Source organism: Ferruginibacter yonginensis (assembly GCF_042651465.1).
Taxonomy (GTDB): Bacteria; Bacteroidota; Bacteroidia; order Chitinophagales; family Chitinophagaceae; genus Ferruginibacter; species Ferruginibacter yonginensis.
In genome coordinates, this window is record NZ_JBHSCZ010000001.1 from 1,070,692 (window position 1) to 1,128,362 (window position 57,671).

Sequence of the window (57,671 nt, forward strand, 5' to 3'; positions counted from 1 at the left end):
AAAATAAATTTCTGCAAATGTAGCCGTAAATGGTAGCCCAAACTTCAATTTTTGACAGGTGGAAATAAAATCATTTGCACGTATTTTTGCAACATGAATAATCAATTAAAGGCGCTTTTTAGCAACCAAACTTACCAACCCAATAACTTCTTTTTAATTGCAGGACCATGCATTACAGAAAGCGAAGCAATTGTAATGGAAGTAGGCGAAAAAGTAAGTGGTATTTGTAAAAAATTAGGTATCCCTTACATATTTAAAGCATCGTACAGAAAAGCCAACAGAACCAGTGCAAATAGTTTTACAGGCATTGGCGATGAAATAGCTTTAAAATTGATTAATAAAGTAGGCAAAACGTTTGAAATACCTACCACCACTGATATTCATGCAAATGAAGAAGCGGCTATGGCTGCTGCATATGTTGATGTTTTACAAATTCCAGCATTTTTATGCAGACAAACAGATTTATTGCATGCTGCTGCAAAAACAGGTAAAATTATTAATGTTAAAAAAGGGCAATTTTTAAATGGCCCATCGATGAAGTTTGCCGTTGATAAAATTGTACAAGCCGGAAACGATCAAGTTTGGTTAACCGATAGAGGTAATATGTTTGGTTACCAAGATTTAGTAGTGGATTATAGAAACATTACCTGGATGAAGTCAATTGGTGTACCCGTAATTATGGATTGTACCCATTCGTTACAACAACCCAACCAAGTTGGCGGTGTTACGGGAGGCAACCCTGAGTTAATTGAAACCATTGCCAAAGCTGCAATTGCTACAGGTGCTGATGGTTTGTTTATTGAAACCCACCCCAACCCAGCAGTAGCCAAAAGTGATGGTGCTAATATGTTACAATTAGATTTACTTGAACCTTTATTAGAAAAATTGGTGCGTTTGAGAGCAGCTGTTGTTTAAAATTGAACTGCTATAAGTACCTTACAGGGTTACGCCTAGCATTTAAAACATAGCGTTTTACATTCATCCAAAAAGCCAAAAAGAAATAAATAATTACTGGCGAACCAATGGTAGCAAATGATAAGTAAATAAAATACTTACGAATTGTGGTAGTAGCAATACCCATGCGCTCACCAATTGCGGTACACACACCGAAAACATGCCACTCAATAAATTGCTTAAACTTATTCATAATCCGGTTTTTATTTGTGTTATTGCTCTTTAAAATTATACCAAATTATCGAAATGCATGTGTATTTTTTAAGTAATTTCGCAGCAATGGTAAAAAATGTAGATAAATACTGATTTTGTACCATCAACATTATTTAAAAATACATTTCAAACAACTTCTATGGCATTCGACATTGCAATGATTCAGAAGCTTTACGCTGCTTTTCCTGAAAGAGTAGCCGCTGCTCGTACATTGATTGGGAAACCTCTCACCCTTACAGAAAAGATTTTGTACGCTCACTTATGGGAAAATAACCATACTACGCCTTTTGAAAGAGGTAGTTCGTATGTAGATTTTGCACCAGACCGTGTAGCAATGCAAGATGCTACGGCACAAATGGCTTTATTACAATTTATGCAAAGTGGCCGTACCAAAGTAGCTGTACCAAGTACAGTGCATTGCGATCATTTAATTGAAGCCAAAGAAAACAGTGCTGTGGATTTAAACAGGGCTGTAAATGAAAGCAGCGAAGTATATGATTTCTTATCATCGGTTTCAAATAAATATGGTATCGGTTTTTGGAAACCTGGTGCTGGTATTATTCACCAAGTAGTGTTAGAAAACTACGCTTTCCCAGGTGGAATGATGATTGGTACAGATAGCCATACTGTAAACGCAGGTGGCTTAGGTATGATAGCAATTGGTGTGGGTGGTGCTGATGCTTGTGATGTAATGGCCGGTTTACCATGGGAGCTTAAAATGCCCAAATTAATTGGTGTAAAATTAACAGGTAAGTTAAGTGGATGGGCATCTGCAAAAGATGTTATTTTAAAAGTAGCAGGTATTTTAACTGTAAAAGGTGGTACAGGTGCAGTAGTAGAATATTTTGGAGAAGGCGCTACCAGCATGAGTTGTACAGGTAAAGGTACCATTTGTAATATGGGTGCTGAAATTGGTGCAACTACATCAACCTTTGGGTATGATGATAGCATGAGCCGCTATTTAAAAGCAACTGGTCGTGAAGAAATTGCCAACATGGCCGATGCTATTAAAGAACATTTAACGGGTGATGCTGATGTATATGCCAACCCAAGTGCGTATTTTGATCAAGTAATTGAAATCGATTTAAATACGTTAGAACCACATTTAAACGGACCATTTACGCCAGATTTAGCAACGCCAATTTCAAAAATGAAAGAAGCTGCTTTAGCCAATGGATGGCCTACAAAAATTGAAGTAGGTTTAATTGGTAGCTGTACCAACTCATCTTATGAAGATATTAGTCGTGCAGAAAGTTTAGCAAAACAAGTTGCAGCAAAAGGCTTAAAATTAAATGCAGAATTTACCATTACTCCAGGTTCAGAACAAGTACGTTTTACCATTGAGAGAGATGGCTTTTTAGATACTTTTGGAAAAATTGGTGCTACCGTATTTGCGAATGCATGCGGACCATGTATTGGTATGTGGGCACGTGTGGGTGCTGAAAAAGCTGAAAAAAATACCATTGTACACAGTTTCAACAGAAACTTTGCAAAACGAGCAGATGGTAACCCTAACACATTTGCATTTGTAGGCTCACCTGAAATTGTAACTGCTATGGCAATTGCTGGTGACTTAACCTTTAACCCTTTAACGGATAGTTTACAAAACGATAAAGGCGAATGGGTAAAATTAGATGAACCAAGTGGCTACGAATTACCACCTAGAGGCTTTGCTGTAGATGACCCTGGTTATCAAGCACCTGCTGAAGATGGTAGTGGTGTAACCGTAAAAGTAGCACCTGATAGCAAGCGTTTACAAATACTAGAACCATTTGCTGCTTGGGAAGGTACTGATTTAAAAGGACTTAAATTGCTCATTAAAGCAAAAGGCAAATGTACTACCGACCATATTTCAATGGCAGGTCCATGGTTAAAATTCCGTGGCCATTTAGATAACATTAGTAACAACATGCTCATTGGTGCAGTTAATAATTTTAATGATAAAACCAACTTTATTAAAAACCAATTAACTGGTGAATATGGTGCCGTACCAGATACACAACGTGCCTACAAAGCTGCTAATATTGGTTCAATTGTAGTGGGTGATGAAAACTACGGTGAAGGTAGTAGTCGTGAACATGCTGCTATGGAACCACGTCACTTAGGTGTGAGAGCTGTATTGGTAAAATCATTTGCTCGTATTCATGAAACCAACCTTAAAAAGCAAGGTATGTTAGCATTAACATTTGCTGACAAAGCTGATTATGAAAAGTTTCAAGAAGATGATACAATTGACATTGTAAACTTAACAGCATTTGCACCAAATGAACCACTTACCATGGTTTTACACCATGCTGATGGTACTACTGATACAATTCAAGTAAACCATACTTATAACCAACAACAAATTGAGTGGTTTAAAGCAGGTGCCGCTTTGAATATTATTAGAAGAGAATTCGCTGCAAAACAAGCATCATAAAATGCAATTGATATAATCGTAAAATGGCTCCATTATTAGTGGAGCCATTTTTATTTTGTAAAGTGCGAAGGCTGTCTAAGAATAGACAGCCTTTTCAACTTTAAATCAAACCCAAAACTAACTAAGGTTTCTTTTTCATCATTTCGTCTTTTTTCATCATCTCCTCTTTCTTCATCATCTCTTCTTTCTTCATCATTTCATCTTTCTTCATTTTTTCATCAGCCATCATTTTTTCATCTGCCATCATCTTCGCAGATTTTTTCTTTGATTTTTTGGTTGATTTTTTAGCCATTTCGGTTTTCTCCATCATTGGCTTTTCTGTTTGAGCAAAAGATGCTGTGGTGGCCATGCCAGATAATAGTAGTGTGGCTACAATAGTTTTAATGTGTGTCATTTTAAAATGTTTTTTACTAATACGCAAACAATTTTATTTGCTTACAAAACATTTAAAATAAAACAAGCTGCTAAAATTATGGCACTAAGTAAAAACCAATCCCATTTACATTGAGTTGGTTGTTGCCAGTTTTCATACCACCAGCAAATTGCCGATCAAAAGAGGCGTAGTAAGTAAAGTTATTTGGGCCTATTGCTTTCACTTTGCCTTGAAAAGCTTTATCATCAAACGAAGTGTAGTAGTTAATATTTGTTATACCAACAGCTTTTAATTTACCTTTTAAAGCTACATTATCAAACGTGCTGTAATAACTGAGTTGGTTAGAGCCGATAGATTTTATTTTGCCTTTTGCCAATTCATCTTCAAAAGGTTGATAATACGTAAACTGTAAACTACCAATTGATTTTATTTTACCTCTCAATATTTCAACGTCGAACGAACTATAATAGGTAATGGCTGTACGCCCTAAATATTTTAATTTTCCTGCAAAAGCAGCATTATCATATTGTGTAAAAAAATCGACCCTTCCATTATATTTTTCTAGTCTTGAATAATTTGCAACCCTTTCAGAAAAATATTCAGTACCATAATCGATGATGTTACCATCTAAACTCATATTGATAGTAGCACCATCATCAGTTAATACCGCCAATTTTTCCGTTTCGCCAGTACTTTTGAGGTATACCCTATTAATACGTTGTGCAACAACATTTGCCACCATCAAAACTAAAAAGCTAACAAATGCGAAACGTTTCATTTTTTTATTTTAAAAATACCAATTTTACTTATAAATGAGCTACAATTTAAGTTAAAGCTTTGTTTGCAAACGTACGACCATCTCGTTTTTCCAACTGGTAAATGTACCGGCTAAAATTTGTGCCCTAGCTTGTTTTACCAACCATAAATAAAAAGCAAGATTATGCACACTTGCAATAGTTAACCCCAAGTATTCTTTGGCTTTCATTAAATGACGCAAATACGATTTTGAATAGTAGTTACTCATAGGGCAATCAATACCATCATCTATTACTGAAAAATCATTTTCCCACTTTTTATTGTCTATATTAATGATGCCTTTTGAGGTAAACAACATAGCATTACGTCCGTTACGGGTTGGCATTACACAATCAAACATATCAACACCTAAAGCAATATTTTCTAAAATATTCCAAGGCGTACCAACACCCATTAAATACCGTGGTTTTTGTTCTGGTAAAATATCGCAACACAATGCAGTATACTCATACATTACTTCAGTAGGTTCACCCACACTAAGGCCACCAATAGCATTACCTGTAGCGTTTTTTGAAGCAATATAATATGCTGACTCAGTTCGTAAATCTTTATAAGTACTACCCTGCACTATGGGAAATAAGTTTTGAGTATACCCATATTTATCGGTGGTATTATTAAAATGATTTATACACCTATCTAACCAACGATGGGTTAATTCCATACTATTTTTAGCATACTTAAAATCGCTTGGGTAAGGTGGACATTCATCAAATGCCATAATTATATCACCGCCAATTATACGCTGTGTATCCATTACATTTTCTGGAGTAAATAAATGTTTACTACCATCAATATGTGATTGAAAAACCACCCCTTCTTCTTTAATTTTTCTATTGTTAGCCAATGAAAAAACTTGGTAACCACCACTATCGGTTAAAATGGGTCTATCCCAACCATTGAATTGGTGTAAGCCACCAGCAGCCTCTAAAATTTTTAAGCCTGGTCGTAAGTATAAATGATAAGTATTGCCTAATATAATTTGAGCATTTACCTCTTGCTTTAATTGCTGTTGTGTTACCGCTTTTACTGTACCCACTGTACCCACGGGCATAAAAATGGGTGTTTCAATAGTACCATGGTCGGTAGTAATAACGCCTGCCCTAGCTTTTGATAGGGTATCGGTTGTTTGTAAATTAAATTGTAATGCAGCCATAAACCTAAATGCTATTAAAAATGCAACAATAAAACAATTAAACTATAAAACAATTAAACTAATTAGGTATTAAATAATATTTTTGCAGCGATGACTTTTAACTACCTGCTACTAATTTTACCGAAGGCACTCTTTATTATATTTTGTGTAATTGCCGCTATTAAACTTTTTTACTTTGCATTTTTTTATGCTCGTTTGGCATTTTATAAAACACCTCCTAAAAATTCATACAGAACCAATGCGGTATCAGTAATTGTGTGTGCCAGAGATGAAGCTGCCAATATTGCTAAAAACTTACCAGGCTTATTGGTACAATCATACAACAGCACCCACGAAGTAATTGTGGTTGATGATAATTCGTTTGATGAAACCAAATATTTACTCGAAGAAATAAAAAAAGAATTTAAACAATTACATATTGTTTCGCTAACCCAAGAAGCGAAAATGATTCCGGGAAAAAAATTCCCTCTAAGTATCGGTATAAAATCAGCTAAATATGAAATTGTGTTGCTCACTGATGCTGATTGTGTGCCAAAAACAGAACATTGGATCAATAGTATGCAAAATACTTATGATGACGATACTGAAATTGTTTTGGGTTACGGAGCATACCATAAAAACAATACTTTTTTAAATAAACTTATTCGTTGGGAAACGTTTTATACAGCTTTACAATACCTGAGCTATGCCTTAGCTGGTAAGGCTTATATGGGTGTAGGAAGAAATTTATCATACAAAAAAACGATATTTTTTAGACACAAAGGTTTTAGTGCACACAACAATATACCTGGCGGCGATGATGACCTATTCATTAATACAGCAGCAACTAAAACCAATGTAAAAATTAATATTGAGAAAGATAGTTTTACATTGAGCAGTCCTGCTAAAAATTGGCGCCAATGGTTTCACCAAAAAAATAGACACTACACCACTTCAAAACATTACAAATTTGAACATCAATTTTTATTAGGCTTAAATGCGCTTACACAGTTTTTATTTTACCCTTTATTAGTAGTAAGCTGTATAATGTATAATTGGGAAATAACTTTATTGATTGCTGCACCCATTATTATTTTTCAGGCAATTGTTTATGGAAAAACGTTAAATAAACTAGATGAGAAAGATTTGCTTCCATACTTTTTATTTTTCGAAATGTGGATGTTATTGTACTACATCATCTTCTTCCCTGCCCTTTTAAAAAAGCCCAAACCAACTTGGAAATAATACAGAAACTAGTATAACTTTAATTAACAAATAACTACATGGAATTAATACAAAAATATTTTAATGATTTTACACCTGAGCAAACCCAACAATTGGCTTCATTAAAAGATTTGTATACGGAATGGAACGAAAAAATTAACGTAATTAGCAGAAAAGATATTGATAATTTTTACCTGCACCATGTTTTACATTCATTAACCATTGCTACAAAATTTGATTTAAAACCAGGTATGGAAATTTTGGACCTAGGCTGTGGTGGCGGTTTCCCGGGTGTTCCTTTGGCTATTTTTTTTCCGGATGTACAATTTCATTTGGTAGATAGCATCAACAAAAAATTAAAAGTAGTAAACGAAATTGCTGCTGCGGCCAATATTAATAATATTACCACACAACACTCAAGGGTTGAAGATATAAAGAACAGACAATTTGATACCGTAGTTTCAAGAGCAGTAGCCCCCTTAGGCGATTTATGGCACTGGAGCAGAAAATTAATTCGTAGAACCAGCAAAGCTGAAAAAGCGGTACCCAATGGTTTAATTTGTTTAAAAGGCGGCGATTTAACACAAGAAATTTTTGAAAGCAATTGCAAACCGCATGTATGGGAAATCAATAAAATATTTGAAGAACCCTATTTCGATGAAAAATTTATGTTGTACCAACCATTAAAATAAACAATATGAAAGTTGTAGCCCTATTTGTAAACTTCATGTTTACTGCGTTTGCCGTAAAAGCACAAGATATTTCTTACAATAAAAACATTGTAAATGAACTAACAAGCAGCACTTATTGGGGAAGAGGCTATACCAACAATGGCATGAAAAAAGCTGCTGATTATTTAGCCGCTGCATTTGAAAAAAACGGATTACAACCTTTACAAAAAAACAAATACCTACAACCATTTACATACAATGCCAACAGCTTTCCCGGTAAAATGGAAGTAACCATAAATGGAAAAAAATTAACACCTGGAGTAGATTTTATTGTAAGCCCCGATTGTAAAGGAGTTGATGCTAAAGGTACTTTGGAACAGGTAGATTCTGTAACGTTTGTTGATAAAAAGAACAGCATTATTGTTGTTCAAAATGATAAACTTACATGGTCAGCTGCACAAAAAGTTGTGCCTTATACAGTAATAGAAATCAATAAAAAAACATTTACTGAAACGCCCACATCAATAAAAGCAAACATTGAAAACGAGCTCATTAAAAATTTTGAAGCCAATAATGTAGCGGCATTTGTAAAAGGTACTGCACAACCAGATTCTTTTATTTTTATTACTGCCCATTATGATCACTTAGGTGGTATGGGAAGCAATACATATTTTCCGGGAGCTAATGATAATGCAAGCGGTGTGGCTTTGTTGTTGAGTTTATCAAAATACTATGCGGCACACCCTCAAAAATATTCAATAGGTTTTATACTTTTTGCAGGAGAAGAAATTGGATTGCTAGGTTCAAAATATTTCACAGAGCATCCACTCACACCTTTAAAAAATATTCGCTTTCTTATAAATACTGATTTAGCTGGTACTGGCGATGAAGGTATTACAGTGGTAAATGCAACGGAGTTTCCTAAAGAGTTTGCCATCATGAATAACATCAACAATAATAATAAATACCTCTCAGCAATTGGGGCTCGTGGCAAGGCAGCTAATAGTGACCATTATTGGTTTACAGAAAAAGGGGTACCTGCATTTTTCTTTTATACAAGAGGTGGCATAGCGGCCTACCATGATGTATTTGATAAAGCTGAAACGTTACCCCTTAATGAACAAGCCGATTTGCAATCGCTGTTAATTGCCTTTATTACTGATTTACAATAATCAACATTATGGTTGTAAGGTAAGTAACATATACAAATCGGTTTGTGGTGTGTTACCTATCGGAAAATCATGGGTGTAAGGTGTGCGTTGAAAACCAAATTTCAAATAAAATTTTTGAGCCCTTATATTATGCTCCCAAACACCTAAAATAATATGTTTATAGCCATGGGTGTTGGCAGCATCAATTAAAAACTGCATCATTTTTTGTGCAACGCCTGTACCATGGTGCGTTGCTGCTACATATAACCGTTTTAATTCCACAGTATTGCCCTTTTGCAATATTTCGAAATTTGTTGTGGTAGGTGCAAATAATATGTACCCCACAACTTCATCTGCCACCTCAGCAAAATAATATTGATAGTCACTTTTATTAACCTCTTCAGCTAAAACAGTTTCGTTATAAAAAGTATTTAAAAAGTACTGCATATCTGCTTCGGTGCAGGTGCCCGTAAACGTATCGTAAAACGTTTGTTTCGCTATAAAAGAAAGCGCAGGTACATCTTTCAATGTAAGCCTGCGCATTTTAAATGATTGCATGGTATTACCAAGTTATTTCTAACAAATTATTCTTTCTATCAACATCTGCCATTCTTCTGGTAGGATCAATTTCAATTTTTACCATATCTCTCAATCCAATTTTTGTGTTAAAAATATAAGTAGGGTGTGTCCAACGCCACTCTTCATCAACAATAAATTTACCTATTTCATCTTCTTTTTTTGCACCAAACATGAGGTTTAGTGGAATGCTATGGGTTTCAGTTGTACCATCTTTTTTGGTTAATACAACATCTATTGGCATGGGTAATTGTCCTACCCTTTTTAACCTAATATTGGTACTACCGTTTTCTTCCCAAAGACTATCAATACCATAATCAATTTTTTTTGTGGTGTTTATCCAATACTCTTTGTACCAATCTAATTGTATACCACTAACATCTTGCGCCACTTTCATAAAGTCGTTAGCGTTAGGATGTTTAAAGCGCCAACGGTTATAGTATTCTAACAAAATTTTATCCCTTGTTTGGCTACCAACAATGTAGCCCAATTGGTTAATAAATGTACAGCCCTTTGAGTAAGCATCAATACTATAAGCAAAGTTGGTGTTGTAGTGATCAGCATGTGTGGTCATTGGCTCTTCAATGCCACTTTTAGCCAATGCAAAGTACGATGCATAGCTACCGGCATGGTGTAACGGCAACACTTTACCAATAGAATCATAATATTTTAACCCACTGGTATTTCCTGCTTTTGTCATTTGATCTACCCTTACTTTTTCAGTATAATGATCATCAACTAACTGTGATGAAAATTCTGTAAAGCCTTCATCCATCCACGAGTACATACTTTCATTAGTACCTAACATCATTTGATACCAAGTGTGCATCCACTCATGAAAAACAGTACCCAAACCTGGCCCGTTAATTAAGGTAGCCATTGGGTACTCCATACCACCATCACCTCCTTGTATAAACGAATATTGTGGGTAAGTGTATTTACCAAAATTCTTTTCAATAAAAGGCAAAACAGTAACAGCTGCATCTGCAACGGTATTCCAATCTGCATCATTTTTAGCGTTATCAGGTTTATAATTGTAAATAACGTGTAATGTTGGTCCACCATTAGGCATATTGCGAACCAAGTGTACATATTCAGGATCAGCAGCCCAAACAAAATCATGAATATTTTTACCAACAAATTTCCAGGTACGCTTTGCTGAAGTGATCGATTTTAAATCAGTTCCAGCTTTATCGTATCCCCAACCAATTTCAGCAGCATTGGTCAATACGCCTGTACCGCCAATTTTATATTCTTTATCAATATTGATGGTTACATCATAATCGCCCCACACACCATAAAACTCACGAGCAACATATGGCGTTGGGTGCCAACCTTCATAATCAAACTCACACATTTTTGGGTACCATTGGCTCATACTAAACCTAACGCCGGTTGATGGGTTATCTCTACCACTGCGTCTTACTTGCAAAGGCACTTGTGCTTCAAATTCCATTTCAAACACCACTTTAGTTTTTGGTGCAATAGCTTTGGTAAGATTAACCTCTAAAATAGTTTCATGGTATTTGAATGGTTGCGGAACACCATTCATTTTTAATGAAATAATTTTTTGATAGCCAACTTCATCCGGCTTCAATTTTAAAATTCTATCACGAACCCTTGCATCCCAATCTGCACGACCATTTACGGCCACTTTACCTAACTCTCTACTGCGTACATCCATACTACTGTTGGGCTGAAAAGCGTTCCAATATAAATGATAAAATACCCTATCTAAAGTTTGATCGCTGTTATTACTATATTCTAACCTTTGGGTACCTTTAAACTGGTTTTTAGGTGCATCAACATTAATCACCATTTTATAATTAACCCTTTGTTGCCACCTATTTTCAGGCTGGGCCATTGTTTGCAAACTTGCCAAAGTTGCTAAACATATCAGTACGATTTTTTGCATTCGTATATATTTTTTTAGATAGTAAATTTCGGTAAATAGATTGATGCTATCAATTTTTTGAAAGATTGATTCTTCAAAAAATTACGACTTTCCTGCTACAACAATAACAATTTCGCCTTTAACAGGTTTTGCACTAAAATGTTCAAACACTGTTTGAAGTGTACCTCGTTTGTTTTCTTCAAACTTTTTGGTGAGTTCACGGCTTACACAACAAAGCCTATCTTCTCCTAAATAAGTTATTAAATCTTTTAACGTACGCAGCAAACGCATAGGGCTTTCGTAAAAAATCATGGTACGTTGTTCTTCTGCCATTTTTTTAAAGAAAGTTTGTCTACCTTTTTTAAGCGGCAAAAAACCTTCAAAACAAAAATGATCCATGGGTAAGCCACTATTAACCAACGCAGGTACAAAAGCAGTAGCACCTGGCAAACATTGCACTTCAATATTATTTTTAATACAAGCTTGCACTAATAAATAAGCAGGATCGCTAATACCAGGCGTACCAGCATCTGTTAACAATGCAATGGTTTTACCGGCCATCATTTGCGTAGCTAGGTGCTCCGCTACTTTATGCTCATTGTGTTGGTGGTAGGGCGAAAGCGGCTTGCTGATACCATAGTGGTTCAGTAATACAGATGATGTTCTTGTATCTTCCGCTACAATTAAATCAGCACTTTTTAAAACTGCTACTGCTCTAAAAGTAATATCAGCTAGGTTGCCAATAGGCGTTGGTACAAGGTATAACATGTTGTATACAATAAACTTAAAAAATGGTATTTGAATTACCCAACTATGGTAACCTCAAACATTTCCATAACAGCATTGGCTAATAATTTAGTAGCGGCTTCTGTAGCAATTTGATGTGCAGCTTCTTTACTATCAGCTTCAATGGTTAATTCAATTTGTTTACCAATACGAACATCATTAATGCTCGTAATACCTAAGTTGGCTAAACCTCCTAAAACTGCCTTGCCCTGAGGGTCTAACAAATCTTTTAAAGGCATTACTTTTATTTGTGCAGAAAAAATCATGCTGTTGTTGTTTTAAAAACCAAAGATAAAATAATGTACCCGATAAATATTACTGGCACACTTAACCATTGTAATAAAATGGCTGCACCTATTGAAAAAACAATAAGTATATATTTGGGTAAGTTATTTTTTATAGATACATCTTTAAACTTTAAAGCCATTAATGGTAATGTACTCACCATTAAACCACTTACCACCAAAATAACTGCATACAAAAACCACTTGTTTAAAATTATGTTATTGATGGTATCATTATTAGTATGCCAAAAAATAAGGGGTAAGCTAGCAATTAATAAACCTGCAGCTGGTATGGGTACTCCTTTAAAGCCATACTGTTGGGTAGTATCAATATTAAACCTAGCCAAACGATAAGCCCCTGCGGCAGCCACTAAAAAAGCCGGCAACAACCATATGATAGATGCATCAATACCATCGGGCTCTGCTGCTATACTGCGACGTAAAAACTGGTATAAAATCATAGAGGGCGCCACACCAAAACTCACCACATCAGCTAGGGAATCTAACTGTTTGCCCATTTCTGATGCGGCGTTAAATAACCTTGCTACAAAACCATCTAAAAAATCAACTACCGCTGCAATGCCAATAAATAAAGAGGCTAGCCAAATTTTTTCTGACAAGTCAATAAACTGAGCGTTATTAGCATCATACTGAATAGTGATACCGTTTTGTAAAGTAAATACTATCGCAATACAACCACAAATAAGGTTAAGTAATGTAAATATATTCGGAATTTGCTTGGTCATATTTTAAGAGCGTTTCTTCATTAATGCTTCAATTTCTTCAACTGTAATAGGAATGTTTTTCATTAAATCTTTATTCCCATTTTTTGTGATCCAAAAGTTATTCTCAATACGGATACCCATTTGCTCTTCTTCAATGTAAATACCTGGCTCAACCGTAAATACCATCCCTTGTTTAATAGGTTCTGTACGGGTACCCAAATCATGCACATCAATACCTAAATGGTGTGAAATGCCATGGTATAAATATTTGCGATAAGCTCTATTTGTTGGATCTTCATTTTTAACATCTGCCTTAGTAAGCAAACCAATTTTTTGAAAAACAACTGTAGCTTCATCGCCTACTTTCTCTGTATAATCAACAATACTAATACCTGGCTTTAAAATACTTGCTGCATATTTATGCAAATGCAAACAGGCATTGTATACTTCTTTTTGGCGTTTGGTAAACTTACCATTTACAGGTACAGTACGGGTTAAATCAGCGGCGTAGTTGCCATATTCTGCACCAAAATCCATCAAAATTAATTCGCCACTTTTACACTCTTGGTTATTTTCAACATAATGTAACACCCTAGCTCTATCGCCGCTTGCAATGATGCTTCCATAGGCTTCGCCAGTGGCACGTTGCGATAAAAATGAGTGTAAAATTTCAGCATGAATTTCATACTCCATAATACCCGGCTGTATAATTTGTAATAAACGCCTAAAGGTAATATCAGTAATATCAATAGCTCTTTGTATAACGGCAACCTCTTCTTCACTTTTAATTGCCCTTAATGATTTTAAAATAGGAGCACTACGTTGGTACTCATGCAAAGGATAACGTTCCCTCATTTCTTTGGCATAACGATAATCTCTTACAGCAATGGTATTGGCTTTGCGATCATTTTCGTTGGTATTTAAATATAAATGTTCTGCCAAATGAATCCATGTTTGTAACATGGCATCTAATGTATCTAAATAGATAACGGTTTTAATACCAGATATAGCTTGCGCTTCGGCAATACGAAGACGGCGACCATCCCATTTTTCTTTCAACTCGTTGGGCCTTACAATAACCAACACTTCTCGGTAAGTTTTATCAACATTATCGGGGTAGATGATGAGCATGGTATCTTCTTGCTCTATACCTGTAAGCCAATATAAATCAGAATTTTGCTTAAACTTATGCAATGCATCGCCGTTGGTAGGCAGTTCATCATTACTATTAAAAATAGCAATAGCATTTTTTTTAAGCTTAGCGGCAAACGATTTTCTATTTTGAATAAATATTGTTGGGTTGAGTGGCAGGTATTTCATTATGTTATTTTTGAATGTGCAATATAATTTTTTTAAAGCATATTAACGCAACCTGTACTATTTGTTGCATGGTATTAAAATGCTAAAAAGCGGCGGGATGGACAGTAGTACCGCCAACTGTAGCGTAGCGAAAGACGGCGTACTACCAACAGCCCGAACTGCAGTTGAATAATGCACCAATGCCGACCGCCCCAAATAAAAAACCCCAACACTTTACATGTTGAGGCCGTTTTGGTTTTAATATATGTAAGCCCTAAGCAGTTACTTTTGGAGCGGCTGCTAAAATTTCAGCAGATACGCCATCAGCGTACTTTTTAAAATTGTTTACAAATAATTGAGCTAAGTTGTTTGCTTTTTCGTCATAATAAGTAGCATCAGCCCATGTGTTACGTGGGTTCAAAATTTCTGATGGTACGTTCGGACAAGTAGTAGGCATTTGCATACCAAATACTGGGTGTGCTTCAAATGCAACATTATCTAATGCGCCTTCTAACGCAGCGGTAATCATTGCTCTTGTGTAAGGTAATTTCATACGTTGACCAACCCCATAAGGGCCGCCACTCCAACCTGTATTAATTAACCAAACATTTACGTTGGTATCTTTCATTTTGTTACCCAACATTTCGGCATATTTACCGGGGTGTAATGGTAAAAACGGAGCACCAAAACATGCACTAAATGTAGCCGTTGGCTCTTTTACACCAGCTTCAGTACCTGCTACTTTAGCGGTGTAGCCACTAATGAACTGGTACATAGCTTGACCCGGTGTTAGTTTACTAATGGGCGGTAAAATACCATACGCATCAGCCGTTAAAAAGAAAATATTTTTAGGCGTACTACCAATTGATGGCTCAATGGCATTGCTAATAAAATGTAATGGATAGCTAATACGGGTATTTTCAGTTATAGCTTTGCTAGCAAAATCGATTGTGTTGGTGCCCGGCAAAAAAGTTACGTTTTCAACCAAAGCACCTGGGCGTATAGCGTTGTAAATTTCTGGCTCTTTTTCAGCACTTAAATCAATCAATTTAGCATAGCAGCCACCTTCAAAATTAAAGACGGTATCTGGCGTCCAACCATGTTCATCATCACCAATTAATTTACGGTTAGGATCAGCACTGAGAGTAGTTTTACCCGTACCACTTAAACCAAAGAAAATGGCGGTATCGCCTGCTGCACCAATATTGGCAGAGCAATGCATGCTTAATACATTTTTTTGATGCGGTAAGATGAAATTAAGGATGGTGAATATACCTTTTTTCATTTCGCCAGTGTAGCCTGTACCACCTATTAAAATTGTTTTTTTGGTGAAACTTACCATAGCAAAGTTATGTTGACGAGTACCATCAACAGCAGGATCTGCTTTAAATGAGGGTGCTTGAAGTATGGTCCACTCTGGTTTAAAACCATGAAGCTCCTCATCAGTTGGTCGTAAAAACATATTGTAAGCAAACAAATTGCTCCAAGGGTTTTCATTAACCACACGAATATTTAAACGATATGTAGGGTCTGCACATGCATAAGCATCTCTAACCCATAACTCTTTTTGACCCAAATACTGTAACAACTTTTGATGCATGTTATCAAAAACCTCAGGTGTAATAGCAATGTTGAAGTCGTTCCAATTTACTGCATCAGCTGTAAGTGCATCTTTAACGGTAAATTTATCTTTAGGACTTCTACCAGTGAATTCACCCGTGTTAATGAGCAACGCACCTGTATCGTTTAATACACCTTCGCCTCTTTGTAGAGTAGCTTCAGTAAGTTGTGTGGGGGTTAACTGGTAATGAACTTTTTGGGTAGTATGAATACCTGTTTCGGCCAAAATATCATTGACTGTTTCAAGCATTGTTGATACTGACATATCATGTATTGTTTAGTGAGGGTGCAAATGTAGCTTAAGTATGAGTGCTAGCAAATTTTGATTAAGTGTAAAAATTTAAAAAATTATTAAAATATAACAAAAAAGCGAAGGATAAATAGATATTTTCTAAATAAAAATAATAAAATAAATTATTTTCTAAAGAACTGCCTAAATATTTCATATAAAACTACTTTATAGCAATTATTAATTAAAAAAAATGCAATAACTAGGCCGCCAAGTTTTACTTTATTATCAAAGCAATAAACTGCTTCATTTAACTTTATACATTAAAAATTTTTATATGAAAACAGTGGGACTTGTAGGTGGTACAGGATGGGTATCAACAATAGATTATTATAGATACATGAATCAGTTGGTTTTTGAGAAAACAGCACAACAAAGCACTGCTAAGGTTTTGGTACACTCTGTAAACTATCCACCCATTGCTGCATTAACGGCAGCCAACAAATGGGATGAAATAGCCATTATTATATCAAATGCAGCTAAGGGATTGGTAACTGCTGGCGCCGATTGTATTTTACTATGTGCTAATACCATGCACCATATTGCACCACATGTAGCTGGTACAATAGATGTACCACTTATACACATTGCCGAAGTAACAGCCAAAGCTATTCAAGAGCAAACAATTAATAAAGTAGCATTACTTGGTACAAAATATACAATGAACCTCCCCTTTTTTAAAGATATTTTATTTGAAATGGGTATTGAAACTTTGGTACCAGATGAAGAGGACCGCATTTTAATAAATGATAGTATTTATAAAGAATTATCGTTGGGTATTGTTACCGATGCTACCAAAAATATGTACGCAACCATTATTGAAAAAATGACAGCTAAAGGAGCAGCAGGCATTATAGCTGGTTGTACAGAAATACCAATGGTAGTGCAACAAAGTGATTTTGATATACCTATTTTTGATACAACTTATTTACATGCACAAGCTGCAGTAAAATTTGCCTTGTCATAAAAATGCGTCAGGGATTTCAATATTGAAATCCCTGACGCTTACTTAATTAAGAATATTAAAACTGCATTTCTTTTACACTATCACTCACTTTTAAAGGAGCTGCTGTTTTTTGTATAACTTCATCAACAGTAACACCCGGTGCTACTTCAATTAATAAAAAACCTGTTGGGGTAACATCGATCACTGCCAAATCAGTTACTATTTTTTTTACGCAATTGGTACCTGTTAAAGGCAACGTACAGTTTTTCAACAATTTACTTTCACCAGCTGGGTTGGTATGCATCATAGCCACAATTATGTTTTTGGCACTTGCTACCAAATCCATAGCTCCACCCATACCTTTTACCATTTTACCGGGTATTTTCCAATTAGCAATATCACCCTTTTCACTAACCTCCATTGCACCCAAAACGGTTAGGTTTATTTTGCCAGAACGAATCATTCCGAAGCTCAATGCACTGTCAAAAATAGAGGAGCCTGGTAAAGTTGTAATGGTTTGTTTACCTGCATTGATTAAATCAGCATCTTCATGGCCCTCAACAGGAAAAGGCCCCATGCCCAATAAACCATTTTCACTTTGCAATACTACATTCATACCAGCAGGTATATAATTGGCAACCAAAGTTGGTATACCAATACCGAGGTTTACATAAAAACCATCTTGCAGCTCTTGTGCAATTCGTTGAGCAATTTGAAATTTATTTAATGCCATAAAAAATTATTTTTGAAAGCGAACAACGCTTGTGCATTATTGAAGTTTATGATTTTTTTTGAACAGTACGTTGTTCAATTCTTTTTTCGTAATGACTACCTTGAAAAATGGCATGTACATAAATGCCTGGTGTATGTATAAAATTAGGATCTAAAGTACCATCAGGCACTAACTCTTCAACCTCAGCAATAGTATACTTTGCTGCCATAGCCATTAAAGGGTTGAAATTACGTGCTGTATCTTTATAAATTAAATTACCTTGATGATCGCCTTTCCAAGCTTTCACAATGGCAACATCTGCCTCAAAAGCATATTCCATTAGGTAATCTTTGCCATTAAAATTTCGTACTTCTTTACCTACGGCTACTTCGGTACCTACACCTGCAGGTGTAAAAATTGCAGGCATACCATAGCCAGCTGCCATGCAACGTGTAGCCAATGTGCCTTGTGGTATTAACTCAACTTCTAATTCGCCAGAAAGGAGTTGACGCTCAAATTCAGCATTTTCACCAACATAAGAAGCAATCATTTTTTTTACTTGCTTTTGCTGCAACATTAAACCAATACCAAAATCATCAACACCTGCATTGTTTGAAATACAGGTTAAATTTTTAACGCCTTTGGCCACCAAAGCAGCAATACAGTTTTCAGGTATACCACATAAACCAAAACCGCCCAACATGAGGGTTTGACCATCTTGAATATCTTTTATTGCTTCGTCAGCGTTATTCTTTATTTTGTTCATTCTTTACTTTTAATAAATTTTTGTACCGCTCACTCTGTTTTCGGGTATTTTGATGGGTCATGATAGAATCTAAAATAGGGCGCATTAATTCTTCATGCTCGATGTAATACTTATAACTATTGTAGAAGGTACTTTTATCAGTTTGGTATTTCTTAAATATTTTCTCTTGAATAACTAAATTTTCTTTTTCTAAATCAAGTAAGGTATCCTTTGCTAAATATTCTTTAGTAAAGGCATCGGCCATAAATTGATCTAATAATATGGCCTCCATTTTAGCTGGAGGCAAAATATCGTTAGGAGCCTTATTATTACAACTTGATAAAGCTACAATCAAACAAAATAATAAAATTAATTGCTTCATTATTTCAAGCCTTCTTTATAGTTATTTGCATTGGTAACATCAAGCCTAGTGAGTAGTTCAATAGCTTTGGCTTTATCCTGAGGGAGTGCTTTTGAAAATACTTTTATCAACTCATTAGATTTTCCTTGAAAGAAAAACTGATTGATCATGGTATTAGGGTTTTCGTTGTTAAAAACCGCTAATTGATTTAATACATTGATGATTTCTGACCGAGCTGTATTTTCATCATCGTACAATTTATCAAGCCCTAAACGATAATAATTATAGTACACATCATTCATGATGGCGTATCGGGTATTGAGCATATTATCTACCAACCAATACCTGTTTCTAATACCATCAAATGCTTTCCAACCTTTAATACCTCTTCCATCAGGCGCATTGTTAACGATATTTTGAGCTTTTAAGAAGTTTGCTTCGCCACCTCTTATTGCAAATGATTCATTATCAAAAGCTATAATCATGTTGGCATAATAAGCAAATATGGCTGTAAGGTTTGAGAGTTGTGCATCAGAACCAGTAACCCGATTGTCGTTAAATTCTAATTGCTGAAATTCAATGTATTTAAAAATGATATCATCATCTTTAAAATTAATGATGGGCGATAAATAGTTGGTATTATACACCGGACGAGCCACCTGTATGGTGAGTGAGCCACTGTAAACATTTAATTCTTCTGTTGATTGTATATTTAAAAAGAAGGTACAGTCAATTTTTTCATTGGGTGCATATGCATCTTTACTCCATTTTCTATTATTTAAAAAATTGTTGAGTGCATTTTGTAAGGTTAAAAAAGTATTTTTATTAACGGTATTGTTTACCTGCGCTGCTGATACGGTTACCCTTGCATTGAGCTCTTGTGCATAACCGTAAAAACTTGCAACAGTAAAAATAATGACACTTACTATTTTTTGCATATTAGTGGTTTAATATTGTATGGATGATATCATGAGCTACCGCTTCTTTAGTTTTTGTTTCAAAAGATGTTACTGTACCTCCTTTACTAAATATGGTAATTTTATTGGTGTCTTTCCCAAAACCAGCATCTTTATCTTTCATGGAATTAAGCACTATAAAATCAGCATTTTTTTGTTGCAATTTAAGCAATGCATATTCATTTTCATTATTGGTTTCTAAAGCAAAACCGACCAATATTTGATGATCTTTTTTTATGGTGCCTAAATGTTTTAATATATCGGGTGTTTTGGTAAAGGCTATATTTAGGTTTTGATCAGACTTTTTTATTTTTTCTGTTGCTACATGAACAGGGGTATAATCTGCCACTGCAGCACACATGATAGCAATATCGGTTTTATCAAAAACATGAATACAGGCATCCATCATTTGTTGGGCAGTAACCACTCGTACTATATTGGTGTTTGGTGGTACCACTTCATTGGTTGGGCCCAGCACCAAGGTTACAGTAGCGCCACGTTGGTAACAAGCAGTTGCTAAGGCTATACCCATTTTACCTGTACTGTGGTTACTGATATACCTTACAGGGTCAATAGCTTCTTGTGTAGGACCAGCCGTTATCAATACAGTTTTACCTTGTAGGTCATTACTGTCTTGAAAATATTGGTTCAAGTAATCAACGATGTATTCAGGCTCGGCCATGCGACCTTCACCCATTAACCCACTTGCCAAAAACCCATTTGCTACAGGTATAATGGTATTTCCAAAACTGGCAAGTTTTTCAATATTTTGTTTGGTAGATGAATGATGCCACATATCTTCATCCATAGCAGGTGCAATCATTACTTTACAGGTGGCTGATAAATAAATGGCTTGTAAAATATTATCACAAATACCATGAGCCATTTTAGCGATAGTATTACAACTAGCAGGGGCTATCACCATTACATCGGCCCAACGGCCAAGCATTACATGGTTACTCCAAGTATCTTCTTCAAATAAATGTGTAAGCACTTTATTATTTGATAGGGTTGATAATGTGAGAGGCGTAATAAAATGGGTAGCAGCTTTCGTCATTACTACTTTAACGATTGCACCATTTTTTACCAATAGTCTAGTTAGTGCAGCTGCCTTATACGCAGCTATACTTCCTGAAACGCCTAATAGAATTTTTTTTCCTTGCAGCATAAATAAAAAACGACGGCAAAACCGTCGTTAAAATTATAAATAATTACTTGAATGCCATCTGTAAAACTGAATATTAACTAAAAAGATCTTCATCATTTCTACGGAAGTAAACTTTATCTTCCAAAAACTCAGTAGTAGCTAATAAAGCCGCATTAGGCATACGCTCATAAGCCCTTGAAATTTCAATTTGTTCTTTATTCTCATGAATTTCTTCTAGGCTATCAGTATGGCTAGCAAACTCTTCTAATTTACTGTGCAACTCTTCTTTAACACTGATGTTAATTTGATTTGCTCTTTTTGCCATTACTGCAATTGATTCGTATAAATTACCTGTTTTATCTTTCATATCAGATAATTTCTTTGGCTCAACACTGCTACTTGTGTTAGAGCTTAGCTGACGGCGTAGTTTGCTCATTTGTAAGTTCTTTTATTTGTTTTTTACTTAAATTACTGTAATCTTCAGCCTCTTTCAATAATTTGCTTTCAGGAAATCGATCAGCAAAATCAGAATATTCTGTAGTTACTTTTTCAAAACGTTCTTGTTGTTTTTCAGTAATACTTAATTTTGCGAATTTGTAGTACGACTTTACAACCATTAATTTATATTGATCACCTTTTGGTGATTCAGGGAAATTATTTAATAAATTGTCGAATGCAATACCGGCTGATCTGTATTGCCCTAAATTATAATACAATTGTGCAGCCCTTTCTTCTTTTAGCTCAAGCTTAGCCCTACCCTCATCAATAATATCAGATGCTTGTTTGTTACGGGGCGATCCTGGATGCGTATTAATAAACGTTTGCATCATATTCATCGCCTTCAATGTATTGGTTTGCTCTAATTCAATTTTCGGGCTTTCCTTAAAATAACAATACGCTCTTGTAAAATCAACTTCTTCTGCTCTCGGGCTATTCGGAAATACTTCTAAATAACCTTTAAACAGGTTTTCTGCATCTTTATATTGCTTATCATAATAAAAGCAAAATGCATATTTGTAATATAGATCTTCAAATTTTTCAGACCCTTTCATTGCAGGAAACAATTCTTCGTATAATAACTGGGCATTACGGTACTTCTTTTTAGCATAGTATTCGTCAGCTTTCTGCAATTTGTAGTTTATATCTGTACTCTTTTGGATTTTACTAAACTTACTGCAAGAGGTTGCCCCCGCTAAAATACCAACAATAAAAAATAACTTGAAAATCGACTTCATAAAGAGTTGTAAAATTAGCAATTTTTTTTCAAATGTCTACTAATAATATTTAGCTTCCAAAATAAGTACGTTAATGTAATTGTAATAAAACAAGTAATCAATTCATTATTAAAGTTGATGGCAAAAAAAAGCCCTTCTAAAAAGAAGGGCTTTCGTTATTAAGCAAAATATTGATATTAGTTAGATTTGATATCAACAGTGTTTTTGTTAGTACCATCACCAACTTCGCAGTTAGTTGAGATACGATCAGCACTGATACCTTCTTTTTCTACTAAGTAATTTTTGATAGCTTCGTTACGCTTGTTACATACTGCTTGAGATGCTTTAGAAGCCTCAGGGTAACCATTTACAGTAATAGAACATGTAGGGTTAGCTTTTAACTTAGAAGCAACAGTAGCTAACATTGCTTTAGCATCGTTACTCAATGTTTGAACATTTCCTTTGAAAGTTAAACTTGGGTAATCGCTAGGGCAAGTAACCGGTGGAACAACTACTGCATTTTTGCAACATGCAGGCTCTGGACATTTACCAATACCATCAGCATCTACTGGTTGACACTCTGTAGGCGTAATTAATTGCTTGTCTTTACAATCTGGAACACCATCACCATCAGTATCTTTAGTTACACCGTGTGTATCAACAGGGCAACCAGCTGGAGTGTTTGGTTCACGATCTAATTGATCAACTACACCATCACCATCAGCATCTTCGTAAGATGGTTTTGGTAATTTCATGTGCTTAGGCGTATTTAATTCGCTGTAAGCATAATCTAATGGGTTTAACCAGTATAAAGGCTCAACAGATTTACCCCCTAAGTTAAAGTTTAAACCAACTGATGCATAGTTGTATGAATCAAAATCTCTTGTTTCAGCAGCATCACCAACTGGGTTTTCTTGGTATTGTTGACCATCCAATAAATCATCCTTAATTAATGTGAAACGCTCTTCAATAGCTAAATTAATTCTTTTACCTAACTTGAATGCAACACCGGCAATTAAAGTACCAGATGGTTTTAAAGTATTGCTACCTAACTTAGGACGAGTACCACTTCTGTTAATGTTATTTTGGCCAGCACTTTCATAAGTATCATCCATTCCGTTTTTCAATTCCTTTAAAATATCTTTACGGTTTTTGTAGAAACTTTCGCCAGTTGCAGCATATTTATTAAAAACATTTCTAAACAAAGTTGCGTAGTTTCCGCCGCCATTTCCATCATTTAAAGCGTTTACTTTTGTTTCATATAAACTAGCACCAAAACCAGCACCAACATAAATATTGAAACCAGTTTTAGCTTTGTGGAATCTTACATTGTTCAAAGTAAAAATACCTTGTAAACTTAAATCCTGCACTTTTGTTTTGTAATTGTAAAATACGTAGTCAGCATTACCAGTGGTAGTAGTTGTGGCGTTTGCATTTACGATAGGACCAGCTTGTGTACGCAATGGTGCAAAATAACCAGCATTTCTCCATGGATCATTTTTGTAAAAGTTGTTAGAACCTTTCCAGTTCATACCCTTACCAATACCATTAACATATTGTAATCTTAAAGAGAACAAATAACCCAATGCTTTTCTTACGTGAATTCCAAAGTTAGGCGCTGTAAAAGGACGAGATGAAACGTCACCACTCACAGTAAAAATACCTGTACTCACACCAACTTCCCACATGTTACGAGGTTTAGCTGGAAATGAATAGTTGTTATTCCAGAACTCGTTTTGTTGACCCATTTTTTTGCTTGGAACAACTGATGAATCGTAGATGCTGTATCCACCATTCATATAACCGTTGTTTGCACCCTCAGTTTGTGCAATCGCACTCACCGAAACAAGCATTAAAAGGGTTACTAATAATTTTAACTTTTTGCTTACCATAACTTAATAATTGTTGAATTTTCGAAAATTTTCTGATTGATTAATTGCAAATGTATACAACTGTGTTAAATGTACAAAGTTTTTTTATCATTTCTTTATAATTTAACCTTGGCGTAATTTGTTATCTTATGACATCATAATCACTTGGTTAGTTGCATAAAACGAAAAAAAATATATTATTTACATAAAACACACATTATTACCAATAAGCTATCTTAAATTGCCATTTTAAATCATTGGATGAAAGGTATTACAGCAATTATTGGTGAGGAGTTAAAAGTATTTGAATCAAAATTTTCAGATGCGGTTAAAAGTAATACCCCCTTATTAGATACGGTGATGAAGTACATCATCAAAAGAAAAGGCAAACAACTCCGCCCCATGTTTGTGTTTTTAAGTGCCAAATTACATGGGCCCATAAATGAAAGTACCTACCGTGCAGCTGCCTTGGTTGAAATGTTACACACAGCCACCCTTGTGCATGATGATGTGGTAGATGAATCAATGGAACGCCGAGGTTTTTTTTCTATAAATGCAGTTTGGAAAAATAAAATTGCGGTTTTGGTAGGCGACTACCTATTGTCAAAAGGCTTATTACTTTCAACTGATAACAATGAGTTTGAACAATTAAGGATATTATCTGGCGCCATTAAACAAATGAGTGAAGGCGAATTGTTACAAATTGAAAAAACCCGAAAATTAAATATTGACGAAGCTGTATATTTTGAAATTATTAAAAATAAAACAGCTTCACTTTTATCATCTGCCTGTGGCGTAGGAGCTTATAGCACCACCCAAAATAAAGACATTTGCGAACAAATGAAATTATTTGGCGAAAAAACAGGCATCGCCTTTCAAATTAAAGATGACTTATTTGATTATGGTACCGATAATGTTGGCAAACCCACCGGTAACGATATTCAAGAAAAGAAAATGACCCTACCCCTCATTTATACCCTTAACAATGTAGATAATGCTACCATGAGAAAAATTATTTATATTGTAAAAAATAACAATCGAGATAAGCAAAAAGTACAATGGGTAATTGATACAGTAGTAAAAACTGGCGGTATACAATATGCTACTGAAAAAATGATGGAGTATAGAGATGCTGCCATTACCATTTTAGATCATTACCCCGATTCGCCTGTAAAAACTGCTTTAAAAGATTTGGTATTTTACACTACCGATAGAAAATTTTAATGCCGTGCAAAAACGTTGGAAAATACTACCCTTTAATGATGAAACCGTTACATCATTACACCGCTACTTAAAAGTAAGCCCTAGCATTTGTAAAATTTTATCGCAGCGTTCCATTACTACTTTTGAAACTGCGAAAGATTATTTTGTACCAGCCTTGAGTGCCCTGCATGATCCTTTTTTAATGAAGGATATGCAAAAAGCTGTTGATAGAATTATACAAGCTTTCAACAACAAAGAGCAAATATTGGTATTTGGTGATTATGATGTAGACGGCACTACATCTGTAGCTAGCATGTATAGCTTTTTGTGTGAGGTGTACGATGCCAATTTAATAGATTTTTATATTCCACACCGTTATAGAGAAGGCTATGGAGTGAGCAAAGCAGGTATCGACTTTGCAGCAGCTAAAGGTATTACACTAATCATTTGTTTAGATTGTGGCGTAAAGTCTGTTGAGCTCATTGCTTATGCCAAAACATTAGGTATCGATTTTATTGTTTGCGACCACCATTTACCCGGCCCCGTTTTACCAGATGCCGCCGCTATTTTAAATGCCAAACAAGCTGATTGTGCCTACCCTTACAAAGAACTGTGCGGCTGTGGCGTAGGTTTTAAATTAATGACCGCCCTTACACAACAATTGCACCTTTCTGAAAAAATATTATACAGCTATCTTGATTTAGTGGCTATTGCAATAGCTGCAGATATTGTACCCATGACAGGCGAAAACCGCATTTTGGCTTACCATGGCTTACAAAAAATTAATAGCAACCCCTTACCAGGCATTAAAGCATTGATGGAATTAGCTGGCATACAAAAAGCCATGAGTATTACCAACGTGGTATTTGTAATTGCACCAAGGGTAAACGCAGCCGGCCGAATGGATGATGCCAAAAAAGCTGTACAACTATTTATTGAAAAAGATGTTGAAAAGGCAAAAGCTTTTGCAGATATGTTGCATGCTGATAATAAAGATAGAAAAGAAGCCGATAGTACCATTACTGAAGATGCTTTGGAAATAATAAAAGAAGATGCAGCACTGCAACTTAAAAAAACTTGTGTTGTGTACAATGAACATTGGCATAAAGGTGTAGTGGGTATTGTGGCTAGTAGGCTTATTGAGCATTACCACCGCCCCACTATTGTATTAACCAAAAGTGGAGAACACATTGCAGGGAGTGCCCGTAGTGTACCTGGTTTTAATTTATATGAAGCCATTTATGAGTGTAAAGATTTATTAATTGCTTACGGCGGTCATTTTGCAGCAGCAGGTTTAACCTTAGCCAAAGAAAACTTAGCAGCCTTTACTGATAAATTTGAAAGTGTAGTGGCGGCCACTATACCTGATGAATTGTTGGTGCCAGAAATTATTATTGATGCACAAATTGACTTTAGTGAAATCAAAGAAAGCTTTTACAACATATTATGTAGAATGGAACCATTTGGACCAGAAAATATGCGACCTGTATTTATTACTAAAAATTGTAAGGATGCCGGTTATTCAAAAGTTTTAAAAGAAGCCCATATAAAATTTATTGTGCAACAGAACGATGTAACCGTAACAGGTATAGGATTTAATATGGCACATCAATTTCATTTGTTACAAAACAACCAACCTGTTGATATTGTTTATACTTTAGATGAAAACGAATGGAATGGTCATAAAACCATCCAATTAAAAGTTATTGATTTTAAACCATCATCAACCCATTAAATTATTTTATTGCAACCATTTTTTCAATACCTCAAGTACTTTTTTTACATAGCCCGTAACTGGAGTATATCAATCGCCATCCACATTATTCGAAATGAAATAAAAGGTGAAAAAAAATATGGCATTAATACCACCGGTGCAGATGAATTAAAATCATTAGCAAAAATGGGTATTGATATTACACATGCTACTATTTACATGCCTGTGTCGTATGATGTTATTGAACATTTTTTTGATAAGGCTCATATACAGCAATGCCAACATTTTTTAGATATTGGTTGTGGTAAAGGCAGGGCTTTGTGTGTGGCTGCAGCTATGGGTGCTACCAAATTGAGTGGTATTGAGTTATCAAAGGCATTGTTTATGGAGGCCAAAGCAAACACAGCTATTACACAACAACAGTACCCAAATACACAAATCAATTTATACCATAACGATGCTTTTTATTTTGAAATTGCAGCTGATGTTGATTGTATTTTAATGTTCAACCCGTTTGATGAAGTGATTATGAGTGGCGTAATGGAAAATATTGATATTAGTTTGGCAAACAATCCTCGTAAAATGACCATTATTTACATCAACCCACTTGAAAAACAAGTATTGCAATCATTTGGTTACAAACAAGTATACTACTACAAAGAAAAAATATATTTAGAGGGCGCCATTTTTGAAAAATAAAATAGCCTACACAAAGTGCAGGCTATTAATATCACAAACAAATAGACTTTAGTTTTCCATTATTTCAACACTGCGGCTGATGAATTGTGTTAAATTTTTACCAGTTAACAAACCTTGTGAAAGCAACGCCAAATCAGCAAGGTTACGCACTAATTTTTCTTTTTGTGCAGCTTCAGTATTACTTAAAATACTTCTGAATATGCTGTGGTTACCGTTTACGGTTAACGTTACTTCATCTGGCATTTGAGCATAAAAAGCAGCCATACCGCCACCTACAGCAGCCATATCTTTCATTCTACGCATTTGCTCTGGCCTAGTAGCGGTTACAGGTGGTGCATCAGCACTTAACCCTTTTACTTCTACGGTTATATGAAGTCCGTCTTGCGGTTGTTCAAATAATTTTTTCAAAGTATCGGCTTCATCGTTGGTTAATACGCTTTCAGCAGCATCGGTTTTATCAATTAAATTATCTGCAATATCAGCATCTACCCTAGTGAAAATAAAATCGTTCCACTTCATTTCAACAGTGTTGATAAATGCCGCATCTACCAAGGTTTCCATCTTTACCACTACATAACCTTTGGCATTGGCTTGGGTAATGTAAGCATCTTGCTGTACCGGATTGGTACTATATAAAATAACCTGTTTACCATCTTTATTTTTTTGTGCTGCAGTAGCTGAAATATATTCTTCTTTGGTATAGAATTTACCTTGGGTATCTTCCATTATAAAGAAACTATTGGCTTTGTCTAAAAACTTATCATCGGTCATCATACCATACTTCACAAATAAACCTAGGCTCTCCCATTTTTGTTCGAACTCGGTACGTTCGTTTCTAAAAATTTCGTCTAATTTATCAGCCACTTTTTTTGTGATATGGGCATTGATTTTTTTAACGTTAGGGTCGCCTTGTAGGTAACTTCTACTCACATTTAATGGAATATCCGGACTATCAATTACACCATGCAACAACATTAAAAACTCTGGAACAATGTCTTTTACCTCATCTGTAACAAATACTTGGTTGCTATATAATTGAATTTTATTTTTTTGTATTTCGTGGCTTTGTTTAATTTTTGGGAAATACAAAATACCAGTTAGGTTAAACGGATAATCAACATTCAAATGAATCCAAAATAAAGGTGTTTCACTGAAAGGATATAGCTCTCTGTAAAAATTTTCGTAATCTTCTTTGGTTAAATCGGCTGGCTTTTTGGTCCAAGCTGGTGTAGTATTATTGATGGCTTTAGGCTCAACAAGCGCCTCTCCTTCCTTAGGTGCTTCAACTGTTTCGTTTACATCTTTAAAATAGATTGGTACAGGTAAAAACTTACAAAACTTTTCAAGCGTTTCTTTTACTTTATAAGCGTTTAAAAAGTCTTTACTTTCTTCGTTAATATGTAAAATAATATCGGTGCCTCTAAAAGCTCTTTCGGCAGGGGTTAATGAAAACTCTGGACTACCATCACACTCCCAACGTACAGCGGCTGCGCCTTCTTTAAAACTTTTGGTTACAACGGCTACTCTTTCACTTACCATAAATGATGAGTAAAAACCTAAACCAAAATGCCCGATGATGTTGTTTTCGTTTTGGCCTTTGTATTTTTCTAAAAATTCTTCTGCACCACTAAAAGCTACTTGGTTGAGGTATTTGTCTACTTCCTCTTCCGTCATACCAACCCCTCTATCACTGATGGTTAATGTTTTATTGGTAGCATCGAGTGTAATATCAATACGCAATTCGCCTAAATCGCCTTTTGCTTCGCCGATAGATGATAATGTTTTTATTTTCTGCGTAGCATCTACTGCATTACTGACAAGTTCACGGATAAAAATGTCATGCTCACTGTATAAAAATTTCTTTATAATAGGGAAAATGTTTTCTGTTTGTACCCTAATATTACCTTTTTGCATAATAAATGAACGTTTTGTTTAACTAACCACTATCTGTCAAATAGAATACCACAGGCATATTGCGGAAAATCTGTCAGTTGTCGTAAACTAATTGTTACTTCATGTAAATAGCCATTTTTGCTTGCATTTTTAGTTTACTTTCGCACCTTAAAAAAATAATTTATGAAGTATGTTTACGCAATTGTAATGCTTTTTGTAAGCATTATGTGTAATGCACAAACAGATGTGAGTTGGGACTTTGGAACCACCGCAGCCAATGGCAGTCCATCTGCCGGTGTACCTGTTACAAACCTTACTATTAGTGCTTTAGCGCAAGGCAATAACAATGGTACTACCACTTTGCTCACCACTGCCAGTGCCTCAACAGGTTATACAGGCGCTAGTGGCCAATTTAATGCAGGTGCAGCAGCAAGAATTGGCGCTATAAATACTGCTGCTTCGGGAAGTGCTTATTTTGAGTTTAGCTTAACCCCAGCTGCTGGCAGTGTAGTAACTCTAAATAATATAAGCTTCGGTACAAGATCAACTGGTACAGGCCCACAAGCTTATACCATACGTACAAGCAATGATAATTACGTTGCAGATGTAGCCACGGGCACCATCGCTAACAACTCTGCTTGGTCATTAAAATCAAATACAACCAATATTTCAAGTGGAACAGGTGCCGTAATCACTTTTAGAATTTATGGACATAATGGCGCAGGTTCTCCTGGCGCAGGTACCGCCAACTGGCGTATTGATGATTTAAAAATAAATGTTACCGTTGCAGGTGGTGGGGCTGATGTTACACCGCCTACCATTACTACATTAACACCTGCTGATAATGCTACCAACGTTTCAACAGGTACCAATTTAAGCATCAACTTTAGTGAACCAATTATAAAAAATACAGGTAATATTATCATCAAAAAAATAAGTGATAATAGTACAGTACAAACTATTGATGTAACGAGTGCGGCAGTAACAACTACTACCAACAACGCTAGCATTACTATCAATGCCTTACAACCCGGTACGGCTTACTACATAAATATTGATGCAACAGCATTTAAAGATGCAGCAGACAATTTATTTGCAGGTATTAATGATAACAGCACATGGAATTTTACAACAGGTACTACTATTTACAATTATAATTTTAATACTTGTACATCGGCTTTATCTGATGGTTTTACTGCCTTTAGTGTAACCGGACCACAAGTATGGGCTTGTACCACTTTTGGACACGATGCTGCTAACCCAAGTGCTAGTGCAGCGAATGGCGTACAAATCAATGGTTTTGCTAGTGGCTCAAATGTTATTAATGAAGATTGGTTGATTAGTCCTGCATTCAATTTAGTAGGTACCCAATTCCCTTTATTATCATTTTGGAGCAGAACAGCTTTTAATGGTACTCCTTTAAAATTAAGGGTATCAACCAACTACCCTGGTACGGGTAACCCTAATAACTTTACTTGGGTTGATTTGAATGGTCAATTTCCTGTACAAGCAAGCGATATTTGGACGTTGAGTCAAAACATCAATTTAAGTGCTTATAAAACTGCGAATACTTACATTGCTTTTGTATATAACTCAACTGATGATGATGGGGCTAGATGGACTTTAGATGATATTAAAATTGATAACTCACCAATAGCACCTCCTGCTACTTTAACACCTAGTACAGGTGAAATTAATTTTGGGTTTGTACCAAACGGTAACGCCTTGGTGAAGACGATGAATTTTGTTGGCAATGATATTACTGGCGGTGTAACCGTAACAGCTAATGGTAACTTCTTAATTTCAAAAACCAATGGTAGTTTCACCAATAGCATTAGTTATACACAAGCAGAAGCCAATAATATTTCACAAACGGTATATGTTCAATTTACACCAACAGCTGTAAACCAAAACTTTACAGGTACTATAACTTATAGCACACCTGGTGTTGCTGATACAGTTATTGTAACCAGAGGTAATAGCATTGATGCTGCTAGTACTTTAGATGTTGTTAACTGGAACATTGAATGGTTTGGTTCAACAACTTTAGGCCCAACCAACGACAACCAACAAGAGCAAAATATTAAAACGATTTTGCAAAACTTAAATGCAGATGTATATGCATTAGAAGAAGTGGTAAGTGAACCAAGGTTGGCGAATATTGTGAGCCAAATGCCAGGTTATAGTTATGTATTGAGTAATTATGGCTCATACACCAACCCTAACCAACCAGGGGCTGGCCCATTATCAGAAGCACAAAAATTAGGCATGATTTACAAAACTTCGTTGTTCCCAGGTGGTGTAACTACACAAGCTTTGTTATCAGCTGGTATCAATAGTGCTGCTGATATTAGTAACCCTGCTTATAATTGGTATGCAAGTGGGCGTTTCCCTTTTATGGTAACAGGTACTACCACCTTAAATGGCGTTACTAAAACTGTACGTTTTGTAATTGTACATGCAAAGGCTAATACATCGCCTACCTTAACATCATATAACAGAAGAAAAGCAGGAAACGATTCATTAAGAACTTTCTTAAACAATAACTTCCCTAATGATAATATCATTATGTTGGGTGATTTTAATGATGATTTAGATTCTACTATTACTGCTGGTATAACGCCTAAATTATCATCATACAAACAATTTATTGATGATGCAGGTAATTACTTTTCACCAACATTGGCATTGAGTTTAGCAGGTAAAAAATCAACAGTAAGTTATAATGATGTAATTGATCATGTATTACTTTCAAATGAAATGAAGTGTAATTATTTAACAAACTCTGCTAGTATATTAACAGATGTTACGTCATTGGTAACCAACTATGGTACCACCACCACGGATCACTATCCGGTATATACTCGTTATTTATTTCAACCAACTTCAAGTGCTACAATCAGCTACGCAGGTACACCTTATTGCAGTAATGCAGGTACAGCTAACGTAACACTAACAGGTACCACGGGTGGTACATTTAGTGCGCCAACGGGTTTAGTTATTAACCCTACAACCGGCGCTGTTAACTTAAGTGCTAGTACACCTGGCAGTTATGTAGTTACTTATACCATAGCTGCTATTGATGCTTGTAACCCAGCATTTAGCACTACGGCAACTATTGTAATTAATGCAGCACCAAATGCTAGCTTTAGTTATGCAGGTACGCCTTATTGCAGCAATGCAGGTACAGCCAACGTTACTTTTACAGGTACTACTGGTGGTACATTTAGTGCACCAACGGGTTTAGTTATTAACCCAACAACCGGCGCTGTAAATACAACTACAAGTATTGCAGGTGCTTATGTGGTTACTTATACTGTAGCCGCTAATGGTGGTTGTGCCGTTTTTACCACTACTGCAACTATTGTAATTAATGCAGCACCATCAGCTACCATTAGTTATGCTGGCACACCTTATTGTAGTAATGCTGGTACGGCTACAGTAACTAGAACAGGTACTGCTGGTGGCAGTTATACCGCTGGCACAGGTTTAAGCATTAATGCAACTACTGGTGATATCAACATTGCTGCTAGTACACCGGGTACTTATACCGTTACATATACCATTGCTGCTAATGGCGGTTGTGCAACGTTTAGCACTACGGCTACTGTTACTATAAATGCTGCACCTAGTGCTACCATTAGTTACGCAGGCACACCTTATTGTGCCAACGCAGGTACTGCTTCTGTAACAAGAACGGGTACTGCAGGTGGTACTTATACAGCTGCAACAGGTTTAAGTATTAATGCTAGTACTGGTGATATTAATATTGCTGCTAGTACTCCGGGTAGCTATACCGTTACATACACCATTGCTGCTAATGGTGGTTGTGCTACATTTAGTACTACAGCTCCAGTTGTAATCAATACTTTATCAACAGCACCAACAGCTGCTACAACAAGTGCTACACAAATTTGTGGTACTTCTGGCACTGTAACATTAACGGCAGTAGGCGGTACTTTAGGTACTGGCGCTAGCTACAAATGGTACGCTGCTAGTTGTGGTGGCACATTAGTAGGTACGGGTGCAGTATTAAATAATGTTGTGGTTACTACCACCACCACTTACTTTGTAAGAATTGAAGGTGTTTGTAACACCACCGCTTGTGCAAGTGTAACTGTAAATGTTGCACCTACACCAGTTATTACTGTTACTGCAACACCTAGTACAGGTGTAACACCAAGCACTCCTGTAACCTTAACTGCTTCGGTAACACCATCAAATAATAATTATTTTTATCAGTGGGTTAAAAATGGTACTACTATTTTAAACGCTACTGGCAACAGTATAGTTGTAACTGCTAGTGAAGCAGGTAATTATGTGGTGAATGTAACACAACAAAATAGCTGTGGTGCTTCATCTAGCAATGTATTTGTAAACTCAGCCGTTGCTGATGTTGCTTTTGTTTTCCCTAACCCTAACCGTGGTATTTTTAATGTAGCATTTAATAATGGCGGTACCAATTTAAATGGCAGAACGGTTACTGTTTATGATAATAAAGGCAGTAGGGTTTTTGAAAAAGTATATAATAACAATGTTCCATTCAGTAATATGAAAGTTGATATTAGTCAACATGCAAAAGGACAATATTTTATTATTGTAAGAGATGCACAAGGCAAGAAGATTGCAGAAAGTACAGTAGTTGTTTTATAAAACAGTTACACCTTTCCATAAAAAAACGCCTCCAAATGGAGGCGTTTTTTTATACTTTAATAATTTCAATATCATCATCATGCAACAACGGAATATTTTTAAAACGCAAAATTATATTGGCAGTGGTTACAATGTCTTTTTGACAATACGTTGCTATTCTTTCTAAATTAATTTGTTGTTGTGCCGCATCTTGTTCATGAAACAAAGGCCCCACCATGCTGCCATCAATATCATCTTTTGAAGAGGGTACCCCCATTGCTGCTGCTAATAATTTTAAAGAGGTATAGTTTTTATAATCACCAAAACGCCAATATTGAAAAGTATCAACAATGTTGGTTTCCCATGGTTTCATATTTTGAAAATCGAGGTAGGCTGGTACTTTTAACTGGTTTACTAACAAACGCCTGCAAATAAATGGAATATCAAACTCTTTTATATTATGGCCAGCAAAACACCATTTGCTGTTAAAACTTTCTATTTTGTTGATGGTTTGTAAAAAGTTTTTTAAGATGGTGGCTTCATCATTTCCGTAAAATGATTTTACCCTCATTTTTAAATGTTGTTCTTTAATAAAATACCCAATACTAATGCATACAATTTTTGAAAATTCCGCCATTACACCCGCCCTATTTTCATAAAATGCAGCAGGGCTACTGTTGTCAGGCACAAGCCTGCTAACTTTTTCTGTCCATAATGCTTGCCACATAGGCGACAATTGTTCAAATGTTGGGGCTACTGACGCCGTTTCAATGTCAATTATAATAAGGTCTTCCGTACGAATATGTTGCATAGTTATATTAGATTAGATGATAAATATAATAAAAAATAAAAAACCGTCTAATGGGCTATTAGACGGTTTTTATATATGTGGAGTGCTATTATTAAAAAGTAATACCTGCTGAAATTTGAATAGCTTGGTTTTTCCAAGTTTGGCGGTCATCAATATTATTAATATCAGAAAAACCTATTTTGTAACGGGCACTTATGTTGACTAATGGGAGCTGAATCCATAAACCGCCGATACCGCTCCATTCACCATTTTTAAATACATCTCCTTTATTTTTTAAGCTATCAACTGTTTGGCTTAACAACGCTCCATATGAAGGACCAAACTGTAATTTCACTCTTTTTGATTCACCAAGGTTTATGTTCAACAATACGGGCACTTCTAAATAATCGAGTTTTGCTTTATGTTGGTTACCTCCATTAAATATATCATCATATACATTGTTGGGGTCGTTACTAAATTCAGAAGATGTTTGTACAAAGCTTAACTCAGGTTGAATACCCACTCTTTTAGAGAAATTAATTTGCATAAAACCCCCACCTTGAAAATTATAGTTAAAACCTGATTTGTATGCCTGGCCCGTAATTTTATTGATGTTTACACCAGCTTTTACACCAAATCGTAATAAACCTTCTCTTTCACTTGGAATAATTTTTTGTGCGGTAACGGCTTGCGTAGCTAATAACGTAGTAGCCACTACACTAGCTAGTTTCCATGATTTTACAAAGGATGTTATGGTTGTCATATATAATTAAATTTAGGGTGATATTACTAAAATCATACCAAGTTTACCAACGCCCATTACGCCAATAATAACCATTACCCCTACGCACCCAGTAACCTGGTTTGTATACTACTTTACCTCTTGGTGGTATGGCATAGTATCCTGGGTGGTATACATAGGTACGGCCACTACGAATATAATTACCATCTACCCAAACATAACGTGGACCCGGAGGCGCTGGCCTTGTAACCACGGCTACTGGTGGCTTTGCTACTACTACTCTTGGTGCACAACTGCTAAATATTGTAATGACAACAATTAAAATGCTCAATACCCAAGTTATTTTTTTCATACATCAAATTTTATTAGGTAGACTTTAATTTGAGTGTGAAGTTTAAAATTTGGATATTATTTTAACATTTAAGGTAAGGTAGTAAAATTGATACGTGGGCCATAGGTAGTGCCTTCACTATTGGTAGCATAGGCTTTTACGTAATAAGTTGTATTGGGCTGTAAGCCAGTAATAGCGGTAACAAAGCTACCTACATTGGTACCAACACTTGTTTTATCGTTTGCAGTAGTTGGGTTAATAGTAGTGCTCCAACACACCCCTGATGCGGTAAGTGGTGCACCTCCGTCTGACGTAATGGTACCGCCTGAATTTGCAGATGTACTCGTAATCCCTGCAGCAGCATCTGTTACTGTAACCGTTGGTGGTTTTTTGGTAGCGCCAGTACCGGTGTTACTGTTATTGGTATCATCTTTACCACATGCAGTTATTTGCAAAAGGCTGTTTAATAACATAAAACCTGCCGCTATTTTAATACCGTATTGCTTCATTTTTTATTTCAAAAATAGCTGATATAAATCAAAAATAAAACACAAAAAACCCGTTCAAGTAAATTGAACGGGTTCATTTTATGCGTTAATAAAGATTACTCTTCAATCTTCATTTTACCTTTAGATTTTGCAATTACTTCTTCTGCAACGTTGTTTGGTGCAGGTGCATAGTTGCTAAACTCCATGGTTGATGTTGCACGTCCAGATGATAATGAACGCAATTGGGTTACATAACCAAACATTTCACTTAATGGAACCTTTGCTTTGATTACTTGTACACCATGTTTGCTATCCATACCTTCTAACATACCTCTACGACGGTTTAAATCGCCTGTTACATCACCCATGTATTGATCAGGTGTTAACACTTCTACCTTCATAATTGGCTCAAGCAATACTGGTTTTGCTTTACGACCAGCTTCTCTAAAACCTTGCTTAGCACACAATTCAAATGAGATGGCATCACTATCCACATCATGGTAGCTACCGTCAAAAATTCTCACTTTCATGTCTACCATTGGGTAACCAGCTAATACACCATTGTTCATACAAGCGGTAAAACCTTTAATAATTGGGGCAATAAATTCTTTTGGAATACTACCACCAAAAATTTCGTTTACAAACTGCATACCGCCTAATGGGTTTTCTTTCAACCATTCTTCATCAGCAGGGCCAATTTCAAATGCGATATCACCGAATTTACCACGACCACCCGTTTGTTTTTTATAGGTTTCTCTGTGTTGTACACTAGCACGGAAGGCTTCTTTGTACGCCACCATTGGAGCACCTTGGTTAATTTCTACTTTGAATTCACGTTTCATTCTATCTACAATGATTTCAAGGTGTAATTCACCCATACCACTTAAGATGGTTTGACCAGTTTCTTCATCCGTTTTAACACGTAAAGTAGGATCTTCTTCTACCAATTTAGCAATTGCCATACCCATTTTATCAACATCAGCTTGCGTTTTAGGCTCAACTGCAATTGAAATTACCGGCTCAGGGAAGGTCATAGATTCTAATACAATTGGGTTATCTTCATTACATAAAGTATCACCCGTTTTAATATCTTTAAAACCTACTGCTGCACCAATATCACCTGCTTCAATAAAATCAACAGGGTTTTGCTTGTTCGCATGCATCTGCATAATACGGCTGATACGTTCGTTTTTACCCGTACGAGCATTTAATACGTAGCTACCTGCATCTAAACGACCAGAGTATGCACGGAAGAATGCCAAACGACCTACGAAAGGATCGGTCATAATTTTGAATGCCAACGCACTAAATGGTTCTTTAGGATCAGCTTTACGAATCAATTCAGCACCAGTATCTGGGTGTGTACCTTTTACCGCTTCAATATCTAAAGGACCCGGTAAGTAACGTACTACCGCATCTAAAGCTGTTTGAACACCTTTGTTTTTGAAAGATGAACCACACATCATTGGAATGATCGAAATATCAATTGTAGCTTTACGAATCGCTTCATGCATTTCTGCTTCGGTGATTGAGTTTGGATCATCAAAGAATTTCTCTAATAATTTCTCATCGTATTCTGCTACAGCTTCTACTAATTCTTGACGGTATTGATCTACCTCTTCTTTCATATCATCCGGAATAGGCACTTCTTGGAAAGTCATACCCTTATCAGCTTCGTTCCATACAATACCCTTCATGGTAATTAAATCTACCACACCTTTGAAGTTATCTTCAGCACCAATTGGTAATTGTAAAGGCACGGCTTTAGCGCCTAACATTTCACGAACTTGTTTTACCACGTTCAAGAAATCAGCACCGCTACGGTCCATTTTGTTTACGAAACCGATACGAGGAACTTTGTAACGGTTTGCTTGACGCCAAACTGTTTCAGATTGTGGCTCTACACCAGATACGGCGCAGAACAATGCTAATAAACCATCTAATACACGTAAAGAACGCTCTACCTCTACGGTAAAATCCACGTGACCTGGAGTATCAATAATGTTGAATTTGTATTGTTTGGTTTCAGGTGTTTTTTGACCTTGTACCATTGGGAAGTTCCAAAAGCAAGTAGTAGCCGCACTAGTGATAGTGATACCTCTTTCTTGTTCTTGAGCCATCCAGTCCATCGTAGCGCCACCGTCATGTACTTCACCTATTTTATGGTTTACACCAGTGTAGTAAAGAATACGCTCCGTGGTAGTGGTTTTGCCGGCATCAATATGCGCTGCAATACCAAAGTTTCGTTGATAACGTAAATCTGCCATTGTGTTTTATTTAGTATTAATATTTAAAAATTTGATATATAAAACATCCATTTGGGGGGATGATTTTTTTTTGATTGCACTTAACTTTTTAAAAGTTTTGTGAGTGTTTGCAGTATACTGCATAGTTTACCCGTAGTGGGTTAGGGTTGTTATGGCCTAACTGTGGGTGATATGTGTGGTTAAACTCTCATATAGTGCTAAATTGTTCAGCGCCATCCTTATTTGCTGAAGCTTTTAGCGCCGCAAATGTACAAAGGTATTTTTGAATTTCCAAATAGTAGGGTTGGTGGGTGAATAGGAGGTTTGTAAAGGGTACATTTTCATTATATATGGAAGCTCATTTGATAGCTTACATTATTTTATGCTGTTACATTATAATGTTCTTTTTTGCTGCTTCAAAAAAGAACCAAAAAAGGAGCCCCGTATTCGATGACGGCCCGAATACGGTTTGGTACCTTGATGGGGCTTATGTGCTACTGTAAACTGGGCGTAGGTTTTTCAATCATCGCTTTATTTTAGTTGGGATTACTTTATTGATTGTATTTTTTGTTGGTTGTCGTTTTGATAGCTTACCTTTTTTTTTGCTGTTGCATTGCAATGTACTTTTTTGCTTCTCCAAAAAAGTACCAAAAAAGGAGCCCCGTATTCGATGACGGCCCGAATACGGGTGGGTTCCCTGATTTGGCTTTTGTGCTACTGTAAACTGAACAGCGGTTTTTTAAATCATCGCTTTATACTATTTGGGGTAATTATTTTAGCTGTATTACTAGTTTATATATGCTAAAATTTATTTGCGCCCTTTCTCCGACCTTATAAAAATAAGGCGTTCAAAAATTTGAAATAGTGGAGCGTAAAAAAGAAAATGTTGAGAAAAGTTTCAAATGTTCATCAGGGCAATGGATGAACTGTTAACCGATGCTGCTGCTTAGCTTTTTTCTTTTTAGCGAAACGGTTCAAATTTTAGCCGTTTTTTATACAGTCTTGATTTTTTTTGTTACTTTTTTGTATCAAGACAAAAAAGTAAATAAGCTGTTTTTGGAATGATAAAATGGTGTTATGTAATGATATAGTTTTAGGGATGTAATAAATATGGAAGCCTTTTTTGTAAGAGCTGATAGCTTACTTTATTATTTGCTGTTGCATTATGATGTTCTTTTTTATTGCTCCAAAAAAGAACCAAAAAAGAAGCCCCGTATTCGATGACGGCCCGAATACGGGTTGGTTCCTTGATGGGGCTTTTGTGCTACTGTAAACTGGGCTGCGGTTTTTTAATCATCGCTTTATTTTAGTTGGGATTACTTTATTGATTGAATTTTTTGTTGGTTGTCGTTTTGATAGCTTACCTTTTTTTGTGCTGTTGCATTGCAATGTACTTTTTTGCTTCTCCAAAAAAGAACCAAAAAAAAAGCCCCGTATTCGATGACGGCCCGAATACGGGTGGGTTTCATGATGGGGCGGTTGTGTTACTGTAAACTGAGCTGCGTTTTTTTTTATCATCGCTATATGTTACTGGGCGTATAATTAAACTCAATCTTATTGAATGTTTACTCATATTATCTTGGGTACATCCATCTGACCTTATAAAAATAAGGCGTTAAAAAATTTGAAAAAGTGGAGCGTAAAAAAGAAAATGATGAGAAAAGTTTCAATGGTTCATCAAGGCAATGGATGAATTGTTAACAAATGTTGCTGCTTAGCTTTTTTCTTTTTAGCGTAACGGTTCAAATTTTAGCCGTTTTTTATACAGTCTTGATTTTTTTTGTTACTTTTTTGTATCAAGACAAAAAAGTAAATAAGCTGTTTTGGAGTAGGAAAATATGCTAAGCCTTTGTTTTTATTTACGCAAACCTATATTTTTACGTGGTTTTGAATTTTGATTTGAAAGCATATGAACAATGCTGTAACTAACGTTTAAATGATTAATAACATCTAGAAACACAGGCTTACAAAAGTGACGATGCGCATGATAAAAAAATAAATATTTTATTAAGGAAGGTACTGTTTGTGATTACAAATAACTTCTGCATTTTGTAATAAGGTGGCGTTTGGTTATTAATTTAAAACTAAATTAGCATATATACAATCGCCTAAATGCTATTGTTACCAACATCTCTAAAACGATACATTATTCACTCAGAAAATTCACTATGAACATTTCTTTTATTATTACCATCTGCATTTTATTATTACTTGCCTATGTATTCGACTTAACAGCAGCCAAAACAAAAATACCTTCTGTAATATTACTGTTGATTTTAGGCTGGACAGTTAAACAAGGTTGCAATATTTTTGATATAAACACACCAGACTTAACATCAATTTTGCCAATTTTAGGTACCGTTGGACTAATATTAATTGTTTTAGAAGGTTCGTTGGAATTAGAGTTAAATATGTCAAAATTATATTTTGTAGGAAAAACGTCGTTGGTTGCTTTGTTACCAATGATTTTGTTCAGTTTTTTACTTGCTTATGCTTTTAAATATTTTGGAAATACAACATTTAAAGTTGGACTTGCCAATGCCATCCCTTTTGCAGTTATTAGCAGTGCCATTGCTATCCCTAGTGTTCAAAATCTTATTCCAAAAAATAAAGAATTTATAACCTATGAAAGTAGTTTATCAGATATTTTTGGCGTTGTATTTTTTAACTTTATTACCCTGAATGATAATATAGGTACCTCATCAGTTGGTCACTTTATACTTGAGTTAACTGTTATTTTAATTGTCACTTTTATTGCTACACTTACGCTAGCTTTTTTATTAAGTAAAATTAAACATCATGTAAAGTTTGTTCCCATAATTTTAATGATCATCCTTATTTATGGAGCTTCTAAAATTTACCATTTACCCGCTTTAATTTTTATTTTACTTTTTGGTATCTTTTTGGGCAATATTGACGAACTTAAAAACATCAAACTAATACAGCAACTTAAACCAGACATTTTAAATAAAGAGGTTCATAAATTTAAAGACCTTGTAACTGAAATTGCATTTTTAATTAGGTCATTATTTTTTCTTCTTTTTGGTTTTTTAATTCAGACAGAAGAATTATTAAATGCAGCAACTATATTTTGGGCTATTGGAATTACGATCACTATTTTTATTATACGTTATGTATTTTTAAAATTGTTTAAACTTTCTATAAAACCTATCATTTTTATTGCTCCAAGAGGGTTAATTACCATTTTACTTTTTTTAACCATACCCGTTTCACAAGCAATAAACTTGGCAAATAAATCACTCATTATCCAGGTAATTACTTTAACTGCTTTGGTGATGATGATAGGTTTAATGACAAATAAAAAAACTAGTACAACTAGTTAAATATTGAAAGAATAATAAATAACGATGCAGGTAACAGTAGGCGTTGTACTATTACTGTTTTTCAAATATTGTACTAACAAATAATTATTATTGAACTTCAATTTGAGGTCGATTATTTTTTTGTAAGACAACGAATGAATAAGAACCCTTTGCATTTTTGGTGGGCTACTTTTTTGATCCTTAAAATTTTTGCTGACTTATTATAATGTACATTTTAGCCTTTGCAAAAAGCACCAAAAAAGGAGCTGTAATATTTTAATCATCGCTTTATCTTATGAACTGTATTAATTAATTCAATTCCTACGCTAGGTATACTGCTATCAGCTTGCACCATTCCATCCGACTTTATAAAAATAAGGCGTTCAAAAATTTGAAATAGTGGAGCGTAAAAAAGAAAATGTTGAGAAAAGTTTCAATTGCTCATCAGGGTAATGGATGAACTGTTAACCGATGCTGCTGCTTAGCTTTTTTCTTTTTAGCGAAACGGTTCAAATTTTAGCCGTTTTTTATACAGTCTTGATTTTTTTTGTTACTTTTTTGTATCAAGTCAAAAAAGTAAATAAGCTGTTTTTGGAGTGGGAAAATAGTATTCATCTTTTTACTGTTTTTTCTGGCTACAACATTCAGAGATTTGGCAACAATTCTCCCTAAGAATTGTCAGACTTTTGTTTCATTATAAACAATTAAACTAAAATACAATGGCAACAAAAGTTTGGTTAATAACTGGAACATCAAAAGGTTTTGGAAGAGTTTGGGCTGAAGCAGCTTTAAAACGTGGTGACAAAGTAGTAGCAACTGCACGAAACATTGACTCATTAGCTTCATTAAAACAAGCGTATGGAGACGCTGTACTACCTGTTACTTTGGATGTGAATAATAGAGTTGAATGTTTTTCTGCAGTTGATAAAGCCGTTAAACATTTTGGACAAATAGATGTACTTATAAACAATGCAGGTTTTGGCCACTTTGGTTATGTTGAAGAAATAAGTGAAAGTGAAGCTAGGCAACAAATTGAAACCAATTTATTTGGCTCACTTTGGATGATACAAGCTGTTCTACCTATTATGAGAAATCAAAAATACGGACATATTTTACAAGTATCTAGTATTGGAGGTGTAATGGCTTTCCCAAGTTTGGGTATTTATCATGCTTCTAAGTGGGCGGTAGAAGGTATTTGTGAATCAATGAACCAAGAAGTTGCTCAATTTGGTATTAAAACTACACTTATTGAACCAGCTGCATATGCCACAGAATGGGCTACTGCTTCTGCAAGTATCAGTACACCAATAGAAGCCTACAATGGATTAAGAGAAGCTATGAAAGCTGCAAGTAGCACTATGACATCGGGTGACCCCAATGCGACTGCTGAGGCTATTTTAAAAGTAGTAGATGTTACGAATCCGCCACTCAGGTTATTCTTAGGAAAACTACCACTTATGATGATAGAACCTACTTATAACAAAAGACTGGAAACTTGGAAAGAATGGAATGAAATATCTGCTAACGCTCAATAAGTAATTATGAAAACAATCAAAAAAATTTTACTTTACTTATTAATAGCATTTTACTTATTTATGGGGTCTATGCACTTTGTAAAACCCGAGCAGTATTTTGAAATGATGCCCTCATGGCTGCCAGTACATAGCATCCTCATATCACTAAGCGGTGTTATTGAAATTGCATTGGCTTTATTGCTAATACCCAACACAACTAGAACAATTGCTGCTAAAGTGATTATTGCAATGCTGATTATATTTTTCTTTGCCATACATATACCTCAAAGTATCAGTTACTATACATCAGGCAATAAACTATTCATAGCTAGCCTTATTAGATTACCCATTCAGTTTTTGTTTATAGGCTGGGCTTGGATGTTTGCAAAGAAGTAATTATAGAACACAAATCATGAGTGTAAAGTAGAGAACTATTTTGCACTCATTACACTTTACATAACAACATGGCACATAAAATAACACATATAAAAATCAACACCGTTTCTGAACTACACCGCTTGATGGAGATCCCAAAGCCGCTGCATCCATTAATTAGCTTGATTAATATGGACAATGTAAAACCTTCATCCCATCAAGAAGCTGTTAACTTTATACTTAACTTTTATAGTGTTTCCTTAAAAAGGAATGTAAAAGGAAAATTGAAATACGGACAAAATTATTACGACTTTGACGAAGGCGTACTTGGTATGACAGCCCCTCAACAAATTTTATCAGTAAATAATGATGATAATTACAGGGTTTCTGGTTGGTGGCTGGTATTTCATAAAGATTTTATTTTAAATTATCCATTAGGCAAAGCCATTAAAAACTATGGCTTTTTTTCTTATGCCGTGCATGAAGCTTTACACCTATCTGATAAAGAAGAAAAAATGTTAGAAACAATATTTAAAAATATTGAGCAAGAATATCAAACGAATATTGATACATACAGCCAAGATGTGATGGTGACTCAAATAGAACTATTACTCAACTACTGTAACAGATTTTATAATAGACAATTTCTTACAAGAAAAGCAGTAAATAATGATTTACTAACAAGATTTGAAAACTTACTTCATGAATATTTTAACAACGATAAAATTATTCAACAAAAACTTCCATCCGTTCATTACTTTTCTAATCAACTAAATATTTCCCCTAATTATTTAAGTGATATGCTAAAATCATTAACAGGCCAAACTACACAAGAACATATTCACAACAAACTTATAGAAAAAGCAAAAGAAATATTATCAACTACGAACTTATCTGTAGGCGAAGTAGCATATCAATTGGGTTTTGAGCATCCTCAATCGTTTAGTAAATTGTTTAAAGGCAAAACAAATATGACACCGTTGCAATTTAGAGCAACTTTCAATTAAATAGACGGAAGCGTTATGCCTTCGTTCGTATTCTTATGATCAAAATATTTGATGTGCTACAATTTCGTTATATAAAGAAACGAACTATTGCGAAGCGTTTGTATTTATTTGTGGACTGCTGTTTTGATAGCTTTCATTTTTATGCTCTTGCATTATGTTGAACTTTTTATTGCTCCAAAAAAGTACCAAAAAAGAACCCACCTGTATTCGATAACGGCCCGAATACGGGTTGGTTCCATGTTGGGGCGGTTGTGTTATTGTAAATTAATAATAGTATTTATCCAATAAAGAATAAACTTTTTTAGGATGAGACAAAACTAAATTTTTGGTAAACCTAATTCGTCTAAGAATTTATTATGTGTATCTCTTGCTTTGGCTATGTCTTTGTCAAGGTCGACGAGTTTTTTATTTACTTCCTTCAGGTCAATAAGTTCTTCGTCTAACGATGTGCTTATATACCTTGATATATTAAGGTTGAATTCGTTTTTAATGATTTCGTCCATCGATACTCTTCGAGAATAACGGATTTCTTCTTTTCGGTCTCTGTATGTTTCAACTATCTTGTCAATATTTTCAGGCAGTAAGTTGTTTTGTCGTTTGCCTTTTTCAAAGTGGTCAACGGCATTAATAAACAATACATCGTCAAACTTTTTGCACTTCTTTAAAACCAAAATACAAACAGGAATACCAGTCGAGAAAAACAGATTTGCAGGGAGTCCAATTACTGTGTCAATATTTCCGTCCTCTAAAAGTTTCCTTCTGATTTTTTCTTCTGCTCCGCTTCTGAATAAAACGCCATGAGGCAATATAATTGCCATTGTTCCTTCTTTACTTAAAAAATGAAAACCGTGTAAAAGGAAAGCAAAATCGGCTGCTGATTTTGGTGCAAGCCCGTAACTTTTAAAACGAAAATCTTGTCCCATTTCTTCTGATGGTTCCCAACGGTAGCTAAAAGGCGGATTGGCTACGATGGCATCAAATTCTAATTTCTTTGAAGGATTTATTTCATTCAAAACCTCCCAATCATTGACCAAAGTATCTCCGTGATGAATTGTAAATTCAGTGTCTTTCACTCCATGCAACAGCATGTTCATCCTTGCTAAGTTATAGGTCGTAATGTTTTTCTCTTGACCATAAATCTTACCGATTGTCCCACCTGCATCTGTCATTTTTTTACGGACGTTAAGTAATAATGATCCCGAACCACTGGTAAAGTCCAACACCCGTTCAATCTTTTTCTTTTCACCATTGCTTGGGTCTTGGCTGTCAAGTATTACAATAGAAGAAAGTATATCTGAAATTCGTTGAGGAGTGTAAAATTCACCTGCTTTTTGACCAGAACCTGCTGCAAATTTTCCAATCAAAAACTCATAGGCATTTCCTAAATAATCAGCATCATCCCCTTTATCGAATTCTTTTATGCCTTCTGCAATTGTTTGAATGATATTACAGAGCTTTTTATTTCGTTCTTCGTAGTTCTTGCCAAGTTTATCCGAATCTAAATTGATTTCAGAAAACAAGCCTTGAAAGGTGCTTTCAAAAGATTCGTTTTCTATGTATTTAAAGCCATCTTGTAAGGTGCGAAGTAATTCTTTGCTCTGTGTTCTTGCTAAATCCGCAATATTTTCCCATAGAAAATCTGGCTCAATTACATAGTGAACCTTTCTTCGCATTTGCTTTTCAAACTCTTTTATGTCATTAGGATTATCGAGATACCACTTTCTAAGTGGTGAGACTGGAATATTTACAGTATTCTCAATGGCTATGACTTTATTGTCCTGATTGGCACGAAATTTCTTCTCAATTTTTAACTCTAATGCATCTTTTTGAATAGTAATAAAAAGATTGTTAGTGGGATAGTCTTTGCCCAATTCCTTTTTAGCTGCTGCTTCGTAGTTGTCGCTTAGATAGCGTAAGAACAAAAATGAAAGCATGTAATCTCGGAACTGGTCAGCGTTCATTGCGCCACGCAATTCATCTGCGATTTTCCAGAGTGTATTGCCTAATTGTGTTTGATTATTTTCTGTCATTGCCGATTTTAGAATTTGAAATTGTATTTGGTTTGTAATTTGTCAAAGACATCTTTGAACAAATCAATTTGCTGAGGGGACATTTCATTGAATTGGAAGCGATACACATTCTGATGAGAAAGTGAGTTAATCATTTCTAATGTTTCATTTGGATTCGCCACGTTGATCTCTGATAGAATAAAACCAACCCTGCCTGAACCTATGAAAGATGAAATGTTCTCAAGCAATTGCCTCAAAAGCACAAAATGAAAAATATAGAGTTTGCTATTCTTTGCTTCTTCTAAGGTTTGCAACAGATGGAGATGGAAGAGAAATACATCTTTTGTGTGATTTTGTAAATCAAAGTCATCTCCATTTCTGGTTAGGATTTGTGGCTTACATAAGTTTTTGTATTTATCGCTTTTTTCTCCTTTTCTTAATCTGTCAAACAGTATCGAGTATAGCCCAATATGGTGTGTAGTTATTATCAGTCTTTTTTGGGACTTTTCGATTTTATCATCTATAAGCTGAACGATTGAGTCTGCTGTAATGAAAATATTGTGGTCATCTAAACTTGATACTGGGTCATCAATAAAAAAGTGTGCATCTTTTTCGCCTGTCCATGCATCTGCATCAAATAGAGCAAGAAAAAAGCACCATACAAAAATTCTTTCTTCCCCTCTTGATATTTTTATGTTTTGTTCTTCGCCTCTGCCAAAGCGAATTGCATCAATTCCAATTTCAGGATTTGTGTTAATATCAAATGAATAGGTGTAGGATGGTAAATAACGTACAAGCTTCTCATCAAGCAGCGCTGGATTTTCGATAATAGAACTGAAGTACGGATTTAGGCTACTTGGTATTACCTCAAGTCGCATGTTTTCATTGTCGTTCGGTTCATCATTGTCCCATCTAAATAAATCCTCACTGTAAGCATTGTAATAAACTCCAGTATGTTTACCATCTTCTTTCTTCGTTACGTTTTTATATTCAACCGATAATTTTGTCTTTCCGGTTGAGTTGAAAGCATAGATTAGCGTAATAGGTTCGTTACTTTCTTTTAATTTTTGTGCTATCTCTTTTAAACTACTCATTCCGTTACTTCATTTACATTAGGAAACAAACCTTGCAATAAGCCTTTCTTGTGAAGTTGCAGTGCTTTCAACTTTTGATTTTGTGCTTTTATCAAATCATCAACAGACGAAAGTGTATCAGCAATTTTACCTTGTTCTTTCGGGTTTTTTGGAACTGGAAATTCATATTTGATAAAGTTCTTCCCATTGATTGAATTTATTGTTGCACCTAAATCTGCTCTGACTTGTTTGTCGTAATAGTCTGATTGGAATAACTGAAAGACAAAAGCAGGATTATTTGCTCTGAATACAGTCATGAACGCACCGTGAGTTGCAAGAGGAAGTCCTTCAGGAATAATTGCATTTTTTCCAATAAGATTTTTGGAACCATTTCTAACACAAACTAAAATATCTTTAGGTTTAGTTAGGTTAGCTCCGTTTATATCCTCTCTTACATAAACGCAATCTTTTAAATCTATAAGTCCATCCTGAATATTTGACGACCTTAAAACTAATAAACCTTTTTCACGGACATCTTCTGGACTATATGTAAGTCCATTGATTAAATAACCTAATTTACTTAGTTCAGTAACTTCCCACTCCCCACTATCCTCAAACTCCTTAAACCTAAATTTAGGAACGGTTTCGCCTGCTTGCGGCAACAGGTTTTGCAGTAAGCCCTTTTTGTGGTCTTTAAGCACTTCCAGCTTTTGGCTTTCGGCTGTGATAACTTCATCTAAGGAAGAAAGACAAGCAGCGATTTTTTGTTGTTCTTGCTCAGAATTTGGTGTGCATAACAATAAACTTTTTAATTGCCCTCCTGTAATCAACGGCTGCCCTGAACCAAAGACAAGTCTGTTTAATCCAATTTTATCAAGAGAATAAAATATAAAATTGATTAGGTCTTTCTTAATTAAATCAATTACTAATGTATTATCAGTTACGCCAAATTTCCCGTTGACTTTATTAAGCTGCCCTGCATTTGCTCCAACCCTTGCTACTAAAATAAAAGCACCGTCATAGTTTGCGTTTTCAGATTTCCCAATAATTCCAGTTGAACCATAAAGGTCATATTCACCTTCAATTGCATTTTTATCTTTTCCCGAAGAAATGCTTAAACAAAACTTTTCAAATGATTTCTTATTCCATTCCCCATCATATTCAAACTCAGGAAACCTCAGTTTCGGCATCAATTTATTTTCGTTGTTGTTACTCATACGCTTTCAGTCCTGATATTTCCCGCCCTTCGGCTTTCTTTTTTAAAATAGGTGTCAATTCGTCCATCAATGCCAATTCTCTTTTGGTGCGTTCCTTCCAACCTAAATCCAAAGGTTCAAAGAGTTCACTCAGTTTGTCGGCATCAAAAATCATTCGGCTAATGATGGCATCTGTAAATTGCTGCAAAGCCGAAACATCTAAGCCATTATTGTTGGCTATTTCCGCTAATCGTTGGGTAATTTTTGCTTCCTTAAAATTTTGATAGCCGTCTTTTATTTCATGCTCGTTCAATGCCTTACCAACTTCCAATGTTTTGATGTAGTCAATAATATCTTCCTTTTCTTCCATCAGGTTGGCACTGCTGCTCAACACACCAATGAGTTGGTCACGGGTCATTTTCTGCTTTTTCGGTGTGCCTTGTGTGTATTTGGCAATCAGGTTCATGATGTAATCATAATCCACCACCGAAGAAGCAAACAACACAAATTCAAAATCTAATTGCTGAATGTTTTCAGGGGCTTTGTCGCCTTCTTTTTGCTGAATTTCTTTCAGTTGTTTGGCAATTTCTATATACGAACTGCGGAATGAACGCAATTGCTCTTCGGGCATCAGCTCGTCAATGGTTGCTTTCTGCTCTTCGTTTAAATCGGTGTATTGGTCAAGCTGTGTTTTCAGGCGTTGCACTTCTTTAAAGCGGTTGATAAACTCCACACGGGCAACATCGCCTTTAATGTTGTAAACTTCTTGTGGCTCTGCTGCAATGTTTTTATCAGTCATCCATTTCTCCATTGCCTTCACCGCCTCTTGATACTTTTCAATCACTTTAGGAGCAGGGTCAACCAACCAAATTTCTTTTGCCCGTCCGGTATCTTCTCCGCTAAATAGGGCAATGGCTTTGTCCACTTCATCTTGCTGTTGCCTAAAGTCTAAAATATTTCCGTAAGGTTTGGTATCATTCAAAATACGGTTGGTTCGGCTAAATGCCTGTATCAATCCATGAAATTTCAAATTCTTATCTACATACAAGGTGTTCAGGTATTTGCTGTCAAAGCCGGTGAGCAACATATCTACCACAATCACCAAATCAATTTTGTTCTTGTGCGGATAGTCGGCATTGCTAAATTTTTGAAATTTTATGCGTTGTTGCACATCTTGGTAATACAAGTCAAACTCGGTGATTTTATGGTTTGAGCCATATTGTTTGTTGTAATCGCTGATAATTGCTTCCAATGCTTTTTTCTTCTTTTCGGGTTCAACTTTGTTGTCGGCTTTTTCTTGTTGTAAATCTTCCTGCAATTGCTGAACGTCTTTGTTCCCTTCGGCAGGTGGAGAGAATACACAAGCAATATTTAAAGAAATGAAGTTTTCATCTTCTTTGGCTTTGCTTGCCTGAATATCTTTGAATAGTTCGTAATATTCAATAGCATCATTGATTGAAGCCGTTGCCAATAAAGCGTTAAAGCGTTTGCTATGTGTGGCAGCATCATGTTTTTTTAGAATAGCATTCGCAACTGCTTTTTTGTGTTCTGTGCTTCCAATGGTTACATTTTTTTCAGGCTTGAAATAGTCAATATGAAAACGCAATACATTTCTATCTTCAATAGCATGAGTGATAGTGTAGTTATGTAACGGGTTTTGGAAAATATCTTTAGTAGTTATATAAGAACCAACTGTTCCATCAATTTGCTTGTAAGTGGCATTGTCGTCAAAAATGGGTGTTCCTGTAAATCCGAACAACTGTGATTTAGGGAAAAATTCCTTTATTGCTTTATGGTTTTCGCCAAACTGTGAACGGTGGCACTCGTCAAAAATGAAAACGATGCGTTTGTCGCTTAACGGTTCTAAGCGTTCCTTATAGTTGTTTTTATTGTTTGGGTCTAAAGCCAAGCCCAATTTTTGAATGGTGGTTACAATTACTTTGTTGGCGTAATCTTCCGAAAGCATTCGTCTTACCAATGTTTCTGTGTTGGTGTTTTCCTCAACGCAACCTTCCTGAAACTTGTTGAACTCCTCACGGGTTTGTCTGTCCAAGTCTTTGCGGTCAACCACAAACAAACATTTTTCAATATTCGGATTGTCTTTGAGTAGAGTAGATGCTTTGAAAGATGTCAGCGTTTTTCCGCTTCCTGTTGTATGCCAAATGTAGCCGTTTCCTTTGTGTTCTTGTATTGAATTTACAATTGCCTTAACTGCATAAATCTGATAGGGTCGCATCACTAACAACTTTTGTTCGCTTGCCACCAATACCATGTATTTGCTAATCATTTGGCTCAAGGTGCATTTGCTCAAAAACTTTTCTGAGAAGTCGTCTATGTGTGTGATTTTTTTATTATCCTCACTGGCAAATTGATAAACAGGCAAAAATTGCTCATCAGCATTAAAGCTGAAATGAGAAGCGTTGTTGTTAGCAAAATAATAGGTGTTACTGCGATTGGTAACAATAAAAAGCTGCATAAAACAAAGCAATGAGTTCGTATAACCATTGCCTAGGTCGCTTTTGTAGTCCACAATTTGCTGCATGGCTTTTCGTGGGCTTACTTCAAGGGTTTTTAATTCTATTTGAACAACAGGTATTCCGTTAATCAATAAAATAACATCGTAACGGTGGTTGCTATTTTCTGTATTTATGCGAAGTTGATTGATAACTTCAAATTCGTTTTTGCACCAGTCTTTTATGTTTACCAAAGTGTAATGCAAAGGCGTTCCGTCCTCACGGCTAAAAGTGTTTATTTCACGTAATCGTTTGGAAGATGCAAAAACGTCTGAATTGATAATCTCGTCTCTGAGTCTGGCAAATTCAGCGTCAGTCAGATTAACTCTATTGAGTGCCTGAAATTTTTCACGGAAATTCTTTTCCAGCGAAGCCCTGTCCTTGATATCCGACCTGTAACTATATTTCAGATCAGTAAGTTTGGTTATTAAACTATCTTCTATTTGTTGTTCTTTTATCATTAATTGATTGTCAGAAGTTTAATTTACAAAGTAAGCGAAAAGTATTAGTGTGCTATTCAATAAATATTACTCCATAAAATATCAACTACAAGATTTAGGTTTACGTTAATGTTTTAAGTAACATAAAATGCTGGTAATCTTTTTAAAATATTTGGAGTGCTATTGGGGCACGTATATTTCACAAATTACAAAAATTAATCAAACAAATTTTGTTACTCACCTAAAATAGCAGTAACAATACTATCCGCATCCATACCTTTTAATACCATTTGATACACTCGGCCCGTCAGTTGTCCAAATGCACCAGCAATACGTTTATGTGTGGGTAATTGAGGGTAAATAGTACGTGCAATAGCAACAGCAGTAGCAAACACAGTATTACAACGCCGGCTTGCTGCAAACGCAGGGTCAGTCGCTACAACCGCAGCCGTTAAACTACTCTTTCGCCGTTCGTAATATTGTCCATTTAAACTAAAGTAAGTGGTGTTTTTTACAGTACCAGTAATGGGTATAGGTCCTTTCTGTTTGGGCATAGATTATGTTTATTCTAAACTAATAATTTTTATGGTTTAAATAATTGTCGTACACCAAAAATGAGCACAACAAACAAAATTTTAAAATACACTTAACAAACAAGCGTAGGTCTTAAAAAGCAATTATCGACTGTGTAGTTATCCTGCTATTTATGTCATTATACATAAACATATAATCCATTCAATAAAGTATTGAAAGCACTACCTAACAATTCAACAATAGCTTTGTAACAATCCACTTACTCCGTACCAACAGCTTTACAACAGCTATAATACAGCTATGGTACAGTTATATAATAGCTTTACAAAAATTCCCCATCTTACTTTGCCCATTTACCCACAAACAAATACGCTAATAAAGCGAAATTTAGTTTCGTAAGGTCACATACCAAGGTGTAGTCAATTTACATCCACCCCCCATTTCACACACAAACAACCGCATTTTGGCTACTTGCCTGTTTTTTTAATGGAACAACTTTGCATTTCACTATTCAATTAAAAAATATGCAATACAATGTATTAGGCAATACGGGTTTAAAAGTGTCAGCACTTTGCTTAGGCACTATGAATTATGGCGGCAAAGGCTTTTTTGGTTATATGGGTCAGCTTGATCAGCAAGCCGTAGCCGAACAAATTAAAACGGTAGTGGCTGCTGGCGTTAATTTTATTGATACCGCTAATATTTACTCCGAAGGTCTTTCTGAAGTAATGATTGGTAAAGCCATTAAAAACCTGGGTATCAACAGAAATGATTTGGTGTTGGCCACCAAAGTGAGGGGTTCTATGGGTGCTGGTGTAAACGATAGCGGCTTGTCTAAAAAACATATCATACAACAAGTAGAAGCTAGCTTGCAACGCTTGGGTACTGATTATATTGACCTCTACCAAATACATACTGCTGACCCATTAACACCCATAGAAGAAACCATTAGAACCTTAGATGATTTGGTACGCAGTGGTAAAATAAGGTATTATGGTGCAAGCAATATGGCAGCTTGGCAAGTAATGAAAGGCGTATCATACGCTCAATACAACCATTTAGATCGTTTTGCTTCGCTACAAGCCAATTACTCGTTAGATGTTCGAGATGCCGAACGTGAGTTGGTACCGATGTTGTTAGATCAAAAAATAGGTATGCTGGTATGGAGCCCCTTGAGTGGTGGTTTGCTTACGGGCAAATACAAACGTGGTGCAACAAAAGAGGTGGGCCGTTTGAGTAGCTTCCCCTTCCCTCCTTTTCATGAAGCAAGGGCCTATGATGTGTTAGATGTTTTGATACCAATGGCAGCAGCAAAAAAGGTTTCAGTAGCACAATTGGCCTTAGCTTGGTTATTACAGCAGCCTGTTGTAAGTAGTGTCATTATTGGTGCTACAAAAATTTCGCAGCTGCAAGATAATTTGGCTTGTGTAGCTATAACCTTCACCGCCGCTGAGTTACAGCAGTTGCATGAAGTGAGTCAGTTACCGCCTGAGTACCCCGGTAATGTGTTGGCATTAATGACGGCAGACAGAAGTACTGGCACTGATTTTTTAAAAGCTTAAATTTACAGCACAACCAGTAGTTAGTTCACTATTACTGTCTACTCAATTTACATGAAACCAACAGCACCCCATATCAAAAATATACCATCGGTAAAAGAAGCACATGCTGTGATGGGTTTGCCAAGCCCGTTACACCCCCTTATTACGATTATTGACCATGCGGCTACGAGCCATTACGAAGCTGCTCCACATGAAAAAATGATGTTCGGGTTATACAATATCAGCATTAAAAAAAGTTTTAAAGGCATTTTAAAGTATGGCAAAAACCACTATGATTTTGATGATGGTACGATGTCGTTTATAGCACCGAACCAAGTTATTGCTGTTGATGGAGATGCTGATAGAAATAGTGATGGTTGGTCGTTGTTATTTCACCCCGATTTAATTCGGCAATACCCATTAGGCAATGCTATTAAAAACTATGGTTTCTTTTCGTATGAAGTGCATGAAGCCTTGCACTTATCTGATGAAGAAGAAAAAACCATTGAAGGAATTGTGCAACAAATAAAGAAAGAAATTAGCTCGAGGTTAGATCTTTTTAGTCAGGATGTTATCGTATCAAACCTAGAATTATTATTGAGCTATTGTAACCGTTTTTATAACCGACAATTCATTACAAGAAAAATGGCAAACAATGATTTGTTGGCAAACTTTGAACGTTTGTTAGCGGCTCATTTTAATAATGATACCATTACTACTTTGCCTACGGTAGCAACATTAGCCAATGCCTTACATGTTTCGTCGGCATATTTGAGTGATATGTTACGCAATGTAACAGGCCTCAACACCCAACAACATATACACGAAAAACTTATTGAAAAAGCGAAGGCATTATTAACTACCACCAATGCATCAGTAAGTGAAATTGCTTACCAATTAGGGTTTGAGCATCCACAATCGTTCAGCAAATTATTTAAAAGTAAAACGCATGTAACACCGGTGCTGTATAGAAATAGTTTTAATTAATGATAAAGTAACAATTTTCTTAAGTGAATGTTGCACATTAATCACCATCATCAATTTATAAACTAATAGGTAAATACATATACAACAACTTATTTTATTAGTTTATATTTAGAAAAAAACTAGTTTGTGTATGGATAAACATCCAAACAATATTGATGCTTTGATGGCATTAGGTGCAGAGTGTTACGCTCATTTAAAATCACTTTGGCAACATACACTATTGGGCATTGCTGATAATATAACTTACAACCCTTCTTTGAACCATATCTTGTTAGATATATTGGGGGTTGGCTTGTTACCAACTTATCAGTTTTTACATACCCAACAACCTAGCTTTGCTGCATTTGAACAATGGATTTTGGCTCAAAATAGCGGCAACCTAACTGCAACTACTATTGCACAATGTCAACAATTATTTAGTGCAACGCTAACTTCAGCAATACCTACCAATGAAGCGGTACTATCTGAGGAAGATTTGGATTTTTGGGATACACATGGTTACGTTATCATTAAAAATGCCGTATCAAAAGAAGACTGCACAGCAGCATGTGATGCTATTTGGAAATATTTACAGATGGATGCTGCAGATAGCAATAGTTGGTACCAAGCTAGTGACGCTGTACAAGGTATTATGGTGCCTTTATACAGGCATGCCGCCATTGATGCTAACAGAAATAACCCTGTTATAAAAAAAGCATTTCAACAATTATGGGGGCATGAGGGCTTGGTAGTAACTACAGATAAATGTGGTTTTAATCCGCCTGAAACAGCAGCTTATACCTACCGTGGTATTGGTTTGCATTGGGATGTAAGTTTGGCCCAGCCCATTCCCTTTGGCACACAAGGTATTTTATATTTAACTGATACAGCTGCCCACCAAGGCGCCTTAACAGTGGTACCAGGGTTTCATCATCAAATTTCAGATTGGCTGTATCATTATTCGAAAGATACACACCCTCGTGATGATGATTTTACCGCTTTTGAAAAAGTAGCCATTGCAGGCAATGCTGGCGATTTCATTATTTGGAACCATTTGTTGCCCCACAGTAGTAGCGCCAATAAAGCCACTACACCAAGGTTGGTACAATATATTAATTGGTATGATCCTTTACAAAAAGTAGCCGATAGTTGGATTTGATTATTTACCAATACTAATATCATATCAAACCAACATTTGCTTTGGTAAGTACCGCCACCAAACAAATACGTGCATTTAATAAATTTCTTTTAGAGAGTACCTAAGCTGAAAATAAAATGGTAATAAACTAGTTTTTATTATAAAAAATTAACTTAAAACAACTAGTGAAACATTAATCATTCAATAAAAAACTTGCAAAGTAACTATGCTTAAAAGTTGTAATGAATACCCATTTCATTGGTTACTTTAAAATTATTAATTAAGTCAGGTAACATACTTTTATACTCTTGAATATTCCAATTTGACCTGAGCAATTTGAAATAATTTTCAATAGATATTTTAAAACCAATTCTTTTACGCCATGTTTCGAGGCTATCGATATTATATACAGGATAAAGCACTTGTTCTCCTTTATAATAAGCTAATTGTGTTCCGTAATATTGAAACCTATTATTGCTTACATTAATTCTATCTTCAAGTAAAGCCAGTGTTTCAAATAATTGTGGATCTTTTTTGTAAGCATCAACTAAATAAGGGTAATATTTTTCTTGTATTTGTAATGGCGCATGTTGTATAACTATTCCTATGGTTCGTTGACCAAAAATACCAACATCATTAATAGTGGGCCATTTATATTTATCAAGAAATGCAGTTACAATTTTTAAGTTTTGGGCATCAATTTTTTGTTGTTCTTTCCAACCTTTCTTTGTGAATCCGTAACCTAGTATTCTATTTTTTTGATCATCTATAAAAACTGACTTAAATATAGGTATCCACTTTTTCATAGTGTCATTCACTTTATCAAAATATGGATCTTTAAAAGACTGAATTAATTCCATTCTTTTTTCATGTTCAGCTTTGGCTTTTTGATATGCTTTAACCTCTTTAGATTGGCAACTAGCAAA

At 35.5% G+C, this 57,671-nt stretch carries 48 protein-coding genes; 17 read left to right on the plus strand and 31 right to left on the minus strand.

Translation table 11 applies throughout. The features are described from left to right. Positions 1-93 precede the first annotated feature (93 nt). A complete protein-coding gene (kdsA, locus tag ACFOWM_RS04670) occupies positions 94-915 on the plus strand; it encodes a 3-deoxy-8-phosphooctulonate synthase (protein ID WP_379707516.1) in 822 nt (273 codons plus the stop codon). 10 nt (positions 916-925) lie between these two features. On the opposite strand, the gene ACFOWM_RS04675 is transcribed toward kdsA, so the two are convergent. After that, positions 926-1,147 carry a PspC domain-containing protein gene (locus ACFOWM_RS04675; protein ID WP_379707517.1) on the minus strand — a complete coding sequence of 74 codons (222 nt, stop codon included), beginning with the start codon at positions 1,145-1,147 and terminating at the stop codon, positions 926-928. Between the two features lie 159 nt (positions 1,148-1,306). Between ACFOWM_RS04675 and ACFOWM_RS04680 the strand changes: the two genes are divergently transcribed. Further along, positions 1,307-3,586 (plus strand): aconitate hydratase, encoded by a 2,280-nt coding sequence (locus ACFOWM_RS04680; RefSeq protein ID WP_379707518.1) that lies wholly within the window; start codon positions 1,307-1,309, stop codon positions 3,584-3,586. Positions 3,587-3,707: 121 nt separating this feature from the next. Here ACFOWM_RS04680 and ACFOWM_RS04685 read toward each other — a convergent pair whose 3' ends face one another. From ACFOWM_RS04685 to tgt, 3 genes are all read right to left on the minus strand, one after another. After that, positions 3,708-3,980, minus strand: coding sequence for a hypothetical protein (locus ACFOWM_RS04685; RefSeq protein WP_379707519.1), 273 nt, complete (start codon positions 3,978-3,980; stop codon positions 3,708-3,710). A 76-nt stretch (positions 3,981-4,056) separates the two neighbouring features. Next, entirely contained in the window at positions 4,057-4,737 is a 681-nt protein-coding gene (locus tag ACFOWM_RS04690) for a hypothetical protein (RefSeq protein ID WP_379707520.1), read from the minus strand. A 51-nt stretch (positions 4,738-4,788) separates the two neighbouring features. After that, positions 4,789-5,928, minus strand: a complete 1,140-nt coding sequence (tgt, locus tag ACFOWM_RS04695; protein WP_379707521.1) for a tRNA guanosine(34) transglycosylase Tgt — start codon at positions 5,926-5,928, stop codon at positions 4,789-4,791. Positions 5,929-6,018: 90 nt separating this feature from the next. Here tgt and ACFOWM_RS04700 point away from each other — a divergent pair, with 90 nt between their 5' ends. Genes ACFOWM_RS04700 through ACFOWM_RS04710 form a run of 3 tightly spaced genes read left to right on the plus strand, consistent with a single transcriptional unit; the run spans position 6,019 to position 8,974 of the window. Continuing rightward, positions 6,019-7,152 carry a glycosyltransferase gene (locus tag ACFOWM_RS04700; RefSeq protein WP_379707522.1) on the plus strand — a complete coding sequence of 378 codons (1,134 nt, stop codon included), beginning with the start codon at positions 6,019-6,021 and terminating at the stop codon, positions 7,150-7,152. 38 nt (positions 7,153-7,190) lie between these two features. Continuing rightward, a complete protein-coding gene (gene rsmG / locus ACFOWM_RS04705; RefSeq protein ID WP_379707523.1) occupies positions 7,191-7,823 on the plus strand; it encodes a 16S rRNA (guanine(527)-N(7))-methyltransferase RsmG in 633 nt (210 codons plus the stop codon). Between the two features lie 5 nt (positions 7,824-7,828). Further along, positions 7,829-8,974: a M28 family metallopeptidase gene (locus tag ACFOWM_RS04710; protein ID WP_379707524.1), complete on the plus strand. Its 1,146-nt coding sequence runs from the start codon at positions 7,829-7,831 to the stop codon at positions 8,972-8,974. Positions 8,975-8,980: 6 nt separating this feature from the next. Here ACFOWM_RS04710 and ACFOWM_RS04715 read toward each other — a convergent pair whose 3' ends face one another. The 7 genes from ACFOWM_RS04715 to pckA form a co-directional block, all read right to left on the minus strand. Next, positions 8,981-9,511 (minus strand): GNAT family N-acetyltransferase, encoded by a 531-nt coding sequence (locus ACFOWM_RS04715; RefSeq protein ID WP_379707525.1) that lies wholly within the window; start codon positions 9,509-9,511, stop codon positions 8,981-8,983. Between the two features lie 4 nt (positions 9,512-9,515). Further along, positions 9,516-11,444 carry a M1 family metallopeptidase gene (locus ACFOWM_RS04720; RefSeq protein WP_379707526.1) on the minus strand — a complete coding sequence of 643 codons (1,929 nt, stop codon included), beginning with the start codon at positions 11,442-11,444 and terminating at the stop codon, positions 9,516-9,518. An 81-nt stretch (positions 11,445-11,525) separates the two neighbouring features. Further along, positions 11,526-12,191 carry a 16S rRNA (cytidine(1402)-2'-O)-methyltransferase gene (gene rsmI, locus ACFOWM_RS04725; protein WP_379707527.1) on the minus strand — a complete coding sequence of 222 codons (666 nt, stop codon included), beginning with the start codon at positions 12,189-12,191 and terminating at the stop codon, positions 11,526-11,528. Positions 12,192-12,226: 35 nt separating this feature from the next. After that, positions 12,227-12,475 (minus strand): phosphoribosylformylglycinamidine synthase subunit PurS, encoded by a 249-nt coding sequence (gene purS, locus ACFOWM_RS04730; protein WP_379707528.1) that lies wholly within the window; start codon positions 12,473-12,475, stop codon positions 12,227-12,229. Beyond that, positions 12,472-13,239: a CDP-diacylglycerol--serine O-phosphatidyltransferase gene (pssA, locus tag ACFOWM_RS04735; protein WP_379707529.1), complete on the minus strand. Its 768-nt coding sequence runs from the start codon at positions 13,237-13,239 to the stop codon at positions 12,472-12,474. The genes purS and pssA overlap by 4 nt, the downstream gene beginning before the upstream one ends. A 3-nt stretch (positions 13,240-13,242) precedes the next feature. Next, positions 13,243-14,538, minus strand: a complete 1,296-nt coding sequence (locus tag ACFOWM_RS04740) for an aminopeptidase P N-terminal domain-containing protein (protein ID WP_379707530.1) — start codon at positions 14,536-14,538, stop codon at positions 13,243-13,245. Between the two features lie 253 nt (positions 14,539-14,791). Beyond that, a complete protein-coding gene (gene pckA, locus ACFOWM_RS04745; protein ID WP_379707531.1) occupies positions 14,792-16,402 on the minus strand; it encodes a phosphoenolpyruvate carboxykinase (ATP) in 1,611 nt (536 codons plus the stop codon). 301 nt (positions 16,403-16,703) lie between these two features. On the opposite strand from pckA, the gene ACFOWM_RS04750 reads away from it, so the two are divergent. Then, the gene (locus ACFOWM_RS04750) at positions 16,704-17,393 is read left to right on the plus strand and encodes an aspartate/glutamate racemase family protein (protein WP_379707532.1); all 690 of its coding nucleotides are present in this window, start codon (positions 16,704-16,706) and stop codon (positions 17,391-17,393) included. Positions 17,394-17,448: 55 nt separating this feature from the next. Here the strand turns inward: ACFOWM_RS04750 and ACFOWM_RS04755 are convergent, their stop codons facing one another. From ACFOWM_RS04755 to ACFOWM_RS04790, 8 genes are all read right to left on the minus strand, one after another. Beyond that, positions 17,449-18,105 (minus strand): CoA transferase subunit B, encoded by a 657-nt coding sequence (locus tag ACFOWM_RS04755; protein ID WP_379707533.1) that lies wholly within the window; start codon positions 18,103-18,105, stop codon positions 17,449-17,451. A gap of 46 nt (positions 18,106-18,151) precedes the next feature. Beyond that, positions 18,152-18,850, minus strand: coding sequence for a CoA transferase subunit A (locus ACFOWM_RS04760; protein ID WP_379707534.1), 699 nt, complete (start codon positions 18,848-18,850; stop codon positions 18,152-18,154). Then, positions 18,831-19,211, minus strand: a complete 381-nt coding sequence (locus ACFOWM_RS04765; protein ID WP_379707535.1) for a DUF4296 domain-containing protein — start codon at positions 19,209-19,211, stop codon at positions 18,831-18,833. Before ACFOWM_RS04765 ends, ACFOWM_RS04760 begins: the two co-directional genes overlap by 20 nt. Next, the gene (gene porD / locus ACFOWM_RS04770) at positions 19,211-20,128 is read right to left on the minus strand and encodes a type IX secretion system protein PorD (protein WP_379707536.1); all 918 of its coding nucleotides are present in this window, start codon (positions 20,126-20,128) and stop codon (positions 19,211-19,213) included. The genes ACFOWM_RS04765 and porD overlap by 1 nt, the downstream gene beginning before the upstream one ends. Position 20,129: 1 nt before the next feature. Continuing rightward, positions 20,130-21,314, minus strand: coding sequence for a bifunctional phosphopantothenoylcysteine decarboxylase/phosphopantothenate--cysteine ligase CoaBC (gene coaBC, locus ACFOWM_RS04775; protein ID WP_379707537.1), 1,185 nt, complete (start codon positions 21,312-21,314; stop codon positions 20,130-20,132). Positions 21,315-21,387: 73 nt separating this feature from the next. Beyond that, positions 21,388-21,729 carry a DNA-directed RNA polymerase subunit omega gene (locus ACFOWM_RS04780; RefSeq protein ID WP_379707538.1) on the minus strand — a complete coding sequence of 114 codons (342 nt, stop codon included), beginning with the start codon at positions 21,727-21,729 and terminating at the stop codon, positions 21,388-21,390. Then, positions 21,698-22,528, minus strand: a complete 831-nt coding sequence (locus tag ACFOWM_RS04785) for an outer membrane protein assembly factor BamD (protein WP_379707539.1) — start codon at positions 22,526-22,528, stop codon at positions 21,698-21,700. The genes ACFOWM_RS04780 and ACFOWM_RS04785 overlap by 32 nt, the downstream gene beginning before the upstream one ends. Positions 22,529-22,704: 176 nt before the next feature. Then, on the minus strand, positions 22,705-24,399 hold the full coding sequence (locus ACFOWM_RS04790) for an OmpA family protein (RefSeq protein WP_379707540.1): 1,695 nt from the start codon (positions 24,397-24,399) through the stop codon (positions 22,705-22,707). Between the two features lie 240 nt (positions 24,400-24,639). Between ACFOWM_RS04790 and ACFOWM_RS04795 the strand changes: the two genes are divergently transcribed. From ACFOWM_RS04795 to ACFOWM_RS04805, 3 genes are read left to right on the plus strand one after another with little or no spacing between them, the layout of a single operon-like run. Beyond that, a complete protein-coding gene (locus ACFOWM_RS04795) occupies positions 24,640-25,602 on the plus strand; it encodes a polyprenyl synthetase family protein (protein ID WP_379707541.1) in 963 nt (320 codons plus the stop codon). Between the two features lie 4 nt (positions 25,603-25,606). Further along, positions 25,607-27,316 carry a single-stranded-DNA-specific exonuclease RecJ gene (gene recJ, locus ACFOWM_RS04800; RefSeq protein ID WP_379707542.1) on the plus strand — a complete coding sequence of 570 codons (1,710 nt, stop codon included), beginning with the start codon at positions 25,607-25,609 and terminating at the stop codon, positions 27,314-27,316. 9 nt (positions 27,317-27,325) lie between these two features. Further along, the gene (locus tag ACFOWM_RS04805; RefSeq protein ID WP_379707543.1) at positions 27,326-27,994 is read left to right on the plus strand and encodes a class I SAM-dependent methyltransferase; all 669 of its coding nucleotides are present in this window, start codon (positions 27,326-27,328) and stop codon (positions 27,992-27,994) included. A 48-nt stretch (positions 27,995-28,042) separates the two neighbouring features. Here ACFOWM_RS04805 and htpG read toward each other — a convergent pair whose 3' ends face one another. Then, positions 28,043-29,908, minus strand: coding sequence for a molecular chaperone HtpG (gene htpG / locus ACFOWM_RS04810; RefSeq protein WP_379707544.1), 1,866 nt, complete (start codon positions 29,906-29,908; stop codon positions 28,043-28,045). A 162-nt stretch (positions 29,909-30,070) separates the two neighbouring features. Here htpG and ACFOWM_RS04815 point away from each other — a divergent pair, with 162 nt between their 5' ends. Next, entirely contained in the window at positions 30,071-34,540 is a 4,470-nt protein-coding gene (locus ACFOWM_RS04815; protein ID WP_379707545.1) for an Ig-like domain-containing protein, read from the plus strand. 49 nt (positions 34,541-34,589) lie between these two features. Here the strand turns inward: ACFOWM_RS04815 and ACFOWM_RS04820 are convergent, their stop codons facing one another. The 5 genes from ACFOWM_RS04820 to fusA all read right to left on the minus strand — a co-directional run bounded on the left by ACFOWM_RS04820 (position 34,590) and on the right by fusA (position 39,137). Continuing rightward, entirely contained in the window at positions 34,590-35,330 is a 741-nt protein-coding gene (locus ACFOWM_RS04820) for a ribonuclease H-like domain-containing protein (protein ID WP_379707546.1), read from the minus strand. 91 nt (positions 35,331-35,421) lie between these two features. Further along, positions 35,422-36,072: a porin family protein gene (locus tag ACFOWM_RS04825; protein WP_379707547.1), complete on the minus strand. Its 651-nt coding sequence runs from the start codon at positions 36,070-36,072 to the stop codon at positions 35,422-35,424. A gap of 43 nt (positions 36,073-36,115) precedes the next feature. Beyond that, the gene (locus ACFOWM_RS04830; protein WP_379707548.1) at positions 36,116-36,403 is read right to left on the minus strand and encodes a hypothetical protein; all 288 of its coding nucleotides are present in this window, start codon (positions 36,401-36,403) and stop codon (positions 36,116-36,118) included. A gap of 68 nt (positions 36,404-36,471) precedes the next feature. Next, entirely contained in the window at positions 36,472-36,891 is a 420-nt protein-coding gene (locus ACFOWM_RS04835; protein ID WP_379707549.1) for a hypothetical protein, read from the minus strand. Between the two features lie 95 nt (positions 36,892-36,986). Further along, positions 36,987-39,137: an elongation factor G gene (gene fusA, locus ACFOWM_RS04840; RefSeq protein ID WP_379707550.1), complete on the minus strand. Its 2,151-nt coding sequence runs from the start codon at positions 39,135-39,137 to the stop codon at positions 36,987-36,989. Between the two features lie 2,249 nt (positions 39,138-41,386). Here fusA and ACFOWM_RS04845 point away from each other — a divergent pair. The 4 genes from ACFOWM_RS04845 (at position 41,387) to ACFOWM_RS04860 (ending at position 45,335) form a co-directional block, all read left to right on the plus strand. Next, complete coding sequence (locus ACFOWM_RS04845) at positions 41,387-42,460, plus strand: hypothetical protein (RefSeq protein ID WP_379707551.1); 1,074 nt, start codon at positions 41,387-41,389, stop codon at positions 42,458-42,460. A gap of 698 nt (positions 42,461-43,158) precedes the next feature. Next, on the plus strand, positions 43,159-43,974 hold the full coding sequence (locus ACFOWM_RS04850; protein WP_379707552.1) for an SDR family oxidoreductase: 816 nt from the start codon (positions 43,159-43,161) through the stop codon (positions 43,972-43,974). A gap of 6 nt (positions 43,975-43,980) precedes the next feature. After that, entirely contained in the window at positions 43,981-44,349 is a 369-nt protein-coding gene (locus tag ACFOWM_RS04855) for a DoxX family protein (RefSeq protein ID WP_379707553.1), read from the plus strand. Positions 44,350-44,417: 68 nt separating this feature from the next. Continuing rightward, entirely contained in the window at positions 44,418-45,335 is a 918-nt protein-coding gene (locus ACFOWM_RS04860) for a helix-turn-helix domain-containing protein (protein ID WP_379707554.1), read from the plus strand. 317 nt (positions 45,336-45,652) lie between these two features. Here ACFOWM_RS04860 and ACFOWM_RS04865 read toward each other — a convergent pair whose 3' ends face one another. The 5 genes from ACFOWM_RS04865 to ACFOWM_RS04885 form a co-directional block, all read right to left on the minus strand. Further along, the gene (locus ACFOWM_RS04865; RefSeq protein ID WP_379707555.1) at positions 45,653-47,365 is read right to left on the minus strand and encodes a type I restriction-modification system subunit M; all 1,713 of its coding nucleotides are present in this window, start codon (positions 47,363-47,365) and stop codon (positions 45,653-45,655) included. 8 nt (positions 47,366-47,373) lie between these two features. Next, positions 47,374-48,438: an AAA family ATPase gene (locus ACFOWM_RS04870; protein ID WP_379707556.1), complete on the minus strand. Its 1,065-nt coding sequence runs from the start codon at positions 48,436-48,438 to the stop codon at positions 47,374-47,376. Further along, the gene (locus tag ACFOWM_RS04875; RefSeq protein WP_379707557.1) at positions 48,435-49,634 is read right to left on the minus strand and encodes a restriction endonuclease subunit S; all 1,200 of its coding nucleotides are present in this window, start codon (positions 49,632-49,634) and stop codon (positions 48,435-48,437) included. The genes ACFOWM_RS04870 and ACFOWM_RS04875 overlap by 4 nt, the downstream gene beginning before the upstream one ends. Then, complete coding sequence (locus tag ACFOWM_RS04880; protein ID WP_379707558.1) at positions 49,627-52,587, minus strand: type I restriction endonuclease subunit R; 2,961 nt, start codon at positions 52,585-52,587, stop codon at positions 49,627-49,629. Before ACFOWM_RS04880 ends, ACFOWM_RS04875 begins: the two co-directional genes overlap by 8 nt. 212 nt (positions 52,588-52,799) lie before the next feature. Further along, positions 52,800-53,120, minus strand: a complete 321-nt coding sequence (locus ACFOWM_RS04885) for a hypothetical protein (protein WP_379707559.1) — start codon at positions 53,118-53,120, stop codon at positions 52,800-52,802. Between the two features lie 504 nt (positions 53,121-53,624). Here ACFOWM_RS04885 and ACFOWM_RS04890 point away from each other — a divergent pair. From ACFOWM_RS04890 to ACFOWM_RS04900, 3 genes are all read left to right on the plus strand, one after another. Further along, on the plus strand, positions 53,625-54,662 hold the full coding sequence (locus ACFOWM_RS04890) for an aldo/keto reductase (RefSeq protein WP_379707560.1): 1,038 nt from the start codon (positions 53,625-53,627) through the stop codon (positions 54,660-54,662). Positions 54,663-54,713: 51 nt separating this feature from the next. Continuing rightward, positions 54,714-55,628: a helix-turn-helix domain-containing protein gene (locus ACFOWM_RS04895; RefSeq protein ID WP_379707561.1), complete on the plus strand. Its 915-nt coding sequence runs from the start codon at positions 54,714-54,716 to the stop codon at positions 55,626-55,628. A 130-nt stretch (positions 55,629-55,758) separates the two neighbouring features. Beyond that, positions 55,759-56,766, plus strand: a complete 1,008-nt coding sequence (locus tag ACFOWM_RS04900) for a phytanoyl-CoA dioxygenase family protein (protein WP_379707562.1) — start codon at positions 55,759-55,761, stop codon at positions 56,764-56,766. A gap of 209 nt (positions 56,767-56,975) precedes the next feature. Here the strand turns inward: ACFOWM_RS04900 and ACFOWM_RS04905 are convergent, their stop codons facing one another. Beyond that, positions 56,976-57,605 carry a DUF6624 domain-containing protein gene (locus ACFOWM_RS04905; protein ID WP_379707563.1) on the minus strand — a complete coding sequence of 210 codons (630 nt, stop codon included), beginning with the start codon at positions 57,603-57,605 and terminating at the stop codon, positions 56,976-56,978. Positions 57,606-57,671: the final 66 nt, after the last annotated feature.

Coding starts and splice junctions, on each gene's coding strand:
- kdsA (WP_379707516.1), top strand. CDS start 94: ATGAATAATCAATTAAAGGCGCTTTTTAGCAACCAAACTTACCAACCC.
- ACFOWM_RS04675 (WP_379707517.1), bottom strand. CDS start 1,147: ATGAATAAGTTTAAGCAATTTATTGAGTGGCATGTTTTCGGTGTGTGT.
- ACFOWM_RS04680 (WP_379707518.1), top strand. CDS start 1,307: ATGGCATTCGACATTGCAATGATTCAGAAGCTTTACGCTGCTTTTCCT.
- ACFOWM_RS04685 (WP_379707519.1), bottom strand. CDS start 3,980: ATGACACACATTAAAACTATTGTAGCCACACTACTATTATCTGGCATG.
- ACFOWM_RS04690 (WP_379707520.1), bottom strand. CDS start 4,737: ATGAAACGTTTCGCATTTGTTAGCTTTTTAGTTTTGATGGTGGCAAAT.
- tgt (WP_379707521.1), bottom strand. CDS start 5,928: ATGGCTGCATTACAATTTAATTTACAAACAACCGATACCCTATCAAAA.
- ACFOWM_RS04700 (WP_379707522.1), top strand. CDS start 6,019: ATGACTTTTAACTACCTGCTACTAATTTTACCGAAGGCACTCTTTATT.
- rsmG (WP_379707523.1), top strand. CDS start 7,191: ATGGAATTAATACAAAAATATTTTAATGATTTTACACCTGAGCAAACC.
- ACFOWM_RS04710 (WP_379707524.1), top strand. CDS start 7,829: ATGAAAGTTGTAGCCCTATTTGTAAACTTCATGTTTACTGCGTTTGCC.
- ACFOWM_RS04715 (WP_379707525.1), bottom strand. CDS start 9,511: ATGCAATCATTTAAAATGCGCAGGCTTACATTGAAAGATGTACCTGCG.
- ACFOWM_RS04720 (WP_379707526.1), bottom strand. CDS start 11,444: ATGCAAAAAATCGTACTGATATGTTTAGCAACTTTGGCAAGTTTGCAA.
- rsmI (WP_379707527.1), bottom strand. CDS start 12,191: ATGTTATACCTTGTACCAACGCCTATTGGCAACCTAGCTGATATTACT.
- purS (WP_379707528.1), bottom strand. CDS start 12,475: ATGATTTTTTCTGCACAAATAAAAGTAATGCCTTTAAAAGATTTGTTA.
- pssA (WP_379707529.1), bottom strand. CDS start 13,239: ATGACCAAGCAAATTCCGAATATATTTACATTACTTAACCTTATTTGT.
- ACFOWM_RS04740 (WP_379707530.1), bottom strand. CDS start 14,538: ATGAAATACCTGCCACTCAACCCAACAATATTTATTCAAAATAGAAAA.
- pckA (WP_379707531.1), bottom strand. CDS start 16,402: ATGTCAGTATCAACAATGCTTGAAACAGTCAATGATATTTTGGCCGAA.
- ACFOWM_RS04750 (WP_379707532.1), top strand. CDS start 16,704: ATGAAAACAGTGGGACTTGTAGGTGGTACAGGATGGGTATCAACAATA.
- ACFOWM_RS04755 (WP_379707533.1), bottom strand. CDS start 18,105: ATGGCATTAAATAAATTTCAAATTGCTCAACGAATTGCACAAGAGCTG.
- ACFOWM_RS04760 (WP_379707534.1), bottom strand. CDS start 18,850: ATGAACAAAATAAAGAATAACGCTGACGAAGCAATAAAAGATATTCAA.
- ACFOWM_RS04765 (WP_379707535.1), bottom strand. CDS start 19,211: ATGAAGCAATTAATTTTATTATTTTGTTTGATTGTAGCTTTATCAAGT.
- porD (WP_379707536.1), bottom strand. CDS start 20,128: ATGCAAAAAATAGTAAGTGTCATTATTTTTACTGTTGCAAGTTTTTAC.
- coaBC (WP_379707537.1), bottom strand. CDS start 21,314: ATGCTGCAAGGAAAAAAAATTCTATTAGGCGTTTCAGGAAGTATAGCT.
- ACFOWM_RS04780 (WP_379707538.1), bottom strand. CDS start 21,729: ATGAGCAAACTACGCCGTCAGCTAAGCTCTAACACAAGTAGCAGTGTT.
- ACFOWM_RS04785 (WP_379707539.1), bottom strand. CDS start 22,528: ATGAAGTCGATTTTCAAGTTATTTTTTATTGTTGGTATTTTAGCGGGG.
- ACFOWM_RS04790 (WP_379707540.1), bottom strand. CDS start 24,399: ATGGTAAGCAAAAAGTTAAAATTATTAGTAACCCTTTTAATGCTTGTT.
- ACFOWM_RS04795 (WP_379707541.1), top strand. CDS start 24,640: ATGAAAGGTATTACAGCAATTATTGGTGAGGAGTTAAAAGTATTTGAA.
- htpG (WP_379707544.1), bottom strand. CDS start 29,908: ATGCAAAAAGGTAATATTAGGGTACAAACAGAAAACATTTTCCCTATT.
- ACFOWM_RS04815 (WP_379707545.1), top strand. CDS start 30,071: ATGAAGTATGTTTACGCAATTGTAATGCTTTTTGTAAGCATTATGTGT.
- ACFOWM_RS04820 (WP_379707546.1), bottom strand. CDS start 35,330: ATGCAACATATTCGTACGGAAGACCTTATTATAATTGACATTGAAACG.
- ACFOWM_RS04825 (WP_379707547.1), bottom strand. CDS start 36,072: ATGACAACCATAACATCCTTTGTAAAATCATGGAAACTAGCTAGTGTA.
- ACFOWM_RS04830 (WP_379707548.1), bottom strand. CDS start 36,403: ATGAAAAAAATAACTTGGGTATTGAGCATTTTAATTGTTGTCATTACA.
- ACFOWM_RS04835 (WP_379707549.1), bottom strand. CDS start 36,891: ATGAAGCAATACGGTATTAAAATAGCGGCAGGTTTTATGTTATTAAAC.
- fusA (WP_379707550.1), bottom strand. CDS start 39,137: ATGGCAGATTTACGTTATCAACGAAACTTTGGTATTGCAGCGCATATT.
- ACFOWM_RS04850 (WP_379707552.1), top strand. CDS start 43,159: ATGGCAACAAAAGTTTGGTTAATAACTGGAACATCAAAAGGTTTTGGA.
- ACFOWM_RS04855 (WP_379707553.1), top strand. CDS start 43,981: ATGAAAACAATCAAAAAAATTTTACTTTACTTATTAATAGCATTTTAC.
- ACFOWM_RS04860 (WP_379707554.1), top strand. CDS start 44,418: ATGGCACATAAAATAACACATATAAAAATCAACACCGTTTCTGAACTA.
- ACFOWM_RS04865 (WP_379707555.1), bottom strand. CDS start 47,365: ATGACAGAAAATAATCAAACACAATTAGGCAATACACTCTGGAAAATC.
- ACFOWM_RS04870 (WP_379707556.1), bottom strand. CDS start 48,438: ATGAGTAGTTTAAAAGAGATAGCACAAAAATTAAAAGAAAGTAACGAA.
- ACFOWM_RS04875 (WP_379707557.1), bottom strand. CDS start 49,634: ATGAGTAACAACAACGAAAATAAATTGATGCCGAAACTGAGGTTTCCT.
- ACFOWM_RS04880 (WP_379707558.1), bottom strand. CDS start 52,587: ATGATAAAAGAACAACAAATAGAAGATAGTTTAATAACCAAACTTACT.
- ACFOWM_RS04885 (WP_379707559.1), bottom strand. CDS start 53,120: ATGCCCAAACAGAAAGGACCTATACCCATTACTGGTACTGTAAAAAAC.
- ACFOWM_RS04890 (WP_379707560.1), top strand. CDS start 53,625: ATGCAATACAATGTATTAGGCAATACGGGTTTAAAAGTGTCAGCACTT.
- ACFOWM_RS04895 (WP_379707561.1), top strand. CDS start 54,714: ATGAAACCAACAGCACCCCATATCAAAAATATACCATCGGTAAAAGAA.
- ACFOWM_RS04900 (WP_379707562.1), top strand. CDS start 55,759: ATGGATAAACATCCAAACAATATTGATGCTTTGATGGCATTAGGTGCA.
- ACFOWM_RS04905 (WP_379707563.1), bottom strand. CDS start 57,605: ATGGAATTAATTCAGTCTTTTAAAGATCCATATTTTGATAAAGTGAAT.